The following is a 53,752-nucleotide window of genomic DNA, read 5'->3' as shown; positions in this document are numbered from 1 at the left end:
GGTGATCACCAGCGGGGTCTGGTTGCGATAGGCGTTGTAGATGTTGCCGAGCGCGTTGCCGACGCCGGCCGCCGAATGCAGATTGACGAAACCGGCATTGCGCGTCGCCAGCGCATAGCCGTCGGCCATGCCGACGACGGAAGCCTCCTGCAGGCCGAGCACGTAGTCGATGTCGTCGGGCCAGTCGCTCAGGAACGGCAGCTCGGTCGAGCCGGGATTGCCGAACACCTTCTTGATGCCCCATGCGCGCAGCAGGCCGAAGGTGGCGTCCTTGACGGTGACGGTCTTGCCTTTGCTGGCGGCGGGTTTGCGCGAGGACATCGGGCGGCTCCCATTTCTGTCTTGTTACGTTCCGTCATTGCGGGCGGCAAAAGCGGAAAGGCAATCCACCTGTCGATGGATTGCCTGACGATGTCAAGCCGCTGGGCCCATAGTTGCCGCGGCAACGGCTGCAATTGCGGCTAGTTGGCCTTCTGCAGCGCGGTGGTCTGCTTGGCGAGCTGCTTGTCGAAATCCTGCTCAAGCCCGGCCACATAGGTGGCATTTTCGCCCGGCTTGACGAACGGGTTCGGCGCGCCGTCCTTCATCTGCGCCCGCTTGGCCTGCATGGCGTAGACCTCCGGATGCGGTCCGAGCAGCACGTCGACCTTCATCGCCTTGACCTTGGTGAAGGTCGAGCGGTAGTCGTCGACGATGCCGGGATAGGTCGGACGGCCGACCAGCCGGTTCAGTGCCACCGTTCCGCTACAGAAGAACAGCACGTTGCGCGCCTGGCTGCTGTCCTTGACCGTGATCTCCCAGCTGGTGCAGCCGGGCGAATGGCCGGGGGTGGTGTGCGCGGTCAGCGTGACATCGCCGAGCGTCACCTTGTCGCCTTCCTTGACGGTGCGGTCGACCTTCACCGGCGTAAAGGCGAGATCGGCGTTGTTCTCGTCGCCCGGATAATAGCCGCCCTCGAGCAGGGGCTTGTCGCGCTCGCCGGCGATCAGTTGCGCGCCGGTCTCCTTCTTGATCTCGGCAAAGCCGCCGGTGTGGTCGAGATGGGCGTGGGTGTTGAGGATGATCTTGATGTCGCGCTCCTTGAAGCCGAGCTTGGCGATGTTGTCCTTGATCATGCCGGTCGACTGCTGCATCGCCGTGTCCATCAGGATCAGCCCTTGCGACGTCTTGATGACGTAGACCGCGATCCCGTCAGTGCCCACATAGTAGATATTGTCGATGAGCTGGAACGGCTCGAACGGCGCGGTCCATTTCTTCATGACAACAGCCATGAAGTCCTTGAGCGTCTGTGCCTGCGCACCGGTTGCGATCAGCGCGAGCGCGCACAGCGCGGCTGCGATCGTCCTCATGGTTGCCTCCCTCTTTGTTGTTGTTCGTGCACGGGCGGCACTATGCGTGCTGGCGACGCCGGCCGCAAGCTGCGGACGGCAAGCCGCAGGGCTGACGGCCGTCCGTCCGGCGCATTCCTGTTCTGCGTTCAGCTCGCGTATTGCGCGATGCCGTGACCGAACGACCAGTTCTCCTTGGCGACCTCGACGAGGTTGATGACAACATCGTCCGGCCGTCCCTGCAGCTGGCTCTGATAGTCGTCCACGATCCGCTTGTAGAACGCCTTCTTCGTCTCGACGGTACGCCCGGCATTCATGGTGATCTGGATGAAGATGAGATCGTCGCTGTAGGTATTGCCGAGATAGTTGTCGGCGTAGTTCAGGTCGCCACGGTCGTGCTCGGTGATGACCTGAAACTTGTCATTCTCGGGCACGTTGATCACCTCGCGCATCGCCTTGTAGACGATCTCGCCAAGGGTCTTGCGATATTCCGCGGGCTTGCCGCGCTTCAGGTCGATACGGACGAATGGCATGGTGGGTCTCCTGTGTGATGCGAGGCTCGGCCCCGCGTGATCGGGATGTACGACGGTGCGAATGGGCATCGTCCGCTTGCGCCGGCGAGGTCGGTGCGTTCAGCGGGCCGCCTTGAAGGCCTCCCAGCGCGCATCGCGCTCTCTCTGATATTTGGGCGTTCGCTCCGCAACCATGTCCGCCCAATGCAGCGGCTTGCCGCAGGACTGGCAGGCCGGACCGAGCCCGGCCGGCTTGCCGCAGACGAGGTGCGTATAGTTCATCGAAAGACCGTCCCTGGGTGATTTGCACCAGGTCTCGCCCCAGGCGCGCAGCGCGAACATGACGGGGAAGAACGCCGCGCCCTTCTCCGTCAGATGATATTCGTGGCGCAACGGACGCTCGTTGTAGACGCGCCGCGTCACCAGTCCGTCCGCCTCCAGCTTCTTCAGCCGCGCGGTGAGCATCTGCGGGGTCGCGCCGGTATAGGCCTGAATCTCCTCGAAGCGATGGTTGCGCGCGAACAGCTCGCGCAGCACCAGCACCGTCCAGCGGTCGCCCACCACGGTCTCCGCGCGCGCCACCGGACACAGCGTTTGGTCAGCAGGATTGCCCTTTGGCCTTGCCATCACGTTTTCTTCATCCAGCATTGTTGCTATGATTTTCATAGCAATATGGGCTATCGTCAAGGCGGGTGCAACGGGCGTTTCCGCCCGGTCCCTCACATTTCAAGGAGCACGCCATGAGTACCGAAGGCAGAAAACCGGGTATCGACATGAAGCTCGAGGTCGTGGCGATTCCGGTGTCCGATGTCGACCGGGCCAAGCGCTTTTATGAAAATCTCGGCTGGCGGCTCGACGCCGATTTCGTTAGGGCGGACCGGTCCCGGGCGCTGCAACTGACGCCGCCGGGCTCGCCGACCTCCATCCATCTCGACAAGGGATCCGCGCTGCCGCGCTTCCTGATCGTGAACGACATCGAGGCGGCGCGTGCCGAGCTGATCGCGCGTGGCGTCGACGTCAGCGAGGTGTTCCATCGCGGGGCGGAGGGCCGCATTAAGGGACCCGATCCGGAGCGGCCGAGCTACGGTTCGCTCGCCACCTTCAACGATCCCGACGGCAATGTCTGGCTGCTCCAGCAGGTGACACAGCGTCTGCCCGGACGCGTCGACGGAAACAGTACGACGTTCACCTCATCGACCGATCTGGCCGCCGCGCTGCGGCGCGCATCGGCCGCCCATGGCGAGCACGAGAAGCGAACCGGCGGGCACGATGCGAACTGGCCGGACTGGTACGCCGATTACATCGTGCGCGAACAGGCCGGGAGCCCGCTGCCGGAGTGACGGATCAAACAGGAGTATCCGTCATGGCGGCGCGAACGATCGCGCAGTTTCGCGAACAGGCCACCGCGCTCGGCGTCAAGGCTGCCGGGGTGTACGCCGGCCGAGTAGGCGGCGTCACGCCTTGAGGCAGGCGCCGCGCTCGGACAAGACCTTCTCGGCCTTCGGCGTCAGCTCGTAGAGGTCGCCGTCCTTGGCGACGTATCCCTCCCTGATGAGCCGGTCGACTTCGCCTTGCACGTCGTCGGCGAAGGCAATGGATTGGGCGATGTCGCAGAGAACCGCGACCTGTTCGTCTCTAAGCATGGCGTCCTCCGTCAGGGCGGGGAACGCGCAAGCCGGGTTTCGGTTCCAAGGGGCCGGATGATACACCCGGCTTTCACCCGGTGAGCTGTGGCTCCGGGTGTTGCATCTTACCCATGCCGCGCATCGAGTACCGGCGCGTAGCCACCGCCGTCCCGACGAACATGAGCACAGCGCGGGCCGCGGAAGTGGGCGGGTATGACGAGGCGGCCGCTGTCCGCGGCCTCTGCCAGGATCTTCGTCCTCGTCTCGCGCGCGAGCTGCGGGTCGGCACAGGATGATGTCGACAGATCGGGCTGGAAGATCTGCACCGGATTGTGCACGGCATCGCCGCAAAAGATCGCGCGATGTTGTGCGTAGTCTACCATCAGCTCCATCTGGCCGCTGGTGTGGCCCGGCAGCGGGACCAGCCGCAGGCCCGGTCCCAACTGATGGCCATCGTCGACCAGATCGACACGGCCTGCCTCGACGATCGGGATGACGCTCTGCTCCAGGGCGCGGGCGTGGATCGGCGGGGCACGCCCGGCATCATGCTGCGTCATCCAGTCGGCAAGCTCGCGGCGGCCGAACAGATACCGCGCGTTGGGAAAGGTCGGCTGCCAGCGGCCGTTGTTCTGGCGTGTATTCCAGCCGACGTGATCGACATGCAGATGGGTGCAGAATACGACGTCGATGCCGGCCGCGTCGACGCCGCACGCGCGCAACCGGTCGAGGAAGCCGCTGCCGCGGCGCCGATGCCAGGCCGGAATGTCGGGGATGTCCTTGTGCTCGCCGATGCAAGCGTCGATCAGCAGCGTTCGGCCGCCGGTTCGCACCACAAAACTCTGGATCGCGTGTTTCGCGACGCCCCGGGCGAGGTCGATGAACACCGGCTCCAGCGTGGCGCGATGCGCTTCGATCAAGCCGCGATCGTATCCGGGCAGGAATTCGGCGAGCGGAAGGCCGAAATCGTCGTCGTCGACGATGACGTCGACGGTCGCGTCGCCGATCGCAAATCGCATGACCGCTCCTTCCCGGAGAACCGTGCATCCCAACGCGCGGTCACTATGCAGGGTGGCGCCGTCGATCGCAAGTTGGTGAACGGCTATCAGACCATGCCGCGCAGCAGGCCGAGCAGGCGGCCGCACTCATCGTCGGTACCGACCGTGATGCGCAAAAAGTCCTCGATCCGCGGCTTCTGGAAATGCCGCACCAGCACGCCGCGCTCGCGCAACCTCGCGGCGAGATCGGCGCCGCGATGGCTGGGATGGCGGGCGAACACGAAATTCGCCTGCGACGGCAGCAGCTCGAACCCCAGCTCAATGAGGCTGCGGACCAGCGCCTCTCTGCTCCTGATGATGCGTTGCCGCGTCTCCTCGAACCACGCCTCGTCCTCGATGGCGGCGACCGCGCCCGCGATCGCGAAGCAGTCCAGCGGATAGGAGTTGAAGCTGTCCTTGACCCGCTCCAGCGCCTCGATCAGCGGGCGCTGGCCGATGGCGAAGCCGACGCGCAAGCCGGCCAGCGCGCGCGATTTGGAGAGCGTCTGGATCACGAGCAGATTGTCGTGGCGCGCGACCAGCGGCACGGCGCTCTCGGCGCCGAAGTCGACATAGGCCTCGTCGACCACCACCAGCCGGTCGGGATGCTCGGCGAGCAGCGCCTCGATCGCGGCGCGCGGCAGCGCGGTGCCGGTCGGTGCGTTCGGATTGCACAGCAGGATGGCGCTGCCGGGCCGCCGGTAGTCGGCAAGGTTCACCCGCATCGCGGCGTCGAGCGGCACTTGCGCGTAGCTGACGCCGTAGAGGCGGCAATAGACCGGGTAGAAGCTGTAGGTGATGTCGGGAAACAGCAGCGGCGCATCGTGCTTCAGCAGCGCCGGGAACGCGTGGGCCAGCACCTCGTCCGAGCCGTTGCCGACGAACACCTCGTCCGCCGCGACGCCGTAGCGCCTCGCGATCGCCTCACGCAGCGCGGTTGCGCGCGGGTCCGGGTAGAGCCGCAGGCGATCCGTGGTCGCTGTGATCGCCGCCACCGCGCGTGGCGACGGCGGGTAGGGATTTTCGTTGGTATTGAGCTTGATAAGGCCGTCGATCTTCGGCTGCTCGCCGGGCACGTATGGCGACAGATTGTGGACGACCGAACTCCAGAAGCGACTCATGATCTGCGATCCAGGGATGAACGCGATCACAATAAGGAATACGAGGCGCTGATGAAAGCGCCTCTTTATTCCCTCGCATCATGACACGCGTCGTGCTCGCGCGTTACCAGGTCGCCGTGCCCTTCATGGTCGGCTGGCCCTCGGCATTCGCGGTCCACAGCTCCATGCCGCCGTCCTTGTCGCTGGCATTGATCGAGAACTCGCTGCCCTCGAACAGCGGCTGCACGCCGCGATAGGCGAGCTTCTTCGGCGGCTTGCCGCCGCGCAGCTTGGCGGCGAACTCGACGATGAAGGAAGCCTGCAGCGGGCCGTGGAAGATCAGGCCCGGATAGCCCTCGACCTTGGTGACGTAGTCGCGGTCGTAATGAATGCGATGGCCGTTGAAAGTCAGCGCCGAGTAGCGGAACAAGAGCACCGGGTCGGAGACGTGGCTTTCGCGATGCTGCGCGACCGGGGGAGGCGGCGGCGCCTTGGCGGGCGCTGCGCCTTGCGTGCTCGTCATCTCGCGATAGACGATGTCCTGCCGCTCGCGCACCGCAAGCCCGCGCGAGGTCGTCACCTCGTGATTGACCGAGACGAAGCACAGCGTGCCGGTCGAGCCCGATTTGACCGTGACGTCGACGATCTTCGAGGTGCGTTTGGCCTCATCGCCGATGCGCAAGCTGTCGAAGAATTCGAGCTCGCCGCCGGCCCACATCCGGCGCGGCAGCGGCACCGGCGGCAGGAAGCCGCCGCGGGTCGGGTGGCCGTCGGGGCCGAGCTGCGACATCGGAAACACCGGCTGCGCCAGGCACCAATGCGTGGTCCACGGCGCGGCGTCACCGGCCTTCGGCTCGCCGATCTCCTGGAACAGCGTCGCGCGCAGCCCCATCACGAGATATTTGGTGACGACGTCGGAGGCCTCCGTGGTCTTGCCAATCCACTGGCGGAGATGATCGAGGTCGAGTTTGTCGCTCATGATGGTGTTGCCCGGGCAGGAGGGATTTCAGGAACGTCTGGTGCGCTCGCCGATCGCGGGCACCTTGCCGTAGTGCCTGTCCTCGCCGACCACGATCGCGGCCGGCGCCGGATAGCTGACCTTGCCGTTCGGCGTGTCGACCTCGACGCGGCGCAGATGCGGATGTTTCGCGAGGTCGTCCATGCTGTTGACCTCGGCAAAGGCAATGTCGGCCTCGGCAAGCTTCGCCAGCAACTCCTCGCGCGTCAGCTTGCCGAAGCTGTCGCTGACGATCTGGTCGGTAACGGCGCGGTTGCGCACGCGCTCGACCATATTGGCAAAGCGCGGATCGTCAGGCAGGCCGGGCTGGCCCAGCACCTTGGCGCAGAGCGTCTTCCACTCGCGCTCGCTCTGGATCGAGATCAGGATCTCCTTGCCGTCCTTCGAGCGGAACACGCCATAGGGCGCGATCGAGGGATGGGCGAGGCCGATCCGCTTCGGCGACTTGCCGTCCTCGGCATTGAGCAGCGGCACGGTGAGCCAGTCGGCCATCACGTCGAACATCGAGATCCGGATGTCGGCGCCGTCTCCGGTGCGACCGCGACCGATCAGCGCCTCGAGGATCGCGGCATGCGCAGTGGCGCCGGTCGCGACGTCGACGATCGACATGCCGACGCGCGAGGCGCCCTCGGGGCCGCCGGTGATCGAGGCAAGGCCGCTCTCGGCCTGGATCAGGAGGTCATAGGCCTTGCGGTCGGCGTACGGCCCGGTGTCGCCATAGCCCGTGATCGTGCACATGATCAGCTTCGGATAATCCTTGCGCAGCCGCTCGCGCGAGAAGCCGAGCTTGTCCATCGAGCCCGGTTTGAGGTTCTGCAGCAGCACGTCGGCACCGGCGATCAGCTCTTCCAGCTGCGCGCGGCCTTCCTTGGTGGCGAGGTCGACCACGGCGGAATCCTTGCCGCGGTTCAGCCAGACGAAATAGCTGCTCTGGCCCTTCGCCGCGGCGTCGTAGCCGCGGGCGAAATCGCCCTCGGGCCGCTCGATCTTGATGACATGGGCGCCGGCGTCGGCGAGGCGTGACGAGCAGAACGGCGCGGCAACCGCCTGTTCGACGGCGATGACGGTCAATCCCTCAAGCGGCAGCATGATCAAGCAACTCAGTAGGAGCGGGGCATGCCGAGCACATGCTCGGCGACGTAGGACAGGATCAGGTTGGTCGAGATCGGCGCCACCTGATAGAGCCGGGTCTCGCGGAACTTGCGCTCGACATCGTATTCCTCGGCGAAGCCGAAGCCGCCATGGGTCTGCACGCAGGCATTGGCCGCTTCCCAGGACGCATCCGCCGCCAGCATCTTGGCCATGTTGGCCTCGGCCCCGCAGTCGAGACCGGCTTCATATTTGCGGGTGGCTTCCTTCACCATCAATTCGGCCGCGCGCATCGAAGCGTAGGCCTTGGCGACCGGGAACTGGATTCCCTGGTTCTGGCCGATCGGCCGCCCGAACACGCTGCGCTCCTTGGCGTAGTTGGTGGCCTTGGCGATGAACCACTTGGCGTCACCGACGCATTCGGCCGCGATCAGGATGCGCTCGGCATTCATGCCGGACAGGATGTAGCGGAAACCCTTGCCTTCCTCGCCGATCAGATTCTCCGCCGGCACCTTCATGTCGGTGAAGAACACTTCGGTCGTGGCGTGGTTCATCATGGTGCGGATCGGGCGGATCTCCAGCCCCTTGCCCTTCACCTCGCGCATGTCGACGATGAATACCGAGAGACCGTCGGTGCGCTTCTTCGACTGCTCCTTCGGCGTGGTGCGCGCCAGCAGGACCATCAGGTCGGAATATTCGGCGCGGCTGGTCCAGATCTTCTGGCCGTTGACGACGTAATGGTCGCCCTCGCGGCGCGCGAAGGTTTTTAGCGACGACGTGTCGGTGCCGCTGGTCGGCTCGGTGACGCCGAACGCCTGCAGCCGCAATTCGCCGGTCGCGACCTTCGGCAGATACTTCGCCTTTTGCGCGTCGTTGCCGTGCCGCAGCACGGTGCCCATCGTGTACATCTGGGCGTGGCAACCGCCGCCATTGCAGCCGGCGCGCTGGATCTCTTCCAGGATCGCCGCCGCCGCCGACAGCTTCAGGCCGGCGCCGCCATATTCCTCGGGGATCAGCACCGAGAGATAGCCGGCCTCCGTCAGCGCATCGACGAATTCCTTCGGATAGGCCATCTGGCGATCGAGCTTGCGCCAGTATTCGCCTGGAAACTGCGCGCAGAGCTTTGCCACGGCGTCGCGGATGTCGGAATGGTCGTCGGTGTGTTGTTCGTGTGCGGTCATTGTTTCGTCTTGCCGAGAGGTTGCGCCAGAGCGTTTTCGAGCGAAGTGGAAATCGGTTCGCGTGAAGAAAACGCCCGCTGTTGTGGGGCCCCGGTAAACTCCCTATGCTGTTTTGTTATAGCGTATGAACCTGCCTTCCAGGATTGGCAAGTATGGATTTCCGCCAGCTTAGGACCTTTGCGTGCGTCGCGGAACTCGGGAGCCTGAGCAAGGCATCCGATACCCTGCGGGTCGCGCAGCCGGCGCTGAGCCGGCAGATCAAGCTGCTGGAACACGAGCTGCGCACCGAATTGTTCACGCGCAACGGCCGCGGCATGGTGCTGACCGATGCCGGCCGGCTGCTGCTGGCGCGCACCAGCGGTATCGTGCGGCAGATCGACCAGATCCGCGACGACATCCAGTCCGCCGGCGGCGCGCCGTCCGGGCGCGTCGTGCTCGGGCTGGTGCCGACGGTGAGCTGCGTGCTGTCGGCGCGGCTGGCGCGGCGCACGGTGGAGCGCTATCCCGGCATCTCGCTCTGCATCGTCGAGAGCTACAGCGGCCATCTGATCGAGTGGCTGCATCGCGGCGAGATGGACCTTGCCGTGATCTATGGCCCGTCGGTCGATCTGCATCTGGCGGTGCAGAGCCTCGGCCGCGACAGCATCGTCGCGGTCGGCCCGCGCGGCAGCGGGCTGAAGCCGAAGAAGCAAGTCGACTTCGGCTGGCTGATGCGCCAGCGCCTGGTGCTGCCGAGTCACTCGCACGGCCTCCGTGCGCTGCTCGAACATGCCGCGGCGAAGAAGAAGATCGATCTCGACGTCAAGCTCGAGGCGGATTCGTTTCGCGTACTGACCAGCCTGGTCGAGGAGGGGCTCGGATATACCTTGCTGCCGCCGTCCTCGGTCCGCGCCGAGGTGGCGGAGGGCCGGCTCGAGACCGCCGCCATCGCGCGGCCGGCGCCGCGACGCGAGCTGACCCTGGCCTCGCCGGTCGAGCATCCCGGCTCCAACGCGATGACGCTGATCGCGAAGCTGTTGCGCGACGAGGTCGCCGCACTGCGCGCCGAGGGGCTCTGGGATATCCAGCTCGCCTGAGTTCCGTCATTGCGAGGAGCGATAGCGACGAAGCAATCCATCCGTCCGCGAATGCTGCGCGATGGATTGCTTCGCTTCGCTCGCAATGACGGGGTCGCACGCATTCTGCTCTCAGCTCACCTTGAAGCCGAGATGGCCGCGGAAGCGGTTCTTCAAATAGGTGCCGTCGCGCGGCGGCAGCGCGCGCTCGACCTCGCCGGCGGCGATGCGAATGCGCGCCAGCCGCGGACCGCCGCCGAGATCGCGCAGGCTGGTGCGGAAATTCTCGATGCCGGCCATGTCGGCGATCTCACAGACATTGCCGATGCCTGCGCCGCTCGCAATCACTTCGAGCCTGGCGCCGAGGCCGGAGTGACTCGGCTGCATGCCGGTCTCGCCGAAATGGCCGTTGTCGAGCACCGCGATCGAGAGATTGCCGGGCTGCTTGGTCGCGATCGTCAGCAGGCTGCCGATCCCCATCAGCTGCTCGCCGTCGCCGGTGATCACGAGCACGGGGCGCTTCGGTTGCGCCAGCGCGAGGCCGAGCCCGACCATCGCCGCGCCGCCCATCGCGCCCCACAGATAGAAATTGCCGGGATGCTCGCAGGCGTCGAACACGTCGTAGGAGGAGGAGCCGAGCCCGGAGATCACGAGCAGCTCGCCGCGGTCGGCGAGCAGCGCCTTCACGGCGGCGCGGCGATCGAGAGTACCTGTTGATGCCGACATCAGTGCGTCTCCCTGGTCCACTTCTTGCGGCCGATCATCCGCTGCGAGATCAGCACCGCGACCTGCTGGTCGCCGTCATAGGCGAGCGAGGCGGCGGCCGAGATCACCTCCTCGGCATCGTCAGGGTTCTCCAGCCGCAGCACGGTGGTGCCCATGATCTCGAACGCCTGCGGCGTCGCCCGGCCCATCGGGATCTGCCAGGGATTGAACTCGGCCCATTCGCCGCGCATCGTCACCAAGGTGAGCAGCGGGAAACGGCAGCTCGCCATCAGCGACAGCATGTTGACGCAATTGCCGACGCCGCTCGATTGCATCAACAGCACCGCGCGATCGCCGCCGAGCCAGGCGCCGGCCGAAAGCGCCACGCCCTCTTCCTCTGTCGTCAGCACCGTGGTCTTGATGTCGGCATCGGCGTGCGACAGCTTGATCAGCTTGGAATGTCCCGCATCGGGAACGTAGGACACCTGTGCCACGCCAAAGCTCTTCAGCGTGCGGTAGATCGCAACCGGCCAGTTCCGGCTGGTCGCGCTGTCCTGGTGAACGGCAATCTGGTCCATCATGGCCTCGGCGGTAGCGTTTTCGAACGAACCGGGTACCGGTTCGCGAAGAAAAACGCGTCAATACAAGGGACGCGCATTGGCGCGTCCTCACACCGCTGGCTTTAAGCCAGGTCAGGGGTTTATTCTCTTCGCATCTGGCTCGCCCAGCTATGCCGGAATTTTATAGGGCCAGGGTTTCGCAGGGCCGACGCAAGCGAAATGGCGGCCGGAGCTGGCTGCGTCCTTTGGTCGGGTCGAACGACAGCCCCATTACGGGCTAAAACGACGCTCTATGCTAGAAGATGCCGGTTGGCGGCAGCGCCGGGCTTCATTTTCAAGGCTTCATTTCGCATATCGATATATCCGTCGCATTTTCAGGGATCAGGGCATGATTGTCCGAGATCGGTTTCGCGGCCTCTTCCCAAAGTATTTTCTCGCACTGTTCCTGGCCGTCGCGCTTCCGCTCGTGATCAACGGGTCGATCGAAGCCTGGTTCGGTTACCGCGATCAGCGCGCAAGGCTGGACCAGTTGCTCGGTGTTCAGGCGGCTTCCGCGGCCGCTGAAATTCATAACTTCATCTCCGACATTGCAAGCCAGCTCGGCTGGCTGGTCCAGCTTCCCTGGACCGACGAGGTCGATGAGGGACGCCGAACCGATGCGTTGCGTCTGTTTCGTCAAGCGCCGGCCGTCGTCAGCCTGACACTCATCGACAACAATGGGTTGGAGCGTCTCTACGTCTCACGGGTCGGCCTCAATCGAATTGAAAGTCGTATCGACCGATCGGCTGAACCTGCGCTGGTCGGCGCCCACGCGCGCCAGGTTTGGTTCAGCGATGTCAGCTACAACAGAGGCTCGGAGCCGTATTTGACCATTGCGCTCGTGGGTAACCGATCCGCGGTCGGCGCAGTCATCGCCGAAGTCAATCTCAAGCTGATCTGGGATGTCGTATCGGCGATCAAGGTGGGAGAGACCGGCCTCGCTTTCGTGCTGGACCGGCCGGGCCGTCTCATTGCCCATCCCGACATCAGCCTCGTCCTCCGCGGGCTGGAAGAAACAACCTCCCAGCCGTTTCGCACCATACGCGACGCGATCGGCCCGGGAGCGGGCTTTGCAACGGGCCGCGACGGACAGGGACGTCCGGTTGCTGCCAGCGCGGCTCCTGTAACAGGTCCCGATTGGACCGTCGTGGTGGCGCAGCCGCTCTCCGAGGCTTACGCCCCGATCTATGCCGCGTTGCGACGGACCACAGTGCTTCTCGCAGGCAGCACCGTATTTGCAGGGTTGCTCGCCTATGCATTCGCGCACCGGATGACCGAGCCGATCAGGCTGCTCGAGGAGGGGACGGAGCGGATCGGCGCCGGATCGTTCGAGCACCGCATTTCGATCCAGACCGGGGACGAATTTCAGCGTCTGGCAAGCAGCTTCAACAGGATGGCGGGCGAGCTCGCGCTGGCGCAGCAGCACCAGGAGCGGATCGCGAAGCTCAAGCGGTTTCTCGCGCCTCAAGTCGCCGATCTCGTCGATCGTGCCGGCGATGACAGCGTGCTTGATGGCCGCCGCACCGATGTCGTCGTTGTGTTCTGTGACTTGCGCGGATTCACCGCGTTTTCCGCAGGCGTCGCTCCCGAGGAAGTCATGAGCGTGCTGTCCGAATATTATGAGGTTCTGGGCAGGGTCATTGCGCGCTTCGAAGCAACCCTCATCAGCTTCTCGGGAGACGGGTTGATGGTGCTGGTGAACGCACCCGTGCCGGTCGAGGAGCCGGCGCTGAGAGCTGTCGACCTTGCGACCGAAATGCAGAAGCGCGTGCAAGGCTTGATCGGCGGCTGGCGGTCGCGGGGCTACCAGGTTGGCTTTGGAATAGGGCTTGCCAGTGGATCGGCGACGGTTGGGCGGATCGGCTACGAAGACCGGCTCGATTACACGGCCATCGGCAGTGTCGTGAATCTCGCCGCCCGCCTGTGCGCATCTGCCGCAGATCGGGAAATCCTGATGGACGCAGGGACCGCCGCAAGCGTCAGAGGCAAGCGCTCCCTCGAGGATATCGGGAGTCGGCAAATCAAGGGCTTCGATGACGCCATTCCGGTGTTCGGAATATCTTTTTGATGTGCGTTGGCAGATGCCGACCGGAGCGGTTCGGTGCAGTCCATTGGCGACTGGCTTCGGATCGTGGGATATACTTCCGCCGACGGCGAACGCCAGCGGGTCGATAGAGCATGAGTTGCGCTCACTCTCGTGCAGCCACATCCCACGGACGCGGCAGCCGGCGTGAGGTCCTGTTGTTGATGGCCACCGCCGCGGCCTGGACCACATCCTCGCGGGCGCAGAAGCCGTCGATGCCTGTGATCGGCTATCTTTGTCCGGAATCGCCGGAGTTGTTTGGCAGCCGGCTGAAGGCTTTCCACCAGGGACTTCGTGAAGCCGGCTTTGTCGAGGGCCGCGACGTTGCGATCGAATATCGATGGGCCAATGGGCAATATGCCCGGTTACCTGCACTGGCCGGCGAATTGATCGCGCGCGACGTCGATGTGGTGGTTGCGCCCGGCGGCGCGCCCGTCGCGCTCGCCGCCAAGGCTGCCGGCGTCACCAAGACAATCGTCTTCGAGATGGGCGGCGACCCCGTTCAGCTGGGTGTGGTGGACAGCCTGTCGCGGCCGGGAGGCAACATCACGGGAATCTCGAGCCTGAGCGTCGACGTGTCGCCGAAGCGGCTCGAGTTGATGCACGAACTTCTGCCGGCGGCGAAAACGTTGGGGGTCGTGACCAACCCGACAAGTCCAACCGCCAGCTCGCAACTGCAGAGGCTTCAGGCCGCTGCCGAAACTTTAGGGGTCCATCTGCAGATATCGAGGGCAAGCAAGGAGGAGGAGTTCGAAGCCGTATTCGCTTCCGTAGAGAGAGATTCGACAAACGCGCTTGTTTTCACCTCCGATCCCTATTTTGCATTTCGCAGCCGGCGATTGGCCGATCTCGCACTGAAGTATCGTGTTCCCGCAATCACGCAGACCCGGGATTTCCCGACAGCCGGAGGCTTGATGAGCTATGGCGGAGATTTCGTGCAGTCGCATCGACGCGCGGGCGTCTACGCCGGCCGGGTTCTGAAGGGTGAGAAGCCTGCCGATCTTCCGGTTCAGCTGGTCACCAAGGTCGAGTTCGTCATCAACCTGAAGACCGCCAAACTGCTTGGCCACGAGTTCTCTGCTTCAGTCGTCAGCGGCGCAGACGAAGTGATCGAGTGACTCGTTCATGAACCTGGTAGTCCGGCCGGCACGGGCTGAACGGTCCGGCCGGACCGTGACATCGCGTGCGCTCACGTGCTCAACTGCCGGGCTGTAGAAACGCGCCGTATTGCTTGCTCGTGGCGACCGCGGCGGCCGCCTGTCCGATGACACGCATTGCCGCCATCATCGGCCACGGCCCAAGGCTCACCCTGCGAACACCGGCGCGGGCGAGCTCCCCGATTTCGGGCACACCTTGCGTTACCATGATGTTGACCGGCAGCGGCGTGAGCTGAACGAGCCTCGCGATCAGTGCAAGGTCGGTGAGCCCCGGCACAAAAATTCCGTCGGCGCCCGCATCGGCATAAGCTTCCGCGCGCCTTGCCGCCTCATCCAGACATTGCTCCGGCGAGCCGAACTTCAGCAGAAACGGATCGGTTCGCGCATTGATGAAGAGGTGAACGCCGAGTTTTTGCGCGGCGTCCCGCACCGCCCTGATCTTCGCGGCATGCTGGTCCGGAGCGACGAGCTGCCGCTTTCCGCCAACAAGCCCGTCCTCGATGTTGATGCCGATCGCGCCGGCCTTCAGGATCCTTGCCGCCGAATGCGCGGCGGCATCCGGCGTGTCGCCATATCCCGCCTCCAGATCGATCGACACCGGAACCGGCACCGACGCGGTCATCCGCGAGACCAAGCCTTCCACGATGTCGAGCGGGGCATTTTCGCCGTCGGCGTAGCCGAGTGCGGATGCGACCGCGCCGCTGCTGGTCGCCACTGCCGGTGAGGCCTTCGCGATCGCCTTGGCGGTGGCGACGTCCCAGGCGTTGAACAGGACAAGCGGATCGCCCTGCTTGTGAAGTCGGTGAAACGCTTCGGCGTAGTGCTGCTGTGTCGTGGCGTCCATTGCGCGCACTCCTTCTCAGGGAAATTGAAAGATCTCGACTGACGCGGCCGCTGCTCGCGCGCGGGCGTTTAGTTGTCGGCGTGGGTGGTGAACCAGTCCATGATCAGACCTGTGACCTCGGCCTCGCGCTCGAGATGCGGGAAGTGTCCGACATCGGGCAGGACGATGCGCCGATGTGGTCCCTTGAAGAGCGGCTCTTCCTTGATCGAATACCGCGCCGTCGGATCGTTGCCGCCATAGATTGTCAGCGTCGGTGTATGCATGTCGTTGATCGGCAGCCGGCCCGCAACTCCCGCATCGACCAGGCCATTGTAGTATTTCAGCGCCGCCTTCATGGTGCCGGGAGAGCTGAGCGTCTCCTTGACCGAGCGGAGATGCTCGTCGTTCTGCAGGGTCGGCGACCACAGCTTCCAAAGGTAGTCGACGAAGGGAAGTCCCTCGATGTTGACCGCCGAGTGAGCGCCAGGCACCGTGAAGAAATAGACATGGAAAACCGATCGAACGGCATCGGGATCGCTCCGGAGGCTTGGGATTGTGATCGGGTGCGCGGTGTTCATGACCACCGCGGCCTTGATCGCCGACGGCGCCGTGCCCAGTGCCTGGAAGGTTGACGTACCGCCCCAATCCATGCCGACGACGTAGGCCCGTCCGTCGTCGCTCAGCGCCGCGATCAACGCTTCGAGATCCTGGCCCAGCGCGATCGGATCGAAGATGCCGTCGGCCGGAATCTCGGTCGGCGCATAGCCGCGCAGGAACGGCGCGACCGCGCGATAGCCGGCATCCGCGAACACCTGCAGCTGCTTTCGGTACGACCAGGCGTTGTCGGGAAAGCCATGCATGAACATGACGAGCGGTCCGCTGCCTTGTTCGAGATAGGCAAATCGCACGCCGTTGGCCTGCACGTATTTCAGGGCGGGTTCGCTGCCGGCGGCGTCACGCGTTGCCAGTGCGGTGCTTCGGGTCGTCATCGCTGCTCTCCATTTGTGTCGTCGTTGCGCTCCCGGAATATGTGCGTAGCGCACATATATGGTCAAGTTGTTTTTTGTGCGCAGTGCACATATTATTCCCGGCATGGAACACGGAATCGCTAATCTGCTGGGCGCGCTGTCGCTCGCTGTCATGGATCGTATCGAGCAAGGCGCGCGCGAGGTCGTCGGTCGCGGCGGCGAAACGCCCGCGGCGCTCATCGTCATCGGCTATGGTCAGGGCATGACCAACGACAAGCTGAGGCGGATCCTTGGCCTGTCGCACTCCGGAACGGTCCGCCTGGTCGATCGGCTGGTTTCGGATCGGCTTGTCGAACGCCGGGCGGGCAAGGACGGCCGCGAAGTCGCCTTGCACCTGACGGCATCGGGCGCTGCGTCCCGGAATGAACTGCTGGCGTCGCGGATTTCAGCCGTGACGTCGCTGCTGGACGTGCTGTCATCGGCTGAGAGGAAGCAGCTTGCAACGCTGATCCGCGAGCTGCTGGCAAGGCAGGACACATCCGAGATGGATCGCTTCACGATCTGCCGGATGTGCGACGACCGGGTCTGCACCAATTGCCCGTTGCCGACCAGCAAGGGCCAGCACGCGCGCTAGAGAGGTTACTCTGAATCGAGCGGCCAACTCCGCTCACCTCGCCCCGCGTGCGGGGAGAGGTCGGAACGCATCGCTAGATGCGTTCCGGGTGAGGGGGAGTTTCCGCAAACACAGCTATCACCGCTTATGCGGAGAGTGCCCCTCACCCCAACCCTCTCCCCGTAAGAACGGGGAGAGGGAGCGCGGTGCCATCGCGGCCGCTATTTGACCTCATCTCCTCACGCTCCAGCAGCTTGCCGTCAGCGCGCGCTCTTGCCCGCCATGAACACGTACATGTCCCAGAACGTCTCGGGATGATCGACCTCGAAGCGGTGCCACTGATCGAGATTGGTCTCGTCGGCCGCGCCGGGAAACTTCTTGCGGAATCGGTCGAGCACCGCCGGGTCGTCAAACGGCTCGAATCCTCCAAACGTCAGGCCGTGTTCACTGAGGAATGCCGCGATCTCCGGAATCGTCAGGCGGTGTTCCATGACGTTGAACAGCAGATCGCGGCAGCCGCTCATGCTGTAGAAATCCTTGGCGCCGATCAGCGGTTTCCATTTGTCAGCTTCGCGGAAGATGTCCTGCCGGCAGCGTCTGATGTCGTCGGCGGTGGCGCGATAATTGCGCGCCGCGATGCGATCGCGGGCCTCGACGATGACGCGGCGCGCCAGATCGCTGTAGAGCCCGATGCGCATCGTGCCGCCCGGCCGCAGCAGCGAGACCAGCACGCGCCAGCCGGCCAAGGGGTCGGCAAGATGATGCAGCACGCCGACCGAACTCGATGCTGTCGAAGCTGCGATCGATCGAGGCCAATTCCAGGATGTCCGCCTGCGCATACTCGATGTTGCGCAAGCCGAGCTCCCGCGTCTTGCGGCGCGCATAGGCGAGGCTGGTCATGCTGATGTCGACGGCAAGCAGGCGGGCGTTGGGATAGACCTGCGCGATCTGGATCGCGTGCGAGCCGGTGCCGCAACCCGCGATCAGGATATCCCGTTCGGCTCGCTGGTCCGCGGTTGCGACGGTCCTTCCCCGCGCCCGATCGGCGGCGAAGGCCGTCAACGGGTTGACGGTCCAGCGCGGATAGGGATTTTCCTCGTATTGGCGCATCACCTCGACGGACATGTCGTTCCTGATCGGAGTGAGCGCTGCAATAGCGCTGCGCTCTTCGATCTCCTCGCGCGGCTCGCGAAGCTGCACCCGCAACAGGCCGGCGACGGCCGCGGGCCAATCCCGGCGCAGCAGCGCGTCCGCCGTCGGCAAGGCATGAAGCGGGAAGTAAGTAGCGACAACGGCGAGCGTGAGCGGCGTGATCGCAGCGCCCGATGCCAGGTCCTGCAGCAACCGGTCGCGCAGCGCGCCCGCGCCTTCGCTTTCCGCCGCGCTCTGCGCATAGACATATTCGTTGATGAAGCACTGCCGCGCGAGCGCGCAGGCAAAGGCTACGATATCGTCGTCGACGTCATCCTGATCCGGCTTGCTCGCGAGCCGCAACAGCTCGGCCCGCGCATATCCGAACAGCACCTCAAGCTGCATGCTCGCCAGCGTCGTCGTTTCCATCGCGCAGCGCAGGAACAGGTCGTTCGCGAGCGGGGCGACGCCTTCGCTGCCGAACAATTCGACGCTCGTGACCGGTAGCGGCCACTTGCTTGCAATCCGCCCGACATAGCTGGTGACGGTCGGGCTCTGCAGGATGAAGCCGACCGCCTTCGCGTCCATGCCGAGCGCCAGCGCCTTGCTGAAATGCGCGGCCGCCTTGCTGCGATTGCCCAGCGCCTGGTAGGAATTGCCCGCGTTGTAATGGCAGGGGGCATTGACGTCGTCGTCAGCAATCGCTTTCGTGAACATCTTCGCGGCAGCCCGGTGATCGCCGGCAGCCTGCGCCATCAGGCCGAGAAGATTCAGGCTCTGCACATGGCCAGGCTCGCGCGCGAGAATCTGCCGGCAGATCTCCTGCGCTTCGTTGAAGCGGCGCATCCCGTAGAAGCGGCTGGCCTCAGCGGCGAGGCCGCCAATGCTGACACCCGTGGAGCCGAAGGCAGGTGCGTTCTTGCTGGACGCGTCCCGTTGCTTCCCGGCGGCACGCCGCTCTTTTCGGTTCATGTTCCGTCAACTGGCCCAAGCTGCAAGACGCGGTGCATCAACCACCACGCCCGGGAAGACATAGGGCCGATCGTCTTTGTGGCCAAGGACAATCTGGCTTCAGCCCGGGATCCGCACCGGCAGGTTCTCGATGCCGCGGACGAAGCTGGAATAGACCCGCTTCGGCTCGCCGACCACCTCGATGCGGTCGAAGCGCTTCAGCATCTCTTCCCAGACGATCCGAAGCTGCAACTCGGCGAGCCGCATGCCGACGCAGCGGTGGATGCCGAAGCCGAACGACAGGTGGATGCGCGGCCGCGGGCGGTCGATGATGAACTCGTTCGGACGATCGATCACCTCGTCGTCGCGGTTGCCGGAGACGTACCACATCACGACGCGGTCGCCCTTCCTGATCGTCTTGCCGCCGATCTCGGTGTCCTGAAGCGCGGTGCGCCGCATATGCGCCAGCGGCGTCTGCCAGCGGATCACCTCCGGCACCATGGTGTCGATCAGTGCGGGATTCTCCTTCAGCTTCCTGAACTGGTCGGGATGCTCGTGCAGCGCCAGCACCGAGCCGCTCATGGTGTTGCGCGTGGTGTCGTTGCCGCCGACGATGAGCAGGATGATGTTGCCCATCAGATTGTCGGGGTCCATGTGCCGCGTGGCGTCGCTATGCGCCATCATCGACAAAAGGTCGTTGCGCGGCGGGGCGTTGACGCGCTCGTTCCAGAGCTTCGAGAAATAGGCGTAGCACTCGTCCATCTCCTGCCGCCGCTCCTCCGGCGAGTTGACGACGCCGCTCTTCGGCAGCGCGGTGGAGACGTCGGACCAGCGCGTCAGCTTGCGCCGCTCCTCCCAGGGGAAGTCGAACAGCGTCGCCAGCATCTGGGTGGTCAATTCGATCGAGACGCGCTCGACGAAGTTGAAGGTCTCGTTGCGCGGCAGATTGTCGAGCACGCTGGCCGAGCGCTGCCGGATCAGCTTTGCCAGCTCGTCGAGATGCGTGGGCGTGAACATCGGCGACACGGTCTTGCGCTGATGGGCGTGCCTCGGCTGGTCCATCGCAATGAAGCTCGGATAGTCGTAGCCGGGCGGCACGTCGCGGATCGAGATGCCGCCGAGCGTGGAGTCCGAGGAGAAGTTGCCGTGGCTGGTGTCGACATGCATGATGTCGTTGTACTTCACCACCGACCAGTACGGCTCGATCGGCGCATTGGTGCAGTAGTGCACCGGCTCTTCCTGGCGCAGCCGCTCGAACCACGGCCACAGCGTGTCGTTCTGGAACAGCTTTGGCGCGCCGGGATGAAAGTCCTTGAGCGGTGTCGAATACGCTTCCTCGCGGGCCTGGCGCAGCAGCTCGGCCCGGTCGGCACGGATGGCGGTCTGGACGTTCATGTTCCTTAATCCCGGTTGGCTCGCGACGCGTCAGGCGGCGATGCGCACTGGCAGCGTCTCGTAGCCCTTGATGAAGCTGGAATACACCCGCTGCGGCTCCTCCACCACCTCGATGGTGTCGAAGCGCTTGAGGATCTCCTCCCAGATGATCTTGAGCTGCAACTCGGCAAGCCGCAGGCCGACGCAGCGGTGGATGCCGAAGCCGAACGAGATATGGGTGCGCGGCCGGGCGCGGTCGATCAGGAACTCGTAGGGCTTCTCGATCGCTTCCTCGTCGCGGTTGCCCGAGACGTACCACATCACCACCTTGTCGCCCTCCTTGATCTGGCGTCCGCGGAACTCGTAGTCGGCGAGCGCGGTGCGCCGCATATGGGCGAGCGGCGTCTGCCAGCGGATCACCTCGGGCACGAAGCTGTCGATCAGCGCCGGGTTCTCCCGCAGCTTGCGGTACTGCTCCGGATGCTTGCTCAGCGCATAGATGCTGCCGGACAGCGTGTTGCGCGTGGTGTCGTTGCCGCCGACGATCAGCAGGATCAGATTGCCGAGGAAGTTCTTCGGGTCCATGTTCCGCGTGGCGTCGCTGTGCGCCATCATCGAGAGCAGATCGCTCTTCGGCGGCTGGCTCGCGCGCTCCTTCCACAGCCTTGCGAAATAGCTCGCGCATTCCATCAGTTCGGCCTGCCGCTCGTCTTCGGTGGCGACGAGGCCGCCGGCGCCGGGCAGGGTGGTCGCGACGTCGGACCAGCGCGTCAGCTTGCGGCGGTCTTCCCAGGGGAAGTCGAACAGCACCGCGAGCATCTGGGTCGTGAGCTCGATCGAGACCTTGTCGACCCAGTCGAACACCTCGCCGCGCGGCAGATTGTCGAGGCACTCGGTCGAGCGCTTGCGGATGTTGGTGGCGAGCTCGTCGAGGTGCGTCGGCGTGAACATCGGCGCCACGGTCTTGCGCTGCGCGGAATGGCGCGGCTGGTCCATCGCGATGAAGCTTTCGCGGCGCAGATCCGGCGGTACGTCGCGGATGGTGATGCCGCCGAGCGAGGCGGCCGAGGAGAACACCGAGTGGTTGGTCTCGATGTCCATGATGTCGTTGTAGCGGGTGATCGACCAGTACGGACCGAACATCGAGTCCTTGCAGTAGTGCACCGGGTCCTCGCGGCGCAGCCGGTCGAAATACGGCCAGAAGGTATCGGTCTTGAACAACTCGGGATTGCCGGGATCGTAGTCCGAAAGCGCAAGCGAGTTGGCGCGTTCGCGTGCGGCGTCCAGATTCGTGTTGTCGACGAGATCGATGGTCCCGTGCATGAGCGGCTCCTCAACCGTTTGAGCTGCCGGGGCATGGCCGGCGCGGCATGTTTTACCGAATTACATTCTCATTCCGCGGTTTGCGCAAGGGCTCTCGACGCGCATTTGGCCGCATTGATGTCAGGCCAAAGCGGCCGAATCCGGGCTTTTCCGGTGGGGAAGGGGCCGCGGCCGCGACCACGCCCGTTTGAAACGGCGTTTGATTGGGTCGGGGGGCGGCGTGCGAACGGTGCGGGTGCCGTTTATTGACTGCCGGTTTTCTCGCCGGCGGGCTTTTCGCAGGGGTAGGTGTCCTGCATCCCCCACAGCAGCAGGAGAGCGATCACCATCTCACCTTTCGCCGAGCGCTTGTCGGCGGACTTGAGCATGATCTCTTCGGTCTGCTCGCTGCTCAGTGCGAGGTCGTCGGGCATGCAGAACAACAATTGGCCGCCATGCCGTTTCAGCCAGGCATTGGACGCCATCAGGCCGCCCCTGACGCCGTCGAGGTACATGTGATTGAAGATGCGGAAATTCTCACTCTTTGGATTGCGATAGGAATCCAGCCGCACGTCGACGGCAGCGGCCGGAGCTGCCGTGAGCGCCAGGAGGCATGCCGACAGGATCCATCTGGTCATCGCTGCGGTTTCCTCGCTTTGCGGCGGCGTCTTCGCCTCCATCGCCTGATCGTTAAGTATGTCATTGCCGCCCGGGGGTTCGACGCCGGCGGTCGATCGAGGACTGCGCGCTTTCCGGCATTGCCGTTAAGGCATGGCCAACCGCATCCCGCCAAAAATCGGCCGGCGATCTCGACCTTGTGTGAAACCTGGATCACACTCGCGACGACAAATCTGTGCTTTTGATACCCAGAGATTGTCCCGCCAGGAGCCATCCCGTGAACGACATGAGCTGGACCCCGCTGGGTCCGCCGCAGCCGCCTCCGCAACCGGCCCCGCCGCCGATGCCGGTGGCGTTTTCAGGGAACCGGAAGGAATTCTTCCGCCTGGTTGCGCGCGGCGCCGGGCTCGAACTGGTCACGGTCGGCTTCTACCGGTTCTGGCTCACCACCGACATCCGCCGTCATCTGTGGTCGAACAGCCAGATCGATGGCGACGCGCCGGAATATACCGGCCGCGGCAAGGAGCTCCTGATCGGCTTCCTGGTCGCGCTCGCGATCCTGGTGCCGATCTATCTCGGCTATTTCCTGATCGGCATCGAGGCGGAGCATCTCAAGGCGTTCGCCTCGCTGCCGCTGGTCGCCTTCTTCTATTTGTTCGGCCAGTTCGCGATCTATCGCGCGCGGCGTTACCGCCTGACCCGCACGGTGTGGCGCGGCGTCCGCTTCTGGATGAGCGGCTCGGGCTGGGTCTATGCGCTCAAGGCTTCGCTCTGGGGCGTGCTGGTCGTGATCACGCTCGGCCTCGCGCTGCCGTGGCGCGAGGCGGCGCTCGAACGCTACAAGATGCGGCACTCCTATTACGGCGACCTTCAAGGCTCGTTCGACGGCCGCGGCTGGGAGTTCTTCAAGCGGGGCTGGTGGCTCTGGGTCCTGATGCCGTTCGCGCTCTACAGCACGATCTTCGCCCCGTTCGCCTATGCCGCGTTCAAGGCGGTCGAGTGGCGCTGGTGGCTGTCGGGAATCCGTTTCGGCGAAGTGAGGCTGGAGTCCACGCTCCGCCGCGGCGCGCTGATCGGCCTGTACTGGAAGGTGATCGGCTGGGTCATGCTGCTCGGCGTGGTGTTCGTGGCCTATCTCGCGCTCTGCACCTTGCTGGTCGCCAGCATGGACGGCTCCTCGATCGCGGACTTCTTCAGGACCGAGGCGTTCGCCAAGAGCATTCCGCTGATCGTGCTGCTCGGCATCGGCTACCTCGCCTTTGCGCTGGCGCTGAACGTGGTGTTGCGCGTTTATCTGATGCGCGATCTCTGGGTCCGGGTGCTGTCCTCGACCATCGTGCACAACATCGGCGCGGCCGCCAACGTCACCGCGCGCGGCGAGCTCGCCAACGCGCTCGGCGAAGGCTTTGCCGACGGCCTCGACGTCGGGGGCTTCTAGCTCCATGGAATCCGATTCCGGTCAGACCAATTCCGCGGCGCCGGCTCCCGGCGGCGTCTTCTTCGACGGCCTGTCGAACCGGCGGCGCATCGTCGCACTCAGACTGTCCGACGCACTGGAGATCCGCGAAGACGGCGCACTGCTCGCGCGCTGGGTGTTTCACGACATCCGCCGCGCCGACAGCCCGTCCGGCCTGTTGCGGCTGAGCTGCCTGACCGCACCGCCTTTGGCGCGGCTCGACATCCGCGACGCCGGGCTGATCGCCGCGCTGGTCGCGCGCTGCGATACGCTCGAGGAAGGGCTGCCGAACCGCAGGGGCGTCGCCGCGATCGTCGGCTGGTCGCTCGCGGCCGCGGTGTCGATCGTGCTGGTGGTGCTGTTCGGCGTGCCGCTGGCCGCCGAGCGGCTGACGCCGCTGGTGCCCGACTCGTTCGAGCGTCGCATCGGCGATGTCGCGGAGGCGCAGGTCAAGGTGCTGTTCGACGGCAAGCCCTGCAGCAACCCGGCCGGCCAGGCGGCCTTCGCGAAGCTGGTCGGCAAGTTGCGGCAGTCCGCGGGCTTCGACACATCGGTGCAGTCGGGCGTGCTGGCGACATCGGTGCCGAACGCCTTCGCGCTGCCCGGCGGCAAGGTCTATCTGTTCGACGGGCTGCTGGAGAAAGCCGAGAACCCCGACGAGATCGCCGGCGTCCTGGCGCATGAGCTCGGTCATCTCCGGCACCGCGACAGCATGCGCGAATTGATCCACAACGGCGGCACCTCGTTCCTGATCGGGCTGTTGTTCGGCGATGTCACCGGCTCCGGCGCGCTGATCTTCGCCTCGCGCTCGCTGGTGACGTCGTCCTATTCGCGCGACGCCGAGACCAACGCGGACAGCTTCGCGATCGAGACCATGCACAAGCTCGGCCGTCCGGCCAAGCCGATGGGCGAGCTGATGTTCCGCGTCACCGGCAAGGAGGGCGGCAAGGGGCTCTCGCTCGTCTCCAGCCATCCCTTGACCGAGGACCGCCTCGCGCGCATGGACAAGGCCGATGCCGCCAGCCGCCCCGATGGTCCGCCGCTGCTGTCATCGGCCGAATGGCAGGCGCTGAAGGGCATCTGCAGCGGCGCCGGCAAGGTGTGACGGCGCAGCCGCCGACGGTCGCTCTCTACTTCACCAGCCGGAACTTGCCGCCCTCGACCTTGATCAAGAACGCCGAACGCTCGTCATAGCCGTTGTGATCGGTCGGGCTCATGGTCGAGAGGCCGTTGTTCAGGTAGACGTCCTTGCCGCGCTCGAGCTCGTCGCGCAGCGCGGCGCGGAATTCCGCCGTGCCGGGCTTTGCGGTCTTCAGCGCATTCGCCGCCGCCCGCTTGAACAGCGTGACGGCGTCCCACAGATGCGCGCCGAAGATGTTCGGCTTCTGCCCGTTGGCCTTCTCGTAGGACGACACGAACTCGTCACGCACCTGGCGGAACGGATCGTTCGCCGGCAGATCGTCGGCGATGGTGAAGGCTTCGCCGGTGAAGATCGCGCCCTCGACATTGGCGCCGCCGAGCTTGATGAACTCCTCCGAGGCCACGCCATGGGTCTGGAAGATCTTGCCGGCATAGCCGCGGCTGCGCAGCGCCTCCTGCGGCAGTACGGCGGGCGTGCCGGCGGAGGCGATGAACACCGCTTCCGGATTGGTCGCGATCACCTTGAGCGCCTGGCCCATCGCGCTGGTGTCGGCCCGCGCATAGACCTCATGCGTCGTCACGGTGAGGCCGAGCTGCGGGGCGAGCCGCGACACCTCCTTGTAATAGCCTTCGCCATAGCCGTCGGAGACGCCGATATAGCCGAGCGTCTTGATGCCGGACTTGGCGATGTATTTCAGGATCGCCGCCGCCATCAGGTCGTCATTGGGCACCACCTTGAACGCCCAGCGGCGGCGGTCGTCCATCGGCTGCACGATCGCGGTCGCCGCCGCGAGCGAGATGATCGGCGTCTTGCTCTCCACGGCGACGTCGAGCATCGGCATAGTCACCGGGGTGAGCGAGGAGCCGATCAGGATATCGACGCCGTCCTGGATCACGAGGCGCCGGGCATTCTGCGTGCCCTTGGTCGGGTCGGACTCGTCGTCGAGCGTGATATAGGTCACCTTCTCGCCGCCGATCTCCTTCGGCAGCGCGGCGATGGTGCGCATCTGCGGCTGGCCGAGCGCCGAGCCCGGTCCGGATCCGGACACCACGACGCCGACCTTGATGTCGGCACGCGCGCCCGGCGCGATCAGGATCGCGCTCGCAAATGTCAACAGTCCGGCCATGGCCAGCTTCATTGCAATTCCTCCCAGCAGGTTCTTTTTATCTGCGGCCGATGATAGCCGACCGCCGTCCGGTCGCGCATCATATTGATTTCGCCCGATCCGTCTGTCCCCCTGATTGGGGACATTGGGCGGCGCGGGCAGGGTCTGCGCCTGCTCGAGTTCTGCCCTGATCGGTCGGGGTGCCGAAACGGGGAACGGGGATGGCGAGGCCGACATCGTCCGGAGCTCTTGAGCGGGATCCGCCCGTCCTCAACCTCGCGTTTACCAATCCCTTAAAGGCCGTGAGAACCAGTTTCCCTAATCGGGCGGCAACGACCTGCTGTTATTGAAGGACAGGAAAAGGGAGTACGAACCATGTTCAGCATTGTTCGGATCCTCGTCTTGATCGCATGTGCACATGCGGGATCCGTGGTTGCGGAAGTGCAGTGGGACGGCGCGCAGTCATCGCCAGCGGTCCACGTCCATGATTGAGCCTCATCCGATTGCGTCCGAGCACGCGCGCGCCATCTGCGAAGAGATTGGCGAACGGCTGCGCTATGCCCTGCGCGGCGATTACGCCGATCTGCCGCCAAGGCTGCGCGAGCTGGTCAACGAGCTCGCTCTGCAGGATTGTGAAGCGCCGTCGCTGGTGCCCACGATGGCGGCGATGACGAGACCGTTGGTCGTCGCGGCCTAGGTCATCGCCTCACGACGATCTGCCGATCCGCCGGCGTGCCCTTCAAGAGCTACAATCAGTGCACGGAAATCGGACTGAATAACGGTTGGGGAAGCGGTGAAGTCGCCGCGTACTGCAGCACCCTTGCGTTGAAGTAGGGAACAGAAGCCCGCTTACACGTTCTTCGCGACCTTCCGCGTCCGCGTTGGCCCGGCGCCGGCGATCGCCGGCTTGATATTCCATACCGCGCGCACGCTTGCGAAGGCATGGGCGATCACCGGCTCCTGGCGGCGGGCGGCGAGGCTGGCGAAGGAGAGATCGCAGGTCAGCTTCACCTTGTCGACGACCACGAACTGATGCGGCCGCGCCATCCGCGGCGCCAACACGTTTTCGCGTGCGAGGCTGAGGCAGAGGCCGGACTCGACGAAGTCGATCATCGCCTCTTCCTGGTCGGTGTAGCCGATCCGCTTCGGCAATGCGCCGAGCGGGCGGAAGATGTCGTCGAGCAGCCGCCGGTGGCCGGAGTGCGGCGGTGTCGCGAGCCAGGGCAGCTCGGCGAGCTCGGCCCAGCCCTTGCCCATCACCCGGTCGCGCCAGGCGATCGGTGCGATCACCCGGTAATCGTAGCAAAGCAGCGGGGCGAGCTGGTAGCGGCCGTCGACGATGGTCCGTTCGGTGAAGCTGTGATGGACGAGCTGGTCCTGTGGCGTGGCGTCGACATAGTAGCCGACGTCGAGTTCGCCGCGGCCGATCTGCGCCAGCACGTCGTCGCTCACGCCATGGCGCAGGAAGACTTCGGTGCGCTGAGAGGACATCGCAAGGCTGCGCACGAACGGTCCGAGCCGGGTGAATTCGGGGTCGAGGATGGTGCCGACGCGCAGCGTGCCGCGCTGTGCCTCGTTCAGCGAGTCCGCCATCGCCTTGAAATCGGAGGCGGCCGCGACCGCCCGGTGCGCCAGCGGCAGCAGCGCGGCGCCGGCCTCGGTCAGGGTGAATCCGGCAGGTGTGCGGTTGAACAGCTGCAGCCCGGTGCTTTCCTCGAGTGCCTTCAGCTGCAGGCTGACCGCGGGCTGGGTCAGTTTCAGCATCGCCGCTGCGCGCGATACCGTGCCCTCACGGGCAACCGTGATGAAGCAACGCAAGGCCTGGGTACGGGGAAGCTCGATCATCGCACGTGCTTATAGCACACTTTTTTTGCGCGCATCCGACCTGCGTCGTGCATTGTCATACGATTATAATACAACCAATGCGAGAAGTCAGGACGGCCGCCACGCGATCGTGCCTTCGGTGCGCGCGCGGACCTCGGGCGAAGCAAGGCAGGTCGCGACCGCTTCATAGCCCGCCGCGCCAGGGACGGGCGTAACGCAGATCGGCCGGCTGTGATTGGCGGGGCACAGGATGATCGCTTCATCGTCGCCGACCGCGTCGAGATCCAGGATCGCGTTGGAGCGAGTGAGGAAGAACAGCGGCCGGGCCTCGGGTCCGCGGCGGCGCAGATGCGCGATGACGGCTTCCTGGCTCGCCGCATCGAGCCCTTGCTCGAGCATGTCGATCACGAGGATCGCGTCGTCGCCGGCCTCGAGCGCCGCGAGCAGGGCGGTCAGCGCCGGCGAGTCCACGGCGCCGTCGGCCAGCAGGGTGGCAAGGCTCGCCGCGACCCTGGCGTCGTGCGCCGGATCGGCATCGAGGCGCGCCCGCACGGCCGCGCCGCCGTCGGCCGCGCGGTCCAGCCCGACGAAGCTGGCGCCGGGCACGGCTTCGGCGAGCCGTTGCGCAAGGCGCGTCTTGCCGCTGCCGAGCGGGCCGACGATGTAGTTCAGCCGTTTGATGTCGCGCAGCTCGAAGCGCTCGCCGCCCCACGGCCACGGCAGATCGAACGCGACGCCGATCGCCGGCCGCGTCCGGACCGCACCGATGATGTCACCGGTCGCGGGCATCCTGCCGCCGCCAAGGTCGGCGCGCAGGCGGCGCAGTTTGGCGATGCTGTCGCCGCATTGGCGGATGCGCGCTTCGAGCATGGCCTCGTGCGCGGCCAGCACGCGGCCAAGGATGACGGCGTCGCCGTTCAGGATGCGCGCGACTTCACCGATGCTGAGGCCGAGCGCGCGCAGCTCGACGATCTCGGCGCCGCGCGCCATCTCGGCCGGACCATAGGCGCGCCATCCCGCCGGCGTGCGGCCGGGCGCGATCAGGCCGCGCTCCTCGTACAGGCGCAACGCTTTCGCGGAGATGCCGAGCTGTCTTGCAGCTTCGGACGGGCTGAGGAAACGGGCGGCAGCAGCATTCATCGAATCACCTCGCGTCGTCTGACCGCGCCTCTATGGAGGCGGCCGCAGGGGCAAGGTCAAGCGGGGAGGTGGGACCCGTCCACGGGCGGCTCCCTCACTCGCGCAACACACTCGATGTCGTCCCTGCCTAGTGCGCAATTGCGCACGGGAGCAGGGACCCATAACCACAAATGTTGATTGTTATGCACCGCTGGAACGACGAGTCCCGTCAACAACATCTGCCGCGGAGTATGGGTCCCGGCCTGCGCCTGGACGACGGCGGTATGTGTCGCGAGCGCCTGCGCTCATCGCCCACCCTCACTCCAGATGGTTCACCTTCGCCACCCAGGCGCGGACGTCGGCGAGGACGGCGGGCAGCACGGCCTTGACCTCCTGCACGGTCATGCCGGGCTTGATGCGGGGGTCGTAGAGCAGGTTGAGCAGATATTGGTCGTAGAGGTCGAAATAGCCCATCGAGACGTTGTCGTTGAACATGGTCCACGGCACGGTGGCGGTGTCGTTGATCGGGCCGAGCGACTGCAACAGCTCCTCATAGGCGCAGTCGAGGAAGACGAAATCGCCGTTGTCGACGGTGAGGATCACGTCGGAATGCTCGATCTCGTAGTTCTCGTTCTTGCGGAAGCCGGACAGGCATTGCGGGTCGAGCGAGGAGCGGATCTCCCTGGCGCGCTCCTGGCCGTAGAAGGTCGCGATCGTGCGGTACAGCTCGCGGTCGCGCACCAGCTTGACCACGACATTGGCCGCTTCGTTGTTCTCGGTCATCGCGATGTCGAGATGCTGCACCTTGCTGCGGATGTCGGCGACGACCCTGGCGAGCTGGGCCTTGCGGTCGGCGCGGCTGCCGTCGGCGAACACGCGCACCGGACTGTCATACTTGCGGATGCGGTCGACCCGCCCGGCGAGATGATATTCGGCACCGAACGCGGTTTTCAGAAAGCCCTCGACGATCTCGGCGTCGGTGAAGACCTTCTTCTCGTTGCGCTGGCGCGCGGCGATCGCCGGTACCTCGGTGGCGGCCGCGGGCAGCGCGGCATCAGCGAGGCAAGCGGCGAGCGTTGCGGCGAGAAGGACGAGGATGGAAGGACGGTGCTGGGGCATTGTGACAACGCTGCCGCAAGGCTTGCGGCAGCGCAAGGAGGGATCAAGGCGGCGGGATCAGCGATCTTGCCGAATGGCGGCGCCTGGTTCCGTTGAAATCGACGCGATCAGTTGTTCTTCACCACCACGGTGGTGCCGACCGAGACCCGACCATAGAGATCGGTGACGTCGTCGTTGGTCATGCGGAAGCAGCCCGACGAGACGGCCTGGCCGATCGTCTCCGGCTCGTTCGAGCCGTGGATGCGGTAGAGCGTCGAGCCGAGATACATCGCGCGCGCGCCGAGCGGGTTCTCGATGCCGCCGTTCATGTGGCGCGGCAGATCGGGGCGGCGGCGCAGCATCTGCGACGGCGGCGTCCACGACGGCCATTCCTTCTTTGCGGAGATGCGGTGGACACCGCTCCAGCGGAAGCCGTCGCGGCCGACGCCGATGCCGTAGCGCAGCGCCTGCCCGTTCGCCAGCACCAGATAGAGCCGGCGCTCGGCGGTGTTCACCACGACGGTGCCGGGGGCGTAGTTGGTCGGGTAGTTGACGGTGGTGCGCGGGATCGGGCTTGCGCCGCCGCCGCCGAAGAAGCTCGGGGCTTCGGACTGATAGCCGCGGGAGTCGAAGAACTGGGCGTTGGCCTGGCCGGCACCTGCCAGGATCGTGAGCGCGGCAAACATCAAGGCAATCGGGCGCATGGTCGTCGTCCTCGCGAACAATCAAATATGCAGTCAGAGAGGCCACAATTACCGGCGTTTCGCAAGCGACGAAGCCGTGACCTCAGGCATTTTCGAACAACACGGTTTAAAAAGGCAACAGATCGGAAGCGATACCTGCATTGTCCGGCCAAGCCTTTGACGAAGCGGCTGAAGAATGGTTGATCTGGAGCGTTTTCAAGCGAAGTGGGTACCGGTTCGCGTCAAGAAAACGCGACCAAACAAAAGCTGGAGCGTTTTCAAGCGAAGTGGCCACCGGTTCGCGTGAAGAAAATGCGACCAAACAAAAGGATACGAGCATGATCCGATTCGATCGGATCGGATCATGCTCTGAGCGACCTCAAGAACATCTCGAAACGGGAGCGAGAGCATGAATGGTGCGGAAAGTCTGGTGCGGACATTGGTCGCAGGCGGCGTGGATGTCTGCTTTACCAATCCCGGCACCTCGGAGATGCATTTCGTCGCGGCGCTGGACAAGGTCCCGGGCATGCGCTGCGTGCTCGGTCTGTTCGAAGGCGTGGTGACCGGTGCGGCCGACGGTTATTTCCGCATGAAGGGAACGCCGGCCTCGACGCTGCTGCATCTCGGGCCCGGCCTCGCCAACGGCCTTGCCAATCTGCACAACGCCAAGAAGGCGCATTCCGGCATCGTCAACATCGTCGGTCAGCATGCCACCTACCACATCGGCTACAATGCGCCGCTGACGTCAGACATCGAGGGCCTGGCGCGGCCGATGTCGTCCTGGGTGCGCACCTCGCCGGATGCCAAGTCGGTTGCGGCCGACGGCGCGGCCGCGATCGCCGCCGCCAGGAGCGCGCCGCCGCAGATCGCAACCCTGATCCTGCCGGCCGACACCGCCTGGAACGAAGCCGACGGCATCGCCGAGGTGCCCGTGGACACGCAGCGCCCGAGCTATTCGCCGCAGGCGGTCGATACCGCGGCGAAGATCCTGCACGGTGATGCCGCGCATACGCTGCTGCTCGTCACCGGCAGCGCGCTGACCGAGCACGGGCTGGCGCTCGCCGAGCGCATCGCCGGCAAGACCGGCTGCACGGTGATGGGCCAGACCTATCACCCGCGCATGGCGCGCGGCCGCGGCCGCTTCTCGATCAACCGCATTCCCTATGTGATCGAGCAGGCGTTGCCGATCCTGAAAAATTTCCGTCACATCGTGTTGGTCGAGGCCAACGATCCCGTGGCGTTCTTCGCCTATCCGAACAAGCCGAGCATGCTGAAGGCGGAAGGCTGCGAGGTGCATCGCATGACCGCCTGGGGCGAGAATTCGGTTGCGGCGCTCGAGGCGCTCGCGGGTGCGCTGCATGCGACCGCGCAGGACGTGAAGCCTCAGCAATTGCAGGAACTGGTCAAGCCGACCGGTGCGCTCGACCACGCCACGATCGCGCAGGCGATCGCGTGCGCGATCCCCGAGAACGCCATCATGGTCGACGAATCCGTCACCACGGGCCGCGGCTTCTTCCCGCCGACGGCAGCGGCCGCGCCGCATGACTGGCTGCAGAACATGGGCGGCTCGATCGGCTTCTCGACGCCGGTGGCAACCGGCGCCGCGGTCGCCTGTCCGGACCGCAAGGTGATCTGCATGGTCGGTGACGGCAGCGCGATGTACACGATCCAGTCGCTGTGGACCCAGGCGCGCGAAGGGCTCAACGTTGTGACCATCGTGTTCGCCAACCGCATCTATCAGATCCTGCGCGGCGAGTTCGACGGCGTCGGCGCCGGCGAGCCGGGCAAGCGGGCGCAGGACATGCTGAAGATCGATCGGCCGACGCTCGACTTCGTCGCACTCGCCAGGGGCATGGGGGTACCGGGCAGGGCGGTGACGACCGCCGACGAGTTCAACAAGGCGCTCGCGGAAGTCGTCGCGGAGCCGGGACCGCGGCTGATCGAAGTGCAGATGTAGAGGCGTAGCTGAAAGGCCGCGGCGGCGGCCCAGTCCAGTCGGAGGCGTCGATGCAGACCGAGCTGAACAAGGTGATCGCCGCCGTGGAGGAATTCTATGCGCAGGAGATGTTCCTGCTGGAGCGCGATCTTGGCGAGCGAACGCTCACTCACCGGCTGGCGGTCTATGTCGAGCGGCAATTTTCCGGCTGGCAGGTCGATTGCAACTACGACCGGCTCGGCGAGCGCACGCTGCGGCTGCCGCGCGGCTCGGGGAGCTCGACCGACGACCATCTCGGCAAGTCGATCTATCCCGATATCGTCGTGCATCAGCGCGACATCCCGAACAATCTCCTGGCCATCGAACTGCGCAAGGACAGCAATCACCAGCCGATCGAGCACGATCAGCGCAAGCTGCAGGCGCTGACCGATCCGAATGTCTGGTTTGCCTATGCGATGGGCGTGCTGGTGATCGTCGGACAAAGCGGGGTGAGCTTTACCGAGGTCTATGCCGGCGGAGCCATCGATAGCGCGACTTCGCTCTGGTTTGCCGAGCGGCTACGCGAGAGCGGGCTCGCGAACAGGCGCGACGATGGCGCTCCGCATTAAGTCTATTGGTGAATCTTTCCTCGCGTTTGCAGTGATAGCCCGTTTGGATCATGCGTCGCCCCTGCACGCGCGGCACAACAGAAGGTGCGGGAGGTGGAGCAATTCCTGGAGCTGGTGGTCAATTTTCAGAACGATCCGATGGCGGTGCGGATTATCAGCTCCGCAACTCTTTCGCTCCCCCTCCCGCACCTGAATTCGCTGGTCCAACGCTCGCTGGTCCAGCCTGCACTGATCCAACTTCCACTGCCCCAACTTTCCACTGCCCGAGGTGGTCGGCGCACTCGATTGCGACGCGACGGGCCGAGGCAACATCCGCACCGAGACAGTAAAAAGGCCGCCTTCGGGCGGCCTTTTCCGTGCTCGACAAGTCCGTGCTCGACAAGTCCGTGCTCGACAAGTCCGTGCTCGGCAAGTCCGTGGTCGCCAGTTGGATCACCGAGCGCGATTGTTTCTGTTTATTGCTTGGCGGCATCGCTGCCGGTCCCGGCAGCGCCGGTCGCGGCGGCACCGGTCTTGGCGCTCGATTTCTTGGCGGTCTTCTTCGCCTTCTTCTTCGGCGCCTTGGCCGCCTCGCCCTTGGTCGCGGTGTCGCCGCTTTGCGCGGCGGGCGCCGGGCTGCCGCCCGCCTTGTCCTGCGCGAGCGCGGTGGACGAGACGAAGGCAAGGGCGGTGGCGGCGAGGATCAGTGTTCGCATCGGATGTTCTCCCAAGTTGGTTTCCGGCGAGCCTCAACGGGACAGAATGTCGCAGGGTTCCGCGGCGCCGATCAGCAGTCCGTGAGCTCTGCGTGAACGGCATGGCCGCCGCGGAACCGGGAACCGGGCGCCGCGTTATCTGGCCGGGCAGGAGTTCCGAGGAGAGACGCCATGCGCTGGCGGTCAATGACGGAAACCACCAATACGGTGCTCGACACCGCCCCCGAGGACACCTTCTACGCGGCGGGCTGGACCATCAGCGGCGTGGCAACGCTGGCCACCATCGTCGCGATCTGGATGTTCGGGATCTGAGAGCGAACGATCCACGACAAGGCAACCGGTGCGCTATCGCCGGCGGCCGGGTCGCGGCTTGGGTCGTCCGCTACTTCCGCAGAATTGCCAGCGCTTCCCGATAGAGCTGCGAGAAACAGACCAAGAGCGCACTCGACAGCAGGAACATCGCCAGGCTGTCATAGTCGCCGGCCGTCGGCCAGCCGAACTCGAAATAGGGCGGCATGAACGCCCACCAGACGATCGGTACCGTGATGATGGTCGCAAACGCGCCGGCGGGCGCGCCGCCCATCAGGCCGGCGATCAGGATCGCCGGCACGAAGCCCGCGAAATAGAATTGCATGCCGAAGCTCGAGAACATCTCCTGGGTCGCGGTGGCCAGCACCACCGCAAGCAGGGCGACGACGAATGTCGACAACGACCAAGGCCGCAGCTTCAAAATGTAGTCGTTGCCCTTGCGCATCCAGACTCCGGCCCCCGCGAGTTCCGGGAAGGTAGCCGAGGAGGCCTGCAAACAAAACCCCGTACGATTCCGAGGGGCAGGGTTGTGCTCGATACAGTGAAAAGGAACCGGCCCGGTCAAGCCGCCGCCGCATTGTCGCGCATATTGCATTGCGGCACGGTGATTGGGGGCAACACGATGCTCGAGCTTCTGATTGTCGCTCTCGTCGCCGGGATCGGTTTCATCTCGGGGTACGGCGCACGCGAGCTGATCTCGCGCCGGCGGCGGCGATCCGCCCCGCGCGCTCACATTCGTGCGCCGCAGGTTCGCGCCGCGAATGACGACAGCTCCGCCTCCGGCTGGTATCGGCGGACCGGCACGCAGGACGCCGTTCATGCCATCCCGCCACCCGACGAACTCGACGGCGCGGTTCGCGACCTGCTCGGCGAGCTCAGCCGGCGCACCGCCAACCCGCCACCCGCCCCGCACCGCCGCCGGCAGTGAGCCGGAATGCCGGGCCGCATCGCCGAGATCGGCGCCGCTGGCCTGCCGGTGTTTTGCGCGACGAGTTAATTCAAAATTCGGAAATGGCGTAACCCGTTGATCCGGCTCGCCTCGGCTACTTTGCATGGGGTTGTTTTCGACATTTTTGTGAGGCGGTCCCGGAGGACAGCAGAATGTCGACAATCGTTCGCACCTGGCAGAGTTCAGGAGGCAGGATGGTGGACGCACAAGGGATCGAACCTTGGACCTCTCCCGTGTGAAGGGAACGCTCTCCCGCTGAGCTATGCGTCCGGGATGTGACGTGCCAAAGGCCGCTGGTCGGCGGCCGGTCGAGTGCGGCGCTTCGTCAGAGCGTGCGATTTACGAAGTGCCGGGTAGGGGTGTCAAGCCAAACCCTGCGGGAATTAAGCCCCTTGCTGGCGGGCGCGGGAGGCGTGTGACTGCAGCGCCCGGATGCGCTCGGCGAGCGTGCCGCCGCCCTCGGGCATCCCGCTGCCCGGTGAGGCGCCGTTGGCGGGCTTGGCCGCCGCCTTGGCCGGCACGGTCGGCTCCGCCGCCAGCATGGCCTCGATCGCCGAATTCGGGCCCTCGAGCTGGATCGCGAGCTTGGCCACCTCGGCGGCGATGTCGTTGATGCGCTCGCGCAGCAGCGCATTCTCCATCCGCTCGGTCGCCCAGGAGCTCTCGGCCTGCTGCTGGATCGCGTTGATGTCGCGCTGGAGCTTGCCGCGCTCGTCGCTGACGGTGCGCAGCTGCTCCTCGACTTGAGTCTTCTCCTGCCGCAGCTTGTCGAGCGCAGAGGATTTGCCGCCGCCCACTGCTGCGATCTCTTCGCGCAGCTCCTGCACCGTCCGCTCGGCGGCGGCGTTGGCCTGCTTCAACTGGCCGTTCTCGAATTCGCGCTCGGCAAGCAGCTTGCCCTGGGTCGCAAGCCGCGTTTCGAGGTCGTTGACCCGGTTGCCGAGCATCTCGGCTTCCTTGACCTGGGCGACGAGCTGGCGGTCGAGATCGGTGACGCGTTGGCTCAGATTCTCGACCCGGCCGCGTGCGTCGGTGAGATCGCGCGTCGCGGTTTCCGACTGGTTGCGCTCCTGGGCGAGGCGGGCTTCGGTTGCCGCGAATTCCCTGGCGGCATCGCCGACCCGGTTCTTCAGCTCCTCGACCTGGGTCCGCACCGCGACCAGTTCGACCTGGCGGCTGTCGGCGGTCATCGCGCGGTCGTTGAGCTCGGCGTTGATCTTGCCGAGCTCGCCCTGCTTGTCGGTCAGCGCCTGCTCGGCGTTGCGCAACAGCTCGGTCTTGGCCGAGAACTCTTCCTCGGTGGCGCGAAGCTGATCCTTCATCGCCTTTTCGCGCGCTTCCAGCGCGAAGATCGCGGCGTTCTTCTCGCCGAGCTCGATCTTCATGCGGTTGATCGCATCGGTCTTCTTGCCGAGCTCGGCGAGCTGGCTCGTGGTCTTGCTCTTGAGCTGGTCGACGCTCATCTCGAGCCGGCGAGCCGACATGGCGAATTCGGCGCGGAGCTGGTCCTTGTCGGCCTGGATCTCGGCCATCGACAGCGGGGTGGCCGCCTCCATGCGGCGCGTGGTCAGCCGTACCGCCCGGTTGTGCACCAGCGGAACGATCATCAGGCCGCACAGCATCGAGATCAGGAAACCGATCGCCGCGTACATGATCGGCTCGATCATGAAGGGTCACTCCAAGAAAAGAAGGAATTTGTTAATCACAATGCCACGGCGGGCCAGCCAAAGGCCAGCCCGATTGCCGCGTTAACCTGAATTGCTAACCGTGCCGGAGCGCCGGCCTCATCACCCGATCAGGGCTGCGACCTCGCGCTTCGTTCCGATTGAATCGGATCGAGGCTCCAGATTCTGTCCTGACGCGTCTTCTTGATGCGAACCGGCGTCCGCTCGGCTGGAAACGCTCTAGAACGGGTTCCAGGTCGCGCGCGGGGTGAATTTGAGATAGCCGACGCTGGCGCCGAGCCGCAAGCCGATGCCCGAGCGAATCGGGACTAGCACGATGTTGTTGGCGGTCAGCGCCGTCATGCCGAAGCCGCCGACGATATAGGCCGAGCCGTCGATGCCGACGAAGCGCTGATAGATCGCCTGGGTCGAGGGCAGATTGTAGACCAGCGTCATGGTCCTCGCGCCGTCGCCGCCCCAGTCGAAGCCGACCGAGGGACCCTGCCAGTAGACCCTGAGGTCGCCGGCGTTCTTGGTGTAGAGCGTGCCTTCGCCATAGCGCAGCCCGGCCACGAAGGCGCCGGAGCCTTCCTCGCCGAGCACATAACCATTGGGCAGGCCCCACTGGCTGACCGCGCGCTCGATGACCGAGGCGAGTCCGCGCGAGACATTGCCGAAGAACTTGTGTCCGGCATTGACCAATTCGTCGGGCCCGTAAGTATACGGGGTCGGTTCACGCTGCGGCGGCGGATATTGCGGTGGCGGGCCCTGCTGCGCGGACGCCCCTGCGCTCCAGCACATCAGCGCGGCAAACGCGACCGCGGCAAGGCGTGATGCGAAAGTCATTAAGAACCCCTGCTATCGAAATCCGGGCGCTGCCCTTTAACCTGATGCCAACAGGCACGGCTCTAGGTTGCGCCCGGTGTCCCCTCGACTCGGATGTTATCGGTATCAACTATGACGGCACAACGGCAGGAAAGATATGGATCGTGCCGGGGGATGGCGTTTTTCGGCCTGTTGGCGGGCATTTTGGCGGCCATCTGGCCCTCCTTGCCTGTTCAGGCCACCACAACCGAGCGCGTGGTGACGAACCGCTACTCCGGATTGGCAATCGAGGGATTCGATCCCGTCGCTTATTTCACCGATGCCGCCGCGGCCCAGGGGCGGCCGGAATTCGAGGCCGCAGAGAACGGCGTGGTCTGGCGTTTCCGCAACGAGGGCAACCGCGCTTCGTTCGTGGCGCATCCTGAAATCTATGGCCCGCAATTCGGCGGTTACGATCCGACTGATCTGGTGCGGGGCGTCACCTGCGCGGGCAATCCGCGATTCTGGGCCATCGTCGGGAACAGGCTTTACCTGTTCAACCGGGAACGCAGCCGTGACGCGTTCGCCGCCGATCCCGCGCGCTTTTTGAAGGAAGCCGCGGCGCGTTGGCCGGAGCTGGAAGACAATCTCGCGCAGTGATTACGGCGCCGCGGCCGGATCGCCCCAGGCAATGAACTCCGGCACCAGGAAGTCTTCGCGGCCGAGCCCGAAATGCAACGGGCTGCCGTTCGAATCGGTGACCTTGCCGCCGGCCGCAACGACGACTGCGTGCCCGGCCGCCACATCCCATTCCGATGTCGGCGACAGGCGGGGATAGATATCGACCTCGCCCTCGGCGACGCGGCCGAATTTGACGGCCGAGCCCAGCACGGCGCGGACCGCGCCGCCGCGCGCGTCGATGAAGGCTTCGGTGCGCGCATCGCCATGCGAGCGGCTCACTGCCACCGTCCATGGCGCGCCGCGCGGCGGGCAGGGACGGCTCTTGATCGGCACCCCCTGCGAAACCGCGCTGCCCTGCAGCGTCAACCGCTCCGCGCCCTTGCCGACGATGCCGCGCCAGATCAGCCCGAGTGCCGGTGCGCCGACGATGCCGAGCAGCGGCACGCCTTGCGTGACCAGCGCCACATTGACGGTGAATTCATTGCGGCCGGCGACGAACTCCTTGGTGCCGTCGAGCGGATCGATCAGGAAGAAACTGTCCTTGTAAGGCGGCGTCGCCAGATGGACGCGCTCCTCCGACAGCAGCGACACCTGCGGCGCGAGCCGCGTCAGGCCTTCGACGATGATGTGGTCGGCGGCGAGATCGGCCTCGGTGACCGGCGAACCGTCGCTCTTGCCGGTCACATTCATCGCGGAACGATTGACGGCAAGAATTGCCTCGCCGGCGCGGATCACAAGTTCGGTCAGTGATTCGAGCAGCGTGGCGGCGGCCTCGCAGCCGATCAGGGACGGCTGTGCCTTAATCATGAGGGGGTCTCATATCCTGTTTGTGTTCCCTGAGATCATGATGCGATGACGGAGCATCGCATCATGATCTCATCTCCTTGTTTGAGCATGATCTTTTCGGAAAACCGGTTTCCACTTTTCCGGATCATGCTTTATCAGTCCTGCCGCAAGCTGGCAGCATCCGTCTGCGCGGTGTATCAAGCCCACAGGCATGCGTGATTCGCACTCCTCGGTCGGCGTGCGGCTTTCCAGGAAACAATTGATGTCTGGCACTTCGTCTCCCGGTCCCGCTCCCGACGCGCTCGAACTCGCGGCGCTCTTGTGCTCGCGGGTCTGTCACGATCTCATCAGTCCGGTCGGCGCGATCGTCAATGGGCTTGAGGTCCTTGACGACAATCCCAAGCCCGAAGACCGCGACTTCGCGCTCGATTTGATTCGCAAGAGCGCCAAGACCGCTTCGGCGCGGCTGCAGTTCTGCCGGTTGGCGTTCGGCGCGGCCGGTTCCTCCGGCGCGCAGATCGACCTCGGCGATGCCCAGAACATGGCGAAGGGGCATATCGAGGACGGCAAGGTGACGCTGACCTGGAATCTGCCGCGGCTGCTGTTGCCCAAGAACCGGGTCAAGCTGCTCTTGAACATGCTGGTCATTGCGCAGCAGACGATCCCGCGTGGCGGCACGCTCACCATCGACCCGGTCGGCGAAGGCGAGGCGATGAGCTTCCGCATCACGGCCGCGGGCCTCAATGCGCGCGTGCCGCAGAACATCGTCGATCTCCTGAATGCAACCTCGCCGAACACGGTCGATGCGCATGCGGTGCAACCGCACTACACCCGCCTGCTGGCGGAAGCCTGCGGGCTGAAGGTGACGCTCGCGCTCGACGGCGACAAGGTCATCATTGCCGCGTCCTGACCGCGGCCGCGCCGATATCATTAATCAAAGGTTACGACCGGCCGCGCGATTCGATCGCGCGGCCTTATCTCTTTGTTGATCCCGTTCCTTTCCATTTGCTCAACCAAACTTAAACGCTTTGCGGAGAAGCTGACCTGAGTTCCGTCAGGCGCGTCGATGTTGCGCGCCGCTGCGTTTTCGGCGTTTTTCGAAGGTTGGTTTCATGGACGATCTGTTGCGCGAGTTCCTGACGGAGAGCAGCGAGAGCCTGGATACGGTCGACAACCAGCTGGTGCAGTTCGAGCAGGATCCGAACAACGCGAAGATCCTGGATAACATCTTCCGGCTGGTGCACACCATCAAGGGCACCTGCGGCTTCCTCGGGCTGCCGCGGCTCGAGGCGCTGGCGCATGCCGGCGAGACCTTGATGGGCAAATTCCGCGACGGCATGCCGGTGAAGGCGGAAGCCGTGACGCTGATCCTGTCCTCGATCGACCGCATCAAGGAGATCCTCGGCGGGCTCGAGGCGACCGAGGCCGAGCCTGAAGGCAATGACCGCGATCTGATCGATCAGCTGGAGGCGATGGTCGAGCACGGCATGGCGGCGATGTCCGATTCGACGCAGTCGATATCGTCAGGCTCGACGCAGTCGATGCCGGTTGCTGCTGAAGAAGACGTGCCGGTCGTCGAAGCTCCGTCGGTGCAGGCGGCGATGACCGAAGGCACGCTGGTGGTGCAGACGCTGGAGCGTCCGCTGCGTCCGGGCGAGGTCTCGCTCGACGAGCTCGAGCGCGCCTTCCGCGAGACCGAGACCGAAGTCGCCGCGCCGGCGCCGGCCGCGAAGCCTGCCGCTGCGGCTCCCGCCGCCGAGCCGGCTGAGGCTGCGAAGAAGCCGGCCCGCAAGGCCGCCGGTGAGGATGTCCAGGAAGGCGACAAGATCGCCAACCAGTCGATCCGGGTCAATGTCGACACCCTCGAACACCTCATGACCATGGTCTCCGAGCTGGTGCTGACCCGCAACCAGCTGCTGGAGATCTCCCGCCGCAACGAGGACACCGAGTTCAAGGTGCCGCTGCAGCGGCTCTCCAACGTCACCGCCGAGCTGCAGGAAGGCGTCATGAAGACGCGCATGCAGCCGATCGGCAATGCCTGGCAGAAGCTGCCGCGCATCGTCCGCGACCTCTCCGGCGAACTCGGCAAGCAGATCGAGCTCGAGATGCATGGCGCCGACACCGAGCTCGACCGCCAGGTGCTCGACCTGATCAAGGATCCGCTGACGCACATGGTGCGCAACTCCGCCGATCATGGGCTCGAGACCACCGCCGAGCGCCTCGCGGCCGGCAAGGGAGAACAGGGCACCATTCGCCTCTCCGCCTACCACGAAGGCGGCCACATCATCATCTGCATCGCCGACAATGGCCGCGGGCTCAACACCGAGCGGATCAAGGCCAAGGCGCTCCAGAACGGTCTCGTCACCGAGGCTGAACTGGAGAAGATGACCGAGGCCCAGATCCACAAGTTCATCTTCGCGCCGGGCTTCTCGACCGCCACCCAAGTGACCTCGGTGTCCGGCCGCGGCGTCGGCATGGACGTGGTGCGCACCAATATCGACCAGATCGGCGGCACCATCGACATCAAGAGCGTGGCCGGCGAGGGCGCCTCGGTCACCATCAAGATCCCGCTGACCTTGGCGATCGTCTCCGCTTTGATCGTGGAAGCCGGCGGCGACCGTTTTGCGATTCCCCAATTGTCTGTCGTCGAGCTGGTGCGGGCCCGCGCCAACTCCGAGCACCGCATCGAGCGGATCAAGGACACCGCGGTCTTGCGCCTGCGCAACAAGCTGCTGCCGCTGATCCACCTCAAGAAGCTCTTGAAGATCGACGACGGCGCGACGACTACGGATGCCGAGAATGGTTTCATCGTGGTCACTCAGGTGGGCAGCCAGACCTTCGGCATCGTGGTCGACGGCGTGTTCCACACCGAGGAGATCGTGGTCAAGCCGATGTCGACCAAGCTGCGGCACATCGACATGTTCTCCGGCAACACCATCTTGGGCGATGGCGCCGTGATCATGATCATCGACCCCAACGGGATCGCAAAAGCCCTCGGCGCGTCCGGCTCCTCGGCCCATGACCTCGCCGACGACAATGCGAACGCCCACGCCGCAAGCGGCGAGCAGCTGACCTCGCTGTTGGTGTTCCGCGCCGGCTCCTCGCAGCCCAAGGCGGTGCCGCTCGGCCTCGTCACCCGGCTGGAGGAGATCGCAACCGACAAGATCGAGCTCTCGAACGGCCGCTACATGGTGCAGTACCGCGAGCAGCTGATGCCGCTGGTGCAGATGGCCGGGGTCGAGGTGCAGTCGCAGGGCTCGCAGCCGATCCTGGTGTTCGCCGACGACGGCCGCTCGATGGGGCTCGTGGTCGACGAGATCATCGACATCGTCGAGGAGCGGCTCAACATCGAGGTCGCGGGTTCGCAGGACGGCATTTTGGGTTCGGCCGTGATCAAGGGTCAGGCCACCGAGGTGATCGACGTCGGCCACTTCCTGCCGATGGCGTTCGCCGACTGGTTCTCGCGCAAGGAGATGCGCCCGTCGGCCTCGGCGCAGTCGGTGCTGCTGGTCGATGACTCAGCGTTCTTCCGCAACATGCTGGCGCCGGTGCTCAAAGCCGCCGGCTACAAGGTCAGGACCGCGGGCGGCGCGCAGGAAGGGCTCGCGGCGCTGCGTTCGGGACAGAGCTTCGACGTCGTGCTGACCGACATCGAGATGCCCGAGATGAACGGCTTTGAGTTCGCCGAGAACATCCGAAGCGACCACAATCTGATCGGGCTGCCGATCATCGCGCTGTCGGCGATGGTGTCGCCGGCGGCGATCGAGCGCGGCCGGCAGGCCGGCTTCCACGACTATGTCGCCAAGTTTGATCGTCCCGGGCTGATCGCGGCGCTGAAGGAGCAGACCGCCGAACTGCGCCGCGCCGCGTGACCGGATGCAAGGAAACGAATTGATGACCAGCAAGAGCGAGACCAGTGAAGGCGCCATGGCCGAATACGTCACCGCCGTGATCGGCGGGCAGCTGTTCGGCCTGCCGATCTCGCGGGTGCAGGACGTGTTCATGCCGGAGCGGCTGACGCGGGTGCCGCTGGCCTCCAGCGAGATCGCCGGCGTGCTCAATCTGCGCGGCCGCATCGTCACCGTGGTCGACATGCGCGCCCGGCTCGGGCTGCCGAAGGCCGACGACGGTAAGCCTCCGATGGCGGTCGGCGTCGACCAGCGCGGCGAATCCTATGGCCTGCTGATCGACCAGATCGGCGAGGTGCTGCGGCTCTCCGAAAACAGCCGCGAGGACAACCCGGTCAACCTCGATCCCCGCATGGCCAAGCTCGCCGGCGGCGTCCACCGCCTCGACGGCCAGCTCATGGTCGTCCTCGATGTCGATCGCGTGCTCGAACTGGTGCCCGACGCCAAAGCGGCGTGAACAGGGCCGCCCGAACTGAAGAACTGAAACATCCCACCGGGGATGAGGAAGTAGAGGTCGCAGATGAGAACCTGTCTTGTTGTCGATGACTCAAGCGTCATTCGCAAGGTCGCCCGCCGCATTCTGGAAGGGCTCGATTTCCAGATCGTCGAGGCCGAGGACGGCGCCAAGGCGCTCGAGGCCTGCAAGCGCGCGATGCCGGAAGCGGTGCTGCTCGACTGGAACATGCCGGTCATGGACGGCTACGAGTTTCTCGGCAATCTCCGCCGCATGCCCGGCGGCGATCAGCCCAAGGTCGTGTTCTGCACCACCGAGAATGACGTCGCGCATATCGCACGCGCGCTGCATGCCGGTGCCAACGAATACATCATGAAGCCGTTCGACCGGGACATCGTCACCGCGAAGTTCCAGGAAGTCGGACTCATTTAGAGCATGATCCGGAAAAGTGGGAACCGGTTTTCCGAGAAGATCATGCTGACTTAGATTCTTCGTTCGATCCGGCGGCAGAAGCCTTCGGCTCAACGGTTGTTGTGCGTCGTGTTGCGTCGCTGGTGAAGTCATGAGTGTTGCGTTGACAAGTACTGCGGTCCCGACATCGACCCGTTCCGACAAGGTGCGGGTGATGGTGGTCGACGATTCCGTGGTGATCCGCGGGATGATCTCGCGCTGGATCGGCGCCGAGCCCGACATGGAAGTCGTCGCCTCGCTGCGCACCGGCCTCGACGCCGTCAACCAGCTCGAACGCATCAACCCCGATGTCGCGGTGCTCGATATCGAGATGCCCGACCTCGACGGCATCTCGGCGCTGCCGCAGCTGCTGGCGAAGAAGCGCGATCTCGTCGTCATCATGGCCTCCACGCTGACCCGTCGCAACGCGGAGATCAGCCTGAAGGCTCTCTCGCTCGGTGCGTCCGACTACATTCCGAAACCGGAAAGCACGCGCGAGGCCACCGCCGCGGAAACCTTCCGCCACGACCTGATCCAGAAGATCCGTCATCTCGGTGCCAAGGCGCGGCGCAACCCGGTGCACTCGACGGCAAGCCCGCCGCTTGCGCCCGGTCATGACAGGCCGCGTCCGCTGGCGCCCGCTGCTGCGCACACAGCGCCGGCCCAGGCCACGCGCCGTTCGTTCGGCCTGCTGCCGCCCAAGGTGCTGCTGATCGGCTCGTCGACCGGCGGCCCGCAGGCGCTGATGACGCTGGTCGCCGAGATCGGCCCGGTGATCGATCGCTTCCCGGTGCTGATCACCCAGCACATGCCGCCGACCTTCACGACCATTCTCGCCGAGCATCTGGCGCGCACCAGCAAGCGGCCGGCGCATGAGGGGATCGACGGCGAGAGCATCAAGCCGGGCCAGATCTATCTGGCGCCCGGCGGGCGCCACATGCGCGTCGCCCGCCACGGCGTCGATGCCACGATCGCGCTCGATGACGGGCCGCCGGTCAATTTCTGCAAGCCCGCGGTGGATCCGATGTTCACCTCCGCGATCGATGTCTGGCAGGGCAGCATCATGTCGGTGATCCTGACCGGCATGGGCTCCGACGGCATGCGCGGCGGCAAGGACATCGTCGCCGCCGGCGGCAGCGTGATCGCGCAGGACGAAGCAACCAGCGTGGTGTGGGGCATGCCCGGTGCCGCGGTCAATGCCGGCATCTGCGCCGCGGTGCTGCCGCTCAATCAGATCGCACCGAAGCTTGTTCGGGTATTTGCGGGAGACCGTTCGTGACGCCGCTGGACTACGAGTATCTGCGTAAGCTGCTGAAGGAGCGTTCCGGCCTCGATCTCTCCGCCGACAAGCAGTATCTGGTCGAGAGCCGCCTGCTGCCCTTGGCGCGCCGGTCGAACCTCGCCGGGATTCCCGAGCTGGTGCAGCGGATGAAGGGCGGCGCGGAGCTGCTGACATCGGAGGTGGTCGAAGCGATGACCACCAACGAGACCTTCTTCTTTCGCGACAAGATCCCGTTCGACCATCTGAAGGAAGCGGTGCTGCCCGCGCTCGCGCAGGCGCGCGCGGCGCGCCGCAGCTTGCGCATTTGGTGCGCGGCGTCGTCGACCGGGCAGGAGCCGTATTCGATCGCGATGCTGCTGAAGGAGATGACTGCGCTGTTTGCCGGCTGGCGGATCGAGATCATCGCCACCGACCTGTCGCAGGCGGTGCTCGAAAAGGCGAAGGCCGGCCTGTTCAGCCAGTTCGAGGTGCAGCGCGGCCTGCCGATCCAGCTGCTGGTCAAGTATTTCGTGCAGAAGGGCGAGCTCTGGCAGCTCAACGCCGATATCCGCGGCATGGTGCAGCACCGCCAGCTCAATCTGTTGCAGGACCTGTCGCATCTCGGCACCTTCGACGTGATCTTCTGCCGCAATGTGCTGATCTATTTCGATCAGCAGACCAAGGCCGGTATCTTCGGCAAGGTGTCCCGGATGCTCGAGCCCGACGGCGTGCTGGCGCTTGGCGCGGCGGAATCCGTGGTCGGCATCACCAACCTGTTCAGGCCATATCCCGACCGGCGCGGGCTCTATCAGCCAAACACTGCGCCAGTCGCGCGCGCCGGCGCCGCGCTGCATGTGCTGAAGGCGGTTGCGTCCGCTGCGCGGTGAGACGAGACATCTCGCTTTAACCCCGTCACCCTGAGGAGCCGCGAAGCGGCGTCTCGAAGGGTCGACGGCCACCAGCGGGGCCGTGCATCCTTCGAGGCTCGCAAGCGCTCGCACCTCAGGATGACGGCGACAGAGCCGCGTTCTTTCAACGTTCATGAACTACAAAATCGCGTGCGGCAGGAAGCGCGAGGTGTTGCCGGTGATTGGATTCTCGTCTTCCCGAATCGAGAGTCCGCAGGGCGTGCCGTCCACCAGCCAGCTGCCGAGCACCGGATACTGCCCGGAAAAATTCGGCAGCGGCGCCAGCGCCTGGCGGATGAAGCCTTCGGCGCCGTAGGGGCCTTGCTCGGCGACCAGCGTGACGCCGGCGCTGACCAGCTCGACATTGGCGCCCTCGCGCGAATAGATCGGCTTGCGCACGAACGACGTGCCGAGCTGGGCGGCCTGCGGGTCGTCCTCGAAATAGGCCGGTAGCAGATTGGGGTGGTTCGGGAACATCTCCCAGAGCAGCGGCAGGATGCCCTTGTTGGAGAGGATCGCCTTCCATGGCGGCTCGATCCATTGCGTCGGCGCGGTCGAGAGGTTCTTGCCGAACGCGTCGTGGAACATCCACTCCCACGGATAGAGCTTGAACGCGAGCGCGATCGGGCGTTCGTCGAGGTCGACGAACTGACCGTCGTCGCGCAGTCCGATCTCCTCGATGTCGAGCAGCGTGGTCTTCAGCCCGGCCTGCGCCGCGGTGTCCTCGAGATAGGCGAGCGTGCCGGCGTCCTCGGGATTTCCGGTCAGTCCGGTGAGATGCAGCGGGTGGGTCGCGCCGATCCTTTTCCAGGCCTCGATCAGCCGGTCGTGGATCGAGTTGAACTGGTCGGCGCGCTTCGGGATGATGTTGCGCGCAATCGCCTGTTCGAGCCAGGTCCATTGAAATACCGCGGCCTCGAAGATCGAGGTCGGCGTGTCGGCATTGTATTCGAGCAGCTTGGCCGGGCCGCGGCCGTCGAAGGTGAGATCGAGCCGGCCGTACAGGCTCGGATTCCTGCGGCGCCAGCTTGCAGCGATCAGATCCCAGAACGCCTCCGGTATTTTCAGCCGGCGCAGATAGCGCTCATCCCTGACCGTGCGTCCGGCGAGCTCGAGACACATCGCGTCGATCTCGCCGGTCGGCGCCTCGATCGAGCGCTCGATCTCGTCCAGCGTGAAGGCGTAATAGGCGCGCTCGTCCCAATACCGTTCGCCGTCGATGGTGTGGAAGGTGAAGCCGGCGTTCTCGGCAGTCGTCCGCCAATCGTCGCGTTCGGGACATGCGATGCGTTGCATGAGGGGAAACCGCGCTCGCTCGTCAGCCTGGTGTCAGCTTCCGCCATGCGACGGATCGTCGTCGCCGTAGCGGGCGATGGTGCGCGGCGCGCCGCCGAAGCCGCCGGAGGGTGACCGTTCCGCCGACTTTCCCTTCGTTCCGTGTCCTGCATGGTGGTGGCTGCGGGCATGGCTTGGCGTCAGGCCGATCGACGCCGCGCCGATCGCGATACTTCCCATCAATTTCAGCCATACGCGGCGCGAGCGTTTCATGGACGCAATCCCTGCCTTGCCGTCTGCGGAGCCATGCCGAGTTTCCATCAGCTGCGTTCGCCGGGCAAGCGAAAGCGCGATGACACGGCGATGACACGGCAACATGCATCAGCCGCCGCTGAAGCCGAACGCATGCGCGAACGAACCGAAGCCGCCGCGGCTCACCGACGAGCTTGGCGACGAGCTCGAGGAAGAGGAGGAGCCGCTCGACGACGAGCTGCCGCTGTAGAAGCTGCTGCGCGAGCCGCTGCTGCCGCCCGATCCGGACGATGAGCTGCGCGACGTGCAGTCAGCGCCGGGTTGTGGCGGGACCGGCGTGGCGACGCCCGGTGCGGTGACGCCCGGCGGCGTCGGCGGCACCGGCTGGCAATTCGGCCGCGGCATCAGCGCGTAGGCGCTGCCGCCGACCGCGAGCGTTCCCATCAAGAGCAGCGCGACGTGGTTGGAGCGCTTGGATGGCGCATCCGGCCGCGGCGGCGTCGGCACCGCCGGCACGACCGGTCGCCGTTTGCCGAAGTCCGGGTTCGGTTTGCGCGCCATGGTTTGGCTCAACGGCTCAGTAGATCATGCAGGCCGCGTTCAGCGCGCCTGCGGCCAGCGAGGACAGCCCGAGCCAGATCGCCGGCGCCATTTCGCCGGAGGCGATCCGCGCCGACAGGTTCGGCACCGGGATCTTCACGATGTAATAGACGATGATCTGCACGATCAGCGCGATGATGCTCCAGATCAGGCAGTCCACCACATTGGCGGAATGGGCGATCGCGCTGACCACCGGCAGCACGAAGCCGAGCAGGCTTAAGCCCAGCGCAATCGCCGCCGCCGGATCGTTGTCGCGGATCAGCTGGAATTCGTCATGCGGGGTGACGCGCGTGTAGACGAAGAGGTAGGCGACCACGGCGATCAGCGCCGTGCAGAAATAGACCAGGAACGCCGGCAGGCCGGCGAGGGATTGCAGGATCATGTCGGGGCGGTCCGGGAGTTCGTCGGGATTCGCGCGAGGCAGGATTGCACGTTCCCTTGGTCGGCGCATGCCGAGAGCCGGTTCAATCCAAACAAAAACCCCGCCATTTGCGGCGGGGTTCAGGTCGAAAGGAGCGAACCTTGCGGTTCTCTGCGGGCCCAGAAGGTCAGGCGGGAATACGCTCGTCGGCCTCGTGCGGCTCGCGCAGCACGTAGCCGCGGCCCCACACGGTCTCGATGAAGTTGCGGCCTTCGGAGGCGTTGGCGAGCTTCTTGCGGAGCTTGCAGATGAAGACGTCGATGATCTTCAGCTCCGGCTCGTCCATGCCGCCGTAGAGATGGTTGAGGAACATTTCCTTGGTGAGGGTGGTGCCCTTGCGGAGCGAGAGCAGCTCCAGCATCTGGTATTCCTTGCCGGTCAGATGCACGCGCTGGCCGCCGACCTCGACCGTCTTGGTGTCGAGATTGACCACGAGATCGCCGGTCTGGATGACCGATTGGGCGTGCCCCTTGGAGCGGCGCACGATCGCGTGGATGCGGGCAACCAGCTCGTCCTTGTGGAAGGGCTTGGTCATGTAGTCGTCGGCGCCGACGCCGAGACCCTTGACCTTGTCCTCGATGCCGGCGAGGCCGGAGAGGATCAGAATGGGAGTCTTGATCTTCGAAACCCGGAGCTGCTTGAGCACGTCGTAGCCGGACATGTCGGGCAGGTTGAGGTCGAGCAGGATGATGTCGTAGTCGTAAAGCTTGCCGAGATCGACACCTTCTTCGCCGAGGTCCGTCGTGTAGACGTTGAAACTCTCGGATTTGAGCATCAATTCGATCGACTGCGCGACGGCGCTATCATCTTCAATCAGCAAAACGCGCATGCCAGTCCCCTATAGTCGCCGCTCCGGGCGTCAGGTCGGCCGCACTTGCGGCACTCACAAAACGCCTTTGAACAACTGATTCGGATCCTGACGAGATATGGTTAACAAAAACTGATTCCTCGACGCAAGCTCTAACCGTGCAATTTTTGTCGAATCGCCCTAAGATATTGCGTAGAAGAAGCTTTTCCTAACCGCGCTCGTTCAGTTTCCACATTAAGAGCCGGGCCTAACCGACTCTCGCGACTCGCCCTTCTTCTGATGGGCAAGCGACCTCAGTCACCAAAGACAGTGACGCAATGATTAATGATGCGGGTAAACACGAAGTTAAGCGGCCGGAGCAAAAAAGCGGAAACTTAAGGTTTTCGCAATGAAGGCGCTCGCGGAGCAGATCGGCGACATCGACGGCGTCAATATTTATGGCCGCGTGGTCGGCGTCCGCGGGCTGATGGTCGAGATCGCGGGCCCCATTCACGCGATGTCGGTCGGCGCCCGCATCGTGATCGACGTCGGCGCGGGCCGCTTCATTCCCGCCGAGGTGATCGGCTTCTCCGGCGAGAACGCGGTGGTGATGCCGTTCGGCGGATTAGATGGCGTGAGGCGCGGTTGCCGCGCGGTGATCGCCAATGCGGCGAGCCAGGTGCGGCCGTCGCCGGCCTGGCTTGGCCGCGTCGTCAACGCGATGGGCGAGCCGATCGACGGCAAGGGCCCGCTGGTGCAGGGCGCCTCGCCGATGTCCTACCGCAACTCGCCGCCGCCGGCGCATTCGCGCAAGCGGGTCGGTCCGCCGCTCGATCTCGGCGTGCGCGGTCTCAATACTTTCCTGACCTGCTGCCGCGGCCAGCGGCTCGGCATCTTCGCCGGCTCCGGCGTCGGCAAGTCGGTGCTGCTGTCGATGCTGGCGCGCAATGTCGATGCCGCGATCTCGGTGATCGGGCTGATCGGCGAACGCGGCCGCGAGGTGCAGGAATTCCTCCAGGAGGATCTCGGCGAGGAGGGGCTGGCGCGCTCGGTCGTGGTGGTCGCGACCTCGGACGAGCCGGCGCTGATGCGGCGCCAGGCAGCGTATCTGACGCTCGCCATCGCGGAATATTTCCGCGACGAGGACCAGGATGTGCTGTGCCTGATGGACTCGGTGACGCGCTTTGCGATGGCGCAGCGCGAGATCGGCCTCTCGGCGGGCGAGCCGCCGACCGCCAAGGGCTACACGCCGACCGTGTTCACCGAATTGCCGAAGCTGCTCGAGCGGGCAGGGCCGGGCACCGGCGACGGCACCATCACCGCGATTTTCACGGTGCTGGTCGACGGCGACGATCACAATGAGCCGATCGCGGATGCGGTGCGCGGCATCCTCGACGGCCATATCGTGATGCAGCGGGCGATCGCCGAGCGCGGCCGCTATCCCGCGGTCAACATCCTCAAGTCGGTGTCGCGCACCATGCCGCGGTCGGCCGACCCCGACTTCCTGCCCTACATCAACAAGGCGCGGCAGGTGATGGCGACCTATGCCGACATGGAGGAATTGATCCGGCTCGGGGCCTACCGGCCGGGTTCCAGCGCGGAGGTCGACGAGGCGATCCGGCTGCATGAGCCACTCGAGGCCTACCTGCGCCAGGCCAAGGACGAGTCCACCAGCCTTCCCGACGGCTACCGGCAACTGGCTCAAATCCTGTCGGGTTTGGAAACGGAACGCTAACTTTGTCGGGCCATCATCACCGGCACACCATAGCTATGCCGGCGGGGCCCAGCGGGGAGCCGGCTCTGTCCCGCGTTCAGATTTGGGACTTCTGGGGAGTATGAGTCGATGAAGTCACGTGAAACGCTGATTCGCCTGAAGAAATTTCAGGTCGACGAGAAGCGCCGTCGGGTTACCCAGATCGAAGGCATGATCGCCGACTTCCAGCGCATGTCGGTCGAGCTCGAGCGCGAGATCCAGACCGAGCAGGAGCGCGCCGGGATCAACGACCCCACGCACTTCGCCTATCCGACCTATGCCAAGGCCGCGATCCAGCGCCGCGAGAACCTGACCCGTTCGGCCGACGAACTGCGCGCCCAGCTCGACGACGCCAAGGCGCTGCTGTCGGAGGCATTCGAGGAATTGAAGAAGGTCGAGTTGCTCGACGAGCGCGACCAGGCGCGCGAACGCGCGGAGGAGAGCGCTCGCGAACAAGCCGACATGGATTCGATCGGCCTGATGCGGGCCCGTCTCGGCGTCATCGCCTGAACCCTCGCTCCCTCCGCTGACCAGATTGAGAGCCCGGGCCGATCGCCCGGGCTTTTTGCTGGGCGCTGTCCACAAGCCGCCGACTTGCCGGCCACTTGTTAGCCCCTTGGCGGATCGTGGTGTCCCAAAATATGCTACCACCGGTCAGGACGGATGATCGGCAGCACGGTGGCAATGAGGCGATGGGGGATCGGGGCTTGGAGGGCGCAAGATGCTGACGCCGGCTGAGCTGGTCTGGCTGATCGCCGCCGTCGCCAAGGGGGATGAGGCCGCCTTCGAGCGGCTGTACGCCGCGACCCGCTCGAAACTCTTCGGCGTCGTGCTCCGTATCTTGCGGCGACAGGACCTCGCCGAGGAGGTCATTCAGGAGGCTTACGTCAAGATCTGGAACAGCGCCGGGCAGTTCAACCCAGCCCTGTCATCCCCGATCACGTGGATGACGTCGATCGCGCGCAACCGCGCCATTGACGTGGTGCGCAAGCGCGGCGAGGCCTCGCTGGAGGAAGAGCCGGCGGCGATGGAGGTCGCAGCCGACCAGCCCGATCCACTGGCGCGACGGGAGATGACGGAAGAGTTGAAGCGATTGCTGGAGTGCGTCGGTCGTTTGGAGCCGGATCGTCAGAAGCTCGTGCTGCTCGCCTATTACAACGGCTGGAGCCGCGAGCAACTCGCCGCAAAGTTCGAGACGCCGGTGAACACGGTGAAGACTTGGCTGCGCCGCAGCCTGATGGATATCCGGGAGTGTCTTGGACTCTGATTGATGGCCTATAGCGAAGACCATATCGCGCTCGCCGCGGAATATGCGCTCGGTACGCTCGATGCCGAGGAGCGCGCGCAGGTCGAGACCATGATGGTCGTCGACAGCGAGTTCGCAGCCCTGGTGCAGGCCTGGCAGTTCAGGCTCGGGCCGCTGAATCAGATGGTCGGCCTGGTCGAGCCGCGTCCGGCGGTTTGGGACAACATCAAGGCGGCGATCGGCCACACGAGCGCGCCGCAGGCGCCGCTGGTGCTGCCGGAGACGCCGGCCACGACGGTGACGCCGCCGCCTTCGCCAATCACGGACGATCCCGAATTCGGCTCGGCGTTCGATCCGGAGCCTGCGCAGTCGCCCGAGCCCCGGAGGCTGCCCGAGGCCCGACCGCCGCGGGTCATCTTCGACGAGCGCAACGTGACCGCGCTGACGGGCCGCGTCAAACGCTGGCGCGGCATCGCGTCGGCCGCGACCGCGATCGCGGCCGCGCTGCTGGTGACGCTCGGCCTGCAGATCTACAAGCCCGACGCTCTGCCGAATGCGATCCGGCCGAAGCCGCGCATCCAGACCGTCGAAGTGAAGACGCCGGCGCCAGCGTTGACGCCGTCGGCGCAATATGTCGCGCTGCTGCAGGGGCCGAATGGCGGGCCGGCCTTCATCATGACCATCGACGGCGCCACCAAGAACTTCACCGTCCGCAAGGTCGGCGCCCCGTCGGAGCCCGGCAAAAGTTTCGAGCTCTGGCTGATCTCCGACAAGCTGCCGCAGCCGCGCTCGCTCGGCGTGATCGGCGCCGATGATTTCACCGCGCGGCCGGTGCTGTCGGGCTACGATTCTGACGTGATCAACGGCGCCACCTATGCGGTGACCGTCGAGCAGGCCGGCGGCTCGCCGAACGGCCAGCCGACCTCGGCGCCGATCTTCACCGGGAAGCTGATCGAGACCGTACCGGGCGCGTCGGGTTCGCCGCCGCGATAGGCCAGCCGCCCATCGTCAGAGGTTGCCGATGGTGGCCGCCCGTCCCATTGCGAGCGCAGCGAAGCAATGCACCCTTCCGCACGAGCGGTGACAGTGGATTGCTTCGCTGCGCTCGCAATGACGTGGATAAGATGTCGCGTCGGCCACCCGCAAAAAAAGAAAACGCCCGTGGGGAGCGGGCGTTTTCGATAGTCAACTTGGGGGTAGTTGGGGGTCTTAAATATCCACGCAGCGACTTTGGGGGGCTGTAAAGAACACTACGTGAATTCGTGAAACTCTCCTGTTAGCGGACCAGTGTTAGCGGACCAGCGAGTTGCTGG

The 53,752-nt window shown here is 65.0% G+C and carries 58 protein-coding genes and 1 tRNA gene (2 of these 59 cut by a window edge); 23 read left to right on the top strand and 36 right to left on the bottom strand.

Going from position 1 to position 53,752, the window contains the following annotated elements; genetic code table 11:
- From mdlC to ACVIHF_RS26100, 4 genes are all read right to left on the bottom strand, one after another.
- A protein-coding gene (gene mdlC / locus ACVIHF_RS26115; RefSeq protein ID WP_456792762.1) for a benzoylformate decarboxylase crosses the window boundary here: on the bottom strand, positions 1–321 show its 5' end (the start). It extends 1,308 nt beyond the left edge of the window; the window shows 321 of its 1,629 coding nt (coding positions 1–321); it begins with the start codon at positions 319–321; the stop codon falls past the left edge of the window.
- 140 nt (positions 322–461) lie between these two features.
- On the bottom strand, positions 462–1,349 hold the full coding sequence (blaBJP, locus tag ACVIHF_RS26110) for a BJP family subclass B3 metallo-beta-lactamase (protein ID WP_456792761.1): 888 nt from the start codon (positions 1,347–1,349) through the stop codon (positions 462–464).
- A gap of 128 nt (positions 1,350–1,477) precedes the next feature.
- Positions 1,478–1,861, bottom strand: coding sequence for a tautomerase family protein (locus ACVIHF_RS26105; protein WP_456792760.1), 384 nt, complete (start codon positions 1,859–1,861; stop codon positions 1,478–1,480).
- Positions 1,862–1,960: 99 nt separating this feature from the next.
- Positions 1,961–2,467, bottom strand: a complete 507-nt coding sequence (locus ACVIHF_RS26100) for a winged helix-turn-helix transcriptional regulator (RefSeq protein ID WP_456792759.1) — start codon at positions 2,465–2,467, stop codon at positions 1,961–1,963.
- A 113-nt stretch (positions 2,468–2,580) separates the two neighbouring features.
- Between ACVIHF_RS26100 and ACVIHF_RS26095 the strand changes: the two genes are divergently transcribed.
- Entirely contained in the window at positions 2,581–3,180 is a 600-nt protein-coding gene (locus ACVIHF_RS26095) for a VOC family protein (protein ID WP_456792758.1), read from the top strand.
- A 114-nt stretch (positions 3,181–3,294) separates the two neighbouring features.
- Here ACVIHF_RS26095 and ACVIHF_RS26090 read toward each other — a convergent pair whose 3' ends face one another.
- The 6 genes from ACVIHF_RS26090 to ACVIHF_RS26065 all read right to left on the bottom strand — a co-directional run bounded on the left by ACVIHF_RS26090 (position 3,295) and on the right by ACVIHF_RS26065 (position 8,887).
- Positions 3,295–3,483, bottom strand: coding sequence for a Rossmann-fold NAD(P)-binding domain-containing protein (locus ACVIHF_RS26090; RefSeq protein WP_038386258.1), 189 nt, complete (start codon positions 3,481–3,483; stop codon positions 3,295–3,297).
- A gap of 107 nt (positions 3,484–3,590) precedes the next feature.
- Complete coding sequence (locus ACVIHF_RS26085; protein ID WP_456792757.1) at positions 3,591–4,481, bottom strand: MBL fold metallo-hydrolase; 891 nt, start codon at positions 4,479–4,481, stop codon at positions 3,591–3,593.
- Between the two features lie 86 nt (positions 4,482–4,567).
- Positions 4,568–5,620 carry a histidinol-phosphate transaminase gene (gene hisC, locus ACVIHF_RS26080; RefSeq protein WP_456792756.1) on the bottom strand — a complete coding sequence of 351 codons (1,053 nt, stop codon included), beginning with the start codon at positions 5,618–5,620 and terminating at the stop codon, positions 4,568–4,570.
- Positions 5,621–5,723: 103 nt separating this feature from the next.
- A complete protein-coding gene (locus tag ACVIHF_RS26075; protein ID WP_157347131.1) occupies positions 5,724–6,578 on the bottom strand; it encodes an FAS1-like dehydratase domain-containing protein in 855 nt (284 codons plus the stop codon).
- A 27-nt stretch (positions 6,579–6,605) separates the two neighbouring features.
- Positions 6,606–7,706: a CaiB/BaiF CoA transferase family protein gene (locus tag ACVIHF_RS26070; protein ID WP_057019286.1), complete on the bottom strand. Its 1,101-nt coding sequence runs from the start codon at positions 7,704–7,706 to the stop codon at positions 6,606–6,608.
- An 11-nt stretch (positions 7,707–7,717) separates the two neighbouring features.
- Positions 7,718–8,887 carry an acyl-CoA dehydrogenase family protein gene (locus ACVIHF_RS26065; RefSeq protein ID WP_057019287.1) on the bottom strand — a complete coding sequence of 390 codons (1,170 nt, stop codon included), beginning with the start codon at positions 8,885–8,887 and terminating at the stop codon, positions 7,718–7,720.
- 152 nt (positions 8,888–9,039) lie between these two features.
- Here ACVIHF_RS26065 and ACVIHF_RS26060 point away from each other — a divergent pair, with 152 nt between their 5' ends.
- Entirely contained in the window at positions 9,040–9,963 is a 924-nt protein-coding gene (locus ACVIHF_RS26060; RefSeq protein WP_028334965.1) for a LysR substrate-binding domain-containing protein, read from the top strand.
- Between the two features lie 111 nt (positions 9,964–10,074).
- Here ACVIHF_RS26060 and ACVIHF_RS26055 read toward each other — a convergent pair whose 3' ends face one another.
- Together ACVIHF_RS26055 and ACVIHF_RS26050 are read right to left on the bottom strand one after the other, a co-directional pair.
- Positions 10,075–10,668 carry a thiamine pyrophosphate-dependent enzyme gene (locus ACVIHF_RS26055; RefSeq protein WP_456792755.1) on the bottom strand — a complete coding sequence of 198 codons (594 nt, stop codon included), beginning with the start codon at positions 10,666–10,668 and terminating at the stop codon, positions 10,075–10,077.
- The gene (locus ACVIHF_RS26050) at positions 10,668–11,228 is read right to left on the bottom strand and encodes a phosphonopyruvate decarboxylase (protein ID WP_456792754.1); all 561 of its coding nucleotides are present in this window, start codon (positions 11,226–11,228) and stop codon (positions 10,668–10,670) included. Before ACVIHF_RS26050 ends, ACVIHF_RS26055 begins: the two co-directional genes overlap by 1 nt.
- Before the next feature lie 367 nt (positions 11,229–11,595).
- Here ACVIHF_RS26050 and ACVIHF_RS26045 point away from each other — a divergent pair, with 367 nt between their 5' ends.
- Positions 11,596–13,314 (top strand): adenylate/guanylate cyclase domain-containing protein, encoded by a 1,719-nt coding sequence (locus tag ACVIHF_RS26045; protein ID WP_456794123.1) that lies wholly within the window; start codon positions 11,596–11,598, stop codon positions 13,312–13,314.
- A 179-nt stretch (positions 13,315–13,493) separates the two neighbouring features.
- Complete coding sequence (locus ACVIHF_RS26040) at positions 13,494–14,447, top strand: ABC transporter substrate-binding protein (RefSeq protein WP_456794122.1); 954 nt, start codon at positions 13,494–13,496, stop codon at positions 14,445–14,447.
- A gap of 79 nt (positions 14,448–14,526) precedes the next feature.
- Here ACVIHF_RS26040 and ACVIHF_RS26035 read toward each other — a convergent pair whose 3' ends face one another.
- Positions 14,527–15,330 (bottom strand): isocitrate lyase/PEP mutase family protein, encoded by an 804-nt coding sequence (locus ACVIHF_RS26035; RefSeq protein ID WP_456792753.1) that lies wholly within the window; start codon positions 15,328–15,330, stop codon positions 14,527–14,529.
- Positions 15,331–15,398: 68 nt separating this feature from the next.
- On the bottom strand, positions 15,399–16,298 hold the full coding sequence (locus ACVIHF_RS26030) for an alpha/beta fold hydrolase (protein WP_456792752.1): 900 nt from the start codon (positions 16,296–16,298) through the stop codon (positions 15,399–15,401).
- 103 nt (positions 16,299–16,401) lie between these two features.
- Between ACVIHF_RS26030 and ACVIHF_RS26025 the strand changes: the two genes are divergently transcribed.
- A complete protein-coding gene (locus ACVIHF_RS26025) occupies positions 16,402–16,911 on the top strand; it encodes a MarR family winged helix-turn-helix transcriptional regulator (protein WP_456792751.1) in 510 nt (169 codons plus the stop codon).
- 239 nt (positions 16,912–17,150) lie between these two features.
- Here the strand turns inward: ACVIHF_RS26025 and ACVIHF_RS26020 are convergent, their stop codons facing one another.
- The 5 genes from ACVIHF_RS26020 to ACVIHF_RS26000 all read right to left on the bottom strand — a co-directional run bounded on the left by ACVIHF_RS26020 (position 17,151) and on the right by ACVIHF_RS26000 (position 22,286).
- A complete protein-coding gene (locus ACVIHF_RS26020; protein ID WP_456792750.1) occupies positions 17,151–17,414 on the bottom strand; it encodes a hypothetical protein in 264 nt (87 codons plus the stop codon).
- A 40-nt stretch (positions 17,415–17,454) separates the two neighbouring features.
- On the bottom strand, positions 17,455–18,993 hold the full coding sequence (locus ACVIHF_RS26015) for a methyltransferase domain-containing protein (RefSeq protein ID WP_456792749.1): 1,539 nt from the start codon (positions 18,991–18,993) through the stop codon (positions 17,455–17,457).
- A gap of 99 nt (positions 18,994–19,092) precedes the next feature.
- A complete protein-coding gene (locus ACVIHF_RS26010) occupies positions 19,093–20,367 on the bottom strand; it encodes a cytochrome P450 (RefSeq protein ID WP_456792748.1) in 1,275 nt (424 codons plus the stop codon).
- Positions 20,368–20,397: 30 nt separating this feature from the next.
- Positions 20,398–21,669: a cytochrome P450 gene (locus tag ACVIHF_RS26005; RefSeq protein WP_456792747.1), complete on the bottom strand. Its 1,272-nt coding sequence runs from the start codon at positions 21,667–21,669 to the stop codon at positions 20,398–20,400.
- Positions 21,670–21,911: 242 nt separating this feature from the next.
- Positions 21,912–22,286 (bottom strand): hypothetical protein, encoded by a 375-nt coding sequence (locus ACVIHF_RS26000; protein WP_225160563.1) that lies wholly within the window; start codon positions 22,284–22,286, stop codon positions 21,912–21,914.
- A 266-nt stretch (positions 22,287–22,552) separates the two neighbouring features.
- Between ACVIHF_RS26000 and ACVIHF_RS25995 the strand changes: the two genes are divergently transcribed.
- Together ACVIHF_RS25995 and ACVIHF_RS25990 are read left to right on the top strand one after the other, a co-directional pair.
- Positions 22,553–23,704: a DUF898 family protein gene (locus ACVIHF_RS25995; protein ID WP_310880306.1), complete on the top strand. Its 1,152-nt coding sequence runs from the start codon at positions 22,553–22,555 to the stop codon at positions 23,702–23,704.
- Between the two features lie 4 nt (positions 23,705–23,708).
- Positions 23,709–24,827 carry a M48 family metallopeptidase gene (locus ACVIHF_RS25990; protein WP_310880176.1) on the top strand — a complete coding sequence of 373 codons (1,119 nt, stop codon included), beginning with the start codon at positions 23,709–23,711 and terminating at the stop codon, positions 24,825–24,827.
- 25 nt (positions 24,828–24,852) lie between these two features.
- Here ACVIHF_RS25990 and ACVIHF_RS25985 read toward each other — a convergent pair whose 3' ends face one another.
- Positions 24,853–26,001: an ABC transporter substrate-binding protein gene (locus ACVIHF_RS25985; RefSeq protein WP_456792746.1), complete on the bottom strand. Its 1,149-nt coding sequence runs from the start codon at positions 25,999–26,001 to the stop codon at positions 24,853–24,855.
- Between the two features lie 451 nt (positions 26,002–26,452).
- On the opposite strand from ACVIHF_RS25985, the gene ACVIHF_RS25980 reads away from it, so the two are divergent.
- Positions 26,453–26,665: a hypothetical protein gene (locus tag ACVIHF_RS25980; RefSeq protein ID WP_310880175.1), complete on the top strand. Its 213-nt coding sequence runs from the start codon at positions 26,453–26,455 to the stop codon at positions 26,663–26,665.
- Between the two features lie 152 nt (positions 26,666–26,817).
- On the opposite strand, the gene ACVIHF_RS25975 is transcribed toward ACVIHF_RS25980, so the two are convergent.
- The 4 genes from ACVIHF_RS25975 to ACVIHF_RS25960 form a co-directional block, all read right to left on the bottom strand.
- Positions 26,818–27,813, bottom strand: coding sequence for a LysR family transcriptional regulator (locus tag ACVIHF_RS25975; RefSeq protein ID WP_253607295.1), 996 nt, complete (start codon positions 27,811–27,813; stop codon positions 26,818–26,820).
- 87 nt (positions 27,814–27,900) lie between these two features.
- Positions 27,901–28,932 (bottom strand): MerR family transcriptional regulator, encoded by a 1,032-nt coding sequence (locus ACVIHF_RS25970; RefSeq protein WP_256558659.1) that lies wholly within the window; start codon positions 28,930–28,932, stop codon positions 27,901–27,903.
- A 297-nt stretch (positions 28,933–29,229) separates the two neighbouring features.
- Positions 29,230–30,030 (bottom strand): DUF2927 domain-containing protein, encoded by an 801-nt coding sequence (locus ACVIHF_RS25965; protein ID WP_253607297.1) that lies wholly within the window; start codon positions 30,028–30,030, stop codon positions 29,230–29,232.
- Between the two features lie 107 nt (positions 30,031–30,137).
- A complete protein-coding gene (locus ACVIHF_RS25960; RefSeq protein WP_310880174.1) occupies positions 30,138–30,713 on the bottom strand; it encodes a L,D-transpeptidase in 576 nt (191 codons plus the stop codon).
- Between the two features lie 388 nt (positions 30,714–31,101).
- Here ACVIHF_RS25960 and ACVIHF_RS25955 point away from each other — a divergent pair, with 388 nt between their 5' ends.
- Together ACVIHF_RS25955 and ACVIHF_RS25950 are read left to right on the top strand one after the other, a co-directional pair.
- The gene (locus ACVIHF_RS25955; RefSeq protein WP_456792745.1) at positions 31,102–32,649 is read left to right on the top strand and encodes an acetolactate synthase large subunit; all 1,548 of its coding nucleotides are present in this window, start codon (positions 31,102–31,104) and stop codon (positions 32,647–32,649) included.
- A gap of 50 nt (positions 32,650–32,699) precedes the next feature.
- Complete coding sequence (locus ACVIHF_RS25950) at positions 32,700–33,236, top strand: hypothetical protein (RefSeq protein WP_168858521.1); 537 nt, start codon at positions 32,700–32,702, stop codon at positions 33,234–33,236.
- 455 nt (positions 33,237–33,691) lie between these two features.
- On the opposite strand, the gene ACVIHF_RS25945 is transcribed toward ACVIHF_RS25950, so the two are convergent.
- Positions 33,692–33,931 (bottom strand): hypothetical protein, encoded by a 240-nt coding sequence (locus tag ACVIHF_RS25945; RefSeq protein ID WP_225160571.1) that lies wholly within the window; start codon positions 33,929–33,931, stop codon positions 33,692–33,694.
- Between the two features lie 171 nt (positions 33,932–34,102).
- On the opposite strand from ACVIHF_RS25945, the gene ACVIHF_RS25940 reads away from it, so the two are divergent.
- On the top strand, positions 34,103–34,243 hold the full coding sequence (locus tag ACVIHF_RS25940; RefSeq protein ID WP_168858519.1) for a hypothetical protein: 141 nt from the start codon (positions 34,103–34,105) through the stop codon (positions 34,241–34,243).
- 70 nt (positions 34,244–34,313) lie between these two features.
- Here the strand turns inward: ACVIHF_RS25940 and ACVIHF_RS25935 are convergent, their stop codons facing one another.
- Positions 34,314–34,685, bottom strand: coding sequence for a DUF4118 domain-containing protein (locus tag ACVIHF_RS25935; protein ID WP_057019306.1), 372 nt, complete (start codon positions 34,683–34,685; stop codon positions 34,314–34,316).
- Positions 34,686–34,862: 177 nt separating this feature from the next.
- Between ACVIHF_RS25935 and ACVIHF_RS25930 the strand changes: the two genes are divergently transcribed.
- Entirely contained in the window at positions 34,863–35,168 is a 306-nt protein-coding gene (locus ACVIHF_RS25930) for a hypothetical protein (RefSeq protein WP_456792744.1), read from the top strand.
- Between the two features lie 216 nt (positions 35,169–35,384).
- On the opposite strand, the gene ACVIHF_RS25925 is transcribed toward ACVIHF_RS25930, so the two are convergent.
- The 3 genes from ACVIHF_RS25925 to ACVIHF_RS25915 form a co-directional block, all read right to left on the bottom strand.
- A tRNA-Val gene (locus ACVIHF_RS25925) sits at positions 35,385–35,459 on the bottom strand.
- A gap of 113 nt (positions 35,460–35,572) precedes the next feature.
- A complete protein-coding gene (locus ACVIHF_RS25920) occupies positions 35,573–36,856 on the bottom strand; it encodes a hypothetical protein (RefSeq protein ID WP_456792743.1) in 1,284 nt (427 codons plus the stop codon).
- 237 nt (positions 36,857–37,093) lie between these two features.
- The gene (locus ACVIHF_RS25915) at positions 37,094–37,699 is read right to left on the bottom strand and encodes a DUF1134 domain-containing protein (protein WP_016843676.1); all 606 of its coding nucleotides are present in this window, start codon (positions 37,697–37,699) and stop codon (positions 37,094–37,096) included.
- Between the two features lie 153 nt (positions 37,700–37,852).
- Between ACVIHF_RS25915 and ACVIHF_RS25910 the strand changes: the two genes are divergently transcribed.
- On the top strand, positions 37,853–38,317 hold the full coding sequence (locus ACVIHF_RS25910) for a YHS domain-containing (seleno)protein (RefSeq protein WP_456792742.1): 465 nt from the start codon (positions 37,853–37,855) through the stop codon (positions 38,315–38,317).
- Here the strand turns inward: ACVIHF_RS25910 and cysQ are convergent, their stop codons facing one another.
- Positions 38,318–39,145, bottom strand: a complete 828-nt coding sequence (gene cysQ, locus ACVIHF_RS25905; protein WP_456792741.1) for a 3'(2'),5'-bisphosphate nucleotidase CysQ — start codon at positions 39,143–39,145, stop codon at positions 38,318–38,320.
- A 241-nt stretch (positions 39,146–39,386) separates the two neighbouring features.
- On the opposite strand from cysQ, the gene chpT reads away from it, so the two are divergent.
- From chpT to ACVIHF_RS25875, 6 genes are all read left to right on the top strand, one after another.
- Entirely contained in the window at positions 39,387–40,034 is a 648-nt protein-coding gene (gene chpT, locus ACVIHF_RS25900; RefSeq protein WP_253591253.1) for a histidine phosphotransferase ChpT, read from the top strand.
- A gap of 202 nt (positions 40,035–40,236) precedes the next feature.
- Positions 40,237–42,996 carry a hybrid sensor histidine kinase/response regulator gene (locus ACVIHF_RS25895; RefSeq protein ID WP_456792740.1) on the top strand — a complete coding sequence of 920 codons (2,760 nt, stop codon included), beginning with the start codon at positions 40,237–40,239 and terminating at the stop codon, positions 42,994–42,996.
- A 22-nt stretch (positions 42,997–43,018) separates the two neighbouring features.
- Positions 43,019–43,489, top strand: a complete 471-nt coding sequence (locus ACVIHF_RS25890; protein ID WP_310880168.1) for a chemotaxis protein CheW — start codon at positions 43,019–43,021, stop codon at positions 43,487–43,489.
- A gap of 63 nt (positions 43,490–43,552) precedes the next feature.
- Positions 43,553–43,918: a response regulator gene (locus ACVIHF_RS25885; RefSeq protein WP_018273268.1), complete on the top strand. Its 366-nt coding sequence runs from the start codon at positions 43,553–43,555 to the stop codon at positions 43,916–43,918.
- A 130-nt stretch (positions 43,919–44,048) separates the two neighbouring features.
- Positions 44,049–45,215, top strand: a complete 1,167-nt coding sequence (locus ACVIHF_RS25880) for a protein-glutamate methylesterase/protein-glutamine glutaminase (protein WP_310880167.1) — start codon at positions 44,049–44,051, stop codon at positions 45,213–45,215.
- On the top strand, positions 45,212–46,084 hold the full coding sequence (locus ACVIHF_RS25875) for a CheR family methyltransferase (protein ID WP_253638928.1): 873 nt from the start codon (positions 45,212–45,214) through the stop codon (positions 46,082–46,084). Before ACVIHF_RS25880 ends, ACVIHF_RS25875 begins: the two co-directional genes overlap by 4 nt.
- A gap of 159 nt (positions 46,085–46,243) precedes the next feature.
- On the opposite strand, the gene ACVIHF_RS25870 is transcribed toward ACVIHF_RS25875, so the two are convergent.
- The 5 genes from ACVIHF_RS25870 to ctrA all read right to left on the bottom strand — a co-directional run bounded on the left by ACVIHF_RS25870 (position 46,244) and on the right by ctrA (position 49,482).
- Positions 46,244–47,401, bottom strand: a complete 1,158-nt coding sequence (locus ACVIHF_RS25870) for a glutathionylspermidine synthase family protein (RefSeq protein WP_253607305.1) — start codon at positions 47,399–47,401, stop codon at positions 46,244–46,246.
- A gap of 33 nt (positions 47,402–47,434) precedes the next feature.
- On the bottom strand, positions 47,435–47,653 hold the full coding sequence (locus ACVIHF_RS25865; protein WP_143029822.1) for a hypothetical protein: 219 nt from the start codon (positions 47,651–47,653) through the stop codon (positions 47,435–47,437).
- Positions 47,654–47,761: 108 nt separating this feature from the next.
- Complete coding sequence (locus ACVIHF_RS25860; protein WP_456792739.1) at positions 47,762–48,193, bottom strand: hypothetical protein; 432 nt, start codon at positions 48,191–48,193, stop codon at positions 47,762–47,764.
- 16 nt (positions 48,194–48,209) lie between these two features.
- Positions 48,210–48,614: a DUF350 domain-containing protein gene (locus tag ACVIHF_RS25855; RefSeq protein ID WP_016848561.1), complete on the bottom strand. Its 405-nt coding sequence runs from the start codon at positions 48,612–48,614 to the stop codon at positions 48,210–48,212.
- 166 nt (positions 48,615–48,780) lie between these two features.
- A complete protein-coding gene (ctrA, locus tag ACVIHF_RS25850; protein WP_016848562.1) occupies positions 48,781–49,482 on the bottom strand; it encodes a response regulator transcription factor CtrA in 702 nt (233 codons plus the stop codon).
- A gap of 367 nt (positions 49,483–49,849) precedes the next feature.
- Between ctrA and fliI the strand changes: the two genes are divergently transcribed.
- The 4 genes from fliI to ACVIHF_RS25830 all read left to right on the top strand — a co-directional run bounded on the left by fliI (position 49,850) and on the right by ACVIHF_RS25830 (position 53,432).
- Positions 49,850–51,175, top strand: a complete 1,326-nt coding sequence (gene fliI / locus ACVIHF_RS25845) for a flagellar protein export ATPase FliI (protein WP_310881916.1) — start codon at positions 49,850–49,852, stop codon at positions 51,173–51,175.
- A 108-nt stretch (positions 51,176–51,283) separates the two neighbouring features.
- Entirely contained in the window at positions 51,284–51,703 is a 420-nt protein-coding gene (gene fliJ, locus ACVIHF_RS25840) for a flagellar export protein FliJ (RefSeq protein ID WP_016848565.1), read from the top strand.
- A 211-nt stretch (positions 51,704–51,914) separates the two neighbouring features.
- The gene (locus ACVIHF_RS25835; protein WP_253607307.1) at positions 51,915–52,460 is read left to right on the top strand and encodes a sigma-70 family RNA polymerase sigma factor; all 546 of its coding nucleotides are present in this window, start codon (positions 51,915–51,917) and stop codon (positions 52,458–52,460) included.
- Positions 52,461–52,463: 3 nt separating this feature from the next.
- Positions 52,464–53,432: an anti-sigma factor gene (locus ACVIHF_RS25830; RefSeq protein ID WP_456792738.1), complete on the top strand. Its 969-nt coding sequence runs from the start codon at positions 52,464–52,466 to the stop codon at positions 53,430–53,432.
- Between the two features lie 297 nt (positions 53,433–53,729).
- On the opposite strand, the gene ACVIHF_RS25825 is transcribed toward ACVIHF_RS25830, so the two are convergent.
- On the bottom strand, positions 53,730–53,752 hold the 3' portion of the coding sequence (locus ACVIHF_RS25825; RefSeq protein WP_092090232.1) for a hypothetical protein. 178 nt of this gene lie beyond the right edge of the window; only the last 23 of its 201 coding nucleotides appear in the window; its start codon lies off the right edge, out of view; the stop codon is at positions 53,730–53,732.

Source organism: Bradyrhizobium sp. USDA 4506, from assembly GCF_054058795.1.
Note: the sequence above shows the minus strand (reverse complement) of the source record. Positions and strands in the feature narration are given on the sequence as shown.

Excerpts from the sequence above, each read along its gene's own strand:
- blaBJP (WP_456792761.1), bottom strand. The coding sequence starts at position 1,349 with ATGAGGACGATCGCAGCCGCGCTGTGCGCGCTCGCGCTGATCGCAACC.
- ACVIHF_RS26105 (WP_456792760.1), bottom strand. The coding sequence starts at position 1,861 with ATGCCATTCGTCCGTATCGACCTGAAGCGCGGCAAGCCCGCGGAATAT.
- ACVIHF_RS26100 (WP_456792759.1), bottom strand. The coding sequence starts at position 2,467 with ATGGCAAGGCCAAAGGGCAATCCTGCTGACCAAACGCTGTGTCCGGTG.
- ACVIHF_RS26095 (WP_456792758.1), top strand. The coding sequence starts at position 2,581 with ATGAGTACCGAAGGCAGAAAACCGGGTATCGACATGAAGCTCGAGGTC.
- ACVIHF_RS26090 (WP_038386258.1), bottom strand. The coding sequence starts at position 3,483 with ATGCTTAGAGACGAACAGGTCGCGGTTCTCTGCGACATCGCCCAATCC.
- ACVIHF_RS26085 (WP_456792757.1), bottom strand. The coding sequence starts at position 4,481 with ATGCGATTTGCGATCGGCGACGCGACCGTCGACGTCATCGTCGACGAC.
- hisC (WP_456792756.1), bottom strand. The coding sequence starts at position 5,620 with ATGAGTCGCTTCTGGAGTTCGGTCGTCCACAATCTGTCGCCATACGTG.
- ACVIHF_RS26075 (WP_157347131.1), bottom strand. The coding sequence starts at position 6,578 with ATGAGCGACAAACTCGACCTCGATCATCTCCGCCAGTGGATTGGCAAG.
- ACVIHF_RS26070 (WP_057019286.1), bottom strand. The coding sequence starts at position 7,706 with ATGCTGCCGCTTGAGGGATTGACCGTCATCGCCGTCGAACAGGCGGTT.
- ACVIHF_RS26065 (WP_057019287.1), bottom strand. The coding sequence starts at position 8,887 with ATGACCGCACACGAACAACACACCGACGACCATTCCGACATCCGCGAC.
- ACVIHF_RS26060 (WP_028334965.1), top strand. The coding sequence starts at position 9,040 with ATGGATTTCCGCCAGCTTAGGACCTTTGCGTGCGTCGCGGAACTCGGG.
- ACVIHF_RS26055 (WP_456792755.1), bottom strand. The coding sequence starts at position 10,668 with ATGTCGGCATCAACAGGTACTCTCGATCGCCGCGCCGCCGTGAAGGCG.
- ACVIHF_RS26050 (WP_456792754.1), bottom strand. The coding sequence starts at position 11,228 with ATGATGGACCAGATTGCCGTTCACCAGGACAGCGCGACCAGCCGGAAC.
- ACVIHF_RS26045 (WP_456794123.1), top strand. The coding sequence starts at position 11,596 with ATGATTGTCCGAGATCGGTTTCGCGGCCTCTTCCCAAAGTATTTTCTC.
- ACVIHF_RS26040 (WP_456794122.1), top strand. The coding sequence starts at position 13,494 with ATGGCCACCGCCGCGGCCTGGACCACATCCTCGCGGGCGCAGAAGCCG.
- ACVIHF_RS26035 (WP_456792753.1), bottom strand. The coding sequence starts at position 15,330 with ATGGACGCCACGACACAGCAGCACTACGCCGAAGCGTTTCACCGACTT.
- ACVIHF_RS26030 (WP_456792752.1), bottom strand. The coding sequence starts at position 16,298 with ATGACGACCCGAAGCACCGCACTGGCAACGCGTGACGCCGCCGGCAGC.
- ACVIHF_RS26025 (WP_456792751.1), top strand. The coding sequence starts at position 16,402 with ATGGAACACGGAATCGCTAATCTGCTGGGCGCGCTGTCGCTCGCTGTC.
- ACVIHF_RS26020 (WP_456792750.1), bottom strand. The coding sequence starts at position 17,414 with ATGAGCGGCTGCCGCGATCTGCTGTTCAACGTCATGGAACACCGCCTG.
- ACVIHF_RS26015 (WP_456792749.1), bottom strand. The coding sequence starts at position 18,993 with ATGAACCGAAAAGAGCGGCGTGCCGCCGGGAAGCAACGGGACGCGTCC.
- ACVIHF_RS26010 (WP_456792748.1), bottom strand. The coding sequence starts at position 20,367 with ATGAACGTCCAGACCGCCATCCGTGCCGACCGGGCCGAGCTGCTGCGC.
- ACVIHF_RS26005 (WP_456792747.1), bottom strand. The coding sequence starts at position 21,669 with ATGCACGGGACCATCGATCTCGTCGACAACACGAATCTGGACGCCGCA.
- ACVIHF_RS26000 (WP_225160563.1), bottom strand. The coding sequence starts at position 22,286 with ATGACCAGATGGATCCTGTCGGCATGCCTCCTGGCGCTCACGGCAGCT.
- ACVIHF_RS25995 (WP_310880306.1), top strand. The coding sequence starts at position 22,553 with ATGAGCTGGACCCCGCTGGGTCCGCCGCAGCCGCCTCCGCAACCGGCC.
- ACVIHF_RS25990 (WP_310880176.1), top strand. The coding sequence starts at position 23,709 with ATGGAATCCGATTCCGGTCAGACCAATTCCGCGGCGCCGGCTCCCGGC.
- ACVIHF_RS25985 (WP_456792746.1), bottom strand. The coding sequence starts at position 26,001 with ATGAAGCTGGCCATGGCCGGACTGTTGACATTTGCGAGCGCGATCCTG.
- ACVIHF_RS25980 (WP_310880175.1), top strand. The coding sequence starts at position 26,453 with ATGATTGAGCCTCATCCGATTGCGTCCGAGCACGCGCGCGCCATCTGC.
- ACVIHF_RS25975 (WP_253607295.1), bottom strand. The coding sequence starts at position 27,813 with ATGATCGAGCTTCCCCGTACCCAGGCCTTGCGTTGCTTCATCACGGTT.
- ACVIHF_RS25970 (WP_256558659.1), bottom strand. The coding sequence starts at position 28,932 with ATGAATGCTGCTGCCGCCCGTTTCCTCAGCCCGTCCGAAGCTGCAAGA.
- ACVIHF_RS25965 (WP_253607297.1), bottom strand. The coding sequence starts at position 30,030 with ATGCCCCAGCACCGTCCTTCCATCCTCGTCCTTCTCGCCGCAACGCTC.
- ACVIHF_RS25960 (WP_310880174.1), bottom strand. The coding sequence starts at position 30,713 with ATGCGCCCGATTGCCTTGATGTTTGCCGCGCTCACGATCCTGGCAGGT.
- ACVIHF_RS25955 (WP_456792745.1), top strand. The coding sequence starts at position 31,102 with ATGAATGGTGCGGAAAGTCTGGTGCGGACATTGGTCGCAGGCGGCGTG.
- ACVIHF_RS25950 (WP_168858521.1), top strand. The coding sequence starts at position 32,700 with ATGCAGACCGAGCTGAACAAGGTGATCGCCGCCGTGGAGGAATTCTAT.
- ACVIHF_RS25945 (WP_225160571.1), bottom strand. The coding sequence starts at position 33,931 with ATGCGAACACTGATCCTCGCCGCCACCGCCCTTGCCTTCGTCTCGTCC.
- ACVIHF_RS25940 (WP_168858519.1), top strand. The coding sequence starts at position 34,103 with ATGCGCTGGCGGTCAATGACGGAAACCACCAATACGGTGCTCGACACC.
- ACVIHF_RS25935 (WP_057019306.1), bottom strand. The coding sequence starts at position 34,685 with ATGCGCAAGGGCAACGACTACATTTTGAAGCTGCGGCCTTGGTCGTTG.
- ACVIHF_RS25930 (WP_456792744.1), top strand. The coding sequence starts at position 34,863 with ATGCTCGAGCTTCTGATTGTCGCTCTCGTCGCCGGGATCGGTTTCATC.
- ACVIHF_RS25920 (WP_456792743.1), bottom strand. The coding sequence starts at position 36,856 with ATGATCGAGCCGATCATGTACGCGGCGATCGGTTTCCTGATCTCGATG.
- ACVIHF_RS25915 (WP_016843676.1), bottom strand. The coding sequence starts at position 37,699 with ATGACTTTCGCATCACGCCTTGCCGCGGTCGCGTTTGCCGCGCTGATG.
- ACVIHF_RS25910 (WP_456792742.1), top strand. The coding sequence starts at position 37,853 with ATGGCGTTTTTCGGCCTGTTGGCGGGCATTTTGGCGGCCATCTGGCCC.
- cysQ (WP_456792741.1), bottom strand. The coding sequence starts at position 39,145 with ATGATTAAGGCACAGCCGTCCCTGATCGGCTGCGAGGCCGCCGCCACG.
- chpT (WP_253591253.1), top strand. The coding sequence starts at position 39,387 with ATGTCTGGCACTTCGTCTCCCGGTCCCGCTCCCGACGCGCTCGAACTC.
- ACVIHF_RS25895 (WP_456792740.1), top strand. The coding sequence starts at position 40,237 with ATGGACGATCTGTTGCGCGAGTTCCTGACGGAGAGCAGCGAGAGCCTG.
- ACVIHF_RS25890 (WP_310880168.1), top strand. The coding sequence starts at position 43,019 with ATGACCAGCAAGAGCGAGACCAGTGAAGGCGCCATGGCCGAATACGTC.
- ACVIHF_RS25885 (WP_018273268.1), top strand. The coding sequence starts at position 43,553 with ATGAGAACCTGTCTTGTTGTCGATGACTCAAGCGTCATTCGCAAGGTC.
- ACVIHF_RS25880 (WP_310880167.1), top strand. The coding sequence starts at position 44,049 with ATGAGTGTTGCGTTGACAAGTACTGCGGTCCCGACATCGACCCGTTCC.
- ACVIHF_RS25870 (WP_253607305.1), bottom strand. The coding sequence starts at position 47,401 with ATGCAACGCATCGCATGTCCCGAACGCGACGATTGGCGGACGACTGCC.
- ACVIHF_RS25865 (WP_143029822.1), bottom strand. The coding sequence starts at position 47,653 with ATGAAACGCTCGCGCCGCGTATGGCTGAAATTGATGGGAAGTATCGCG.
- ACVIHF_RS25860 (WP_456792739.1), bottom strand. The coding sequence starts at position 48,193 with ATGGCGCGCAAACCGAACCCGGACTTCGGCAAACGGCGACCGGTCGTG.
- ACVIHF_RS25855 (WP_016848561.1), bottom strand. The coding sequence starts at position 48,614 with ATGATCCTGCAATCCCTCGCCGGCCTGCCGGCGTTCCTGGTCTATTTC.
- ctrA (WP_016848562.1), bottom strand. The coding sequence starts at position 49,482 with ATGCGCGTTTTGCTGATTGAAGATGATAGCGCCGTCGCGCAGTCGATC.
- fliI (WP_310881916.1), top strand. The coding sequence starts at position 49,850 with ATGAAGGCGCTCGCGGAGCAGATCGGCGACATCGACGGCGTCAATATT.
- fliJ (WP_016848565.1), top strand. The coding sequence starts at position 51,284 with ATGAAGTCACGTGAAACGCTGATTCGCCTGAAGAAATTTCAGGTCGAC.
- ACVIHF_RS25835 (WP_253607307.1), top strand. The coding sequence starts at position 51,915 with ATGCTGACGCCGGCTGAGCTGGTCTGGCTGATCGCCGCCGTCGCCAAG.
- ACVIHF_RS25830 (WP_456792738.1), top strand. The coding sequence starts at position 52,464 with ATGGCCTATAGCGAAGACCATATCGCGCTCGCCGCGGAATATGCGCTC.